The following is a 56140-nucleotide window of genomic DNA, read 5'->3' on the forward strand; positions in this document are numbered from 1 at the left end:
TTCGCTGCCCGCTCACAACAGGAGGCTTGCCTTTGCTGAGTCCGATTTCTACAGCCACGTTTTACCCCATCGAGGTGCACGTTTCATGAGTGCATCGTCCCTTCCTCCCAGCGGCCTGATCCGCATGAACCCGCCGGTGTTCTACTTCTCGGCGAGCTTCATTCTGCTCTTCGGCATTGTCGTTATCGCCATGCCTGAACAGGCCGGTGCCTGGCTGCTGGCGGCGCAAAACTGGGCGGCCAATACGGTCGGCTGGTATTACATGCTCGCGATGACCCTGTATCTGGTCTTCGTGGTGGTCACCGCCTTGTCCGGCTACGGCAAGATCAAGCTCGGTGCCGACCACGACGAACCCGAATTCAGTTACCTGTCCTGGGCCGGCATGCTGTTCGCCGCCGGAATCAGCATCACGCTGTTTTTCTTTTGCGTATCCGAACCGCTGACCCACTTGGCGCAACCACCGCAAGGCGAGGCCGGTACGGCGGATGCGGCACGTCAGGCGATGCAGATTCTGTTTCTGCACTGGGGCCTGCACGGCTGGGGTGTGTTCGCCTTTGTCGGCATGGCACTGGCTTATTTCGCTTACCGACATAACCTGCCACTGGCCCTGCGTTCGGCGCTGTATCCGCTGATCGGCAAGCGCATCAACGGCCCCATCGGTTATGCGGTGGACGGCTTCGGCATCATCGCCACGGTGTTCGGTCTCGGTGCCGACATGGGTTTCGGTGTGCTGCACCTCAACTCAGGGCTGGATTACCTGTTCGGCATCGCCCACACCCAGTGGATTCAGGTCGGCCTGATCACGTTGATGATGGGCGCGGCGATCATCGTCGCCGTGTCCGGCGTCGATAAAGGCGTGCGGGTAATGTCCGACATCAACATGCTGCTGGCCTGCGCGCTGTTGCTGTTCGTGTTGTTCGCCGGCCCCACGCAGCACCTGCTCAATACTCTGATCCAGAACGTCGGCGACTACCTCGGCGCTTTGCCGATGAAGAGTTTCGACCTGTACGCTTACGACAAACCCAGCGACTGGCTCGGTGGCTGGACGGTGTTCTACTGGGCCTGGTGGATCGCATGGTCGCCGTTCGTGGGCTTGTTTATCGCGCGGATTTCCCGTGGCCGCACCATCCGCGAATTCGTCTTCGGCGTGCTGTTGATCCCGCTCGGCTTCACCTTGGCGTGGATGTCGATTTTCGGCAACAGCGCCATCGATCAGGTGCTCAACCACGGCATGAGCGCGCTCGGTATGTCGGCCATCGACAACCCGTCGATGACCCTTTACCTGCTGCTGGAAACTTACCCGTGGAGCAAAACCGTGATCGCCGTGACGGTGTTCATCAGCTTCGTGTTCTTTGTTACCTCGGCTGACTCCGGCACGGTGGTGCTGTCGACGTTGTCCGCCAAGGGTGGCAACCCGGATGAAGACGGGCCGAAATGGCTGCGGGTGTTCTGGGGCGCGATGACGGCGCTGGTGACCAGTGCGCTGTTGTTCTCCGGCAGTATCGATGCGTTGAAGTCGGCGGTGGTGCTGACCTCGCTGCCGTTCTCGCTGATCTTGCTGTTAATGATGTGGGGGCTGCACAAGGCGTTCTACCTGGAGTCCCAGAAGCAGATCGCGCAACTGCATTCCCTGGCGCCGGTGGCCGGCTCACGACGCGGTGGCTGGCGTCAGCGCTTGAGTCAGGCGGTGCACTTCCCGTCCCGGGATGAGGTGTACCGTTTTCTCGATACAACAGTGCGGCCGGCGATTGAGGAAGTGTCGGCGGTGTTCGTCGAGAAGGGTTTGAATGTGATCACGCAACCGGACCCGGCCAACGACAGCGTCAGCCTGGAAATCGGTCACGGTGAACAGCATCCGTTTATTTATCAGGTGCAGATGCGCGGCTATTTCACGCCATCCTTTGCCCGAGGCGGCATGGGGTCCAAACAACTCAACAACCGCCGTTACTACCGGGCAGAAGTGCATTTGAGCGAAGGCAGTCAGGACTACGATCTGGTGGGTTACACCAAGGATCAGATCATTAACGACATCCTTGATCAGTACGAGCGGCATTTGCAGTTTTTGCATTTGGTGCGTTAGCCGAGCGGGGCCTGTTTCAGGCCTCGGCGCTCATCACCATGAACAGCACCAGCGCTGCCACCGGCACACTGAACACCGCCGTGCCGATTGCCAGTTCTGAACTCAGGGGGTGGCCGGCAGTGACCACGCCGATGGCACCGTTGATCACCGTCAATGCCAGCCACAGGACTACAAAGCTGTAGGTCAGTGTCTGGCGGCTGAAGCCGATTTTCTCGCCGATGAACAGCATCATGGCGAGGAGGGCCAGGCCGAAGGTGATGATGATGGCTGTGTGCATGGCGGGTTCACCTGGTCGTTGTTTGTTGCCTGATAGACCGCTATCGCGAGCAGGCTCACTCCTACAAGGATCACCGCGATTCCTGTAGGAGTGAGCCTGCTCGCGATGGGGTCACTGCGGTCTTCACTTGAGCATAGTTAAACCAACCCACCATTAGCGCGCAAAATCTGCCCATTGACCCAGGCCGAATCCGGCCCCACCAGAAACGACACCACGCGAGCAATATCCTCCGGCTGACCCAGGCGCTCCAGCGGAGGCATCTTGGCGAAGTTTTGAATCTGTTCTTCACTTTTGCCGTGCAAAAACAACTCGGTCGCAACCGGCCCTGGCGCCACGGCATTCACGGTGATATTGCGCCCGCGCATTTCCTTGGCAAACACCTGAGTCAACGATTCCACCGCCGCTTTGCTGGCGATGTACACCGCGTAACCCGGCAAGTTCAGGCCGACGGTGCTGCTGGAGAAGTTGACGATGCGCCCGCCACTGTTCAATCGCGTCGCCGCTTCGCGCAAGGTGTTGAAGGTGCCGCGTGCGTGGATGTTGAAGGTTTGCTCGAACAATTCATCGGTGTGTTGCGCCAGTGGCATCACCTTTAGGATGCCGGCGTTGTTGATCAGCACGTCGACTTTCCCCAGTTGTGTTTCGGTCTCGTCGAACATCCGGCGCACGTCGTCAGCGTTGGCCACATCAGCCTTGATCGCTATGGCTTGATGGCCGGCCTGGCGCAATTCCACCACCAGGGCCGAAGCTTCGGTGGCGCTGCTGGCGTAATTGATGGCGACGGCGAAACCGTCGCTGGCCAGCTGTTTGGCAATCACGGCGCCGATACCGCGGGAGGCGCCGGTGACGATGGCAACTTTCTGAGTAGTCATGAGGTTGATTCCTGATGAGATGGTTGGCTTGGTGTGAAGCCAGATTCACATGTTTACTCAGGCCGATAAATGCACGAGAGTTGCCTTGACTGTTCAAAAATCGCCAACAATCGGAGCCCCACGTGGATCAAGTCAAAGCGATGAAGGTCTTCGTGCGGATCTACGAGCGCAGCAGCTTTACCCTGGCAGCCGAAGACCTGAACCTGCCGCGCGCAACGTTGACTCACACCCTGAACCAGTTCGAAGCCTGGCTCGGCACACGGTTGCTGGAGCGTAGTACGCGCAAGGTGCGTCCGACGCTGGACGGCGAGGCCTACTATTTACGCTGCGTGCAACTGCTGGCGGAACTGGAAGAGGCCGAGTTGGCGTTTCGCGGCTGCGCACCGAAAGGCCGGTTACGCGTCGACCTGCACGGGACGCTGGCGAAAAGTTTTGTGATCCCCGCATTACCGCAATTCATGGAGCGCTACCCGCAGATAGAGCTGTCCATCAGCGAGTCCGACCGCTTTGTCGACTTGATCGCCGAAGGCGTCGACTGCGTACTGCGCGCGGGCACGTTGAGTGATTCGGCACTGATCGGAAAACGTATCGCGAATCTGCGCCAGATCACCTGCGCCAGCCCCGCGTACTTGCGCAAATTCGGCGAACCGAAAACCCTCGATGACCTCAAACATCACCGCGCGGTGAACTACGTCTCGCGCACCACCGCCAAGCTGTTTCCGTTCGAATTCATGGTGAATGGCGAACTGAAGGAAGTCGCCATCGACGGCGCGCTTTCAGTGTTCGGCGCAGAAATCTACGCCGCCTCCGCCATCGCTGGGCTGGGGCTGATCCAGTGCCCGCATTACCGGATGGAAACCCAGATTGCCCAAGGGCTGGTGCGGGAAGTCCTCACCGATATGCCGCCACCGCCGATGCCGGTTTCGGTGTTGTATCCGCACAACCGACACATGTCGCCACGGGTTCGGGTGTTTGTGGATTGGTTGGGGGAAGTGTTTGCGGGGGCCATTTGAGAGCAGATCGTTCCCATGCTCCGCGTGGGAATGTATCCCGTGACGCTCTGCGTCACTTCGAAAAGCGGAACGCGGAGCGTCCCCTGGCTGCATTCCCACGCAGAGCGTAGGAACGATCGTCTGTGAAACGTTTCAGCATTTTCTCGAGTCCGAGGTTTATCGGCGTTTGTCTGGGCGTATGCTGGGCAACTTGCGACGCAGTCGATACCGCATTCAAGATCGACAAGAGAGGATTCGATGACCTACACCGCTGCCGAAAACCGCTACGATTCCATTCCTTACCGCCGCGTAGGTCGCAGCGGTCTGGTGCTGCCGGCGCTGTCTCTGGGCCTGTGGCACAACTTCGGTGACAGTACGCCGATCGATACCCAGCGTGCGTTGTTGCGCACGGCGTTCGATCTGGGCATCAATCACTTTGACCTGGCCAACAACTACGGCCCTCCATACGGAAGTGCCGAGATCAACTTTGGTCGTTTGTTGCGTGAAGATTTCAAGCAATATCGCGATGAGCTGATCATCTCCAGCAAGGCGGGTTGGGACATGTGGCCCGGTCCTTACGGGCAGGGCGGTGGTTCGCGTAAATACGTGCTGGCCAGCCTGGATCAGAGCCTGCAGCGTCTGGGGTTGGATTATGTGGATATTTTCTACTCGCATCGTTTCGACCCGGATACGCCGCTGGAGGAAACTGCCAGCGCACTGGCCACTGCGGTGCAGCAGGGGAAGGCGTTGTACATCGGCATCTCGTCGTATTCCGGGGTGAAAACCCGTGAAATGGCGTCGCTGTTGAAGGAGTGGAAAGTGCCGCTGCTGATTCATCAGCCGGCGTACAACCTGCTCAATCGTTGGATTGAAAAAGACCTGCTGGACGTCACCGACGAACTCGGCACTGGCGTGATTGCCTTCACGCCGTTGGCGCAGGGGCTGCTGACCGACAAATACCTCAACGGCATTCCGAAGGATGCGCGGGTCAATCGTCCGGGCGGTGGTTCGTTGCAGTCTTCGCACTTGTCCGAAGCCAACATCGCCCATGTGCGTGGGCTCAACGAAATCGCCAAGGGGCGTGGGCAGAGTTTGGCGCAATTGGCGTTGGCGTGGACGCTACGCGATCCACGGGTGACGTCGGCGCTGATCGGCGCGAGCCGGCCGGAGCAGATTATCGAGAACGTCGGGGCGTTGAAAAATTTGAGCTTTAGTGCGCAGGAACTGGCGGAGATTGACCGGTTTGCCCATGAAGGCGGGATCAATCTTTGGGAGAAGCCTTCGACGGCTGAGTAAGCACGTGCGAGGGGAAAAGGCCGAATCTCGCATCCCATCGAGGGAGAAGGGATGCGAGATTTTTTTTGAGGGGAGACGAGATCGTTATTTTTTGCTTGGGAAGCCGAGTATCTCTGCTGTTTCGTTGAAAAAAGTATCCCTTGCAGATCTCTTTCTGAGCTGCATGTTGATCACCTGCGATTGATCTGGGAGGGTAAAGTAGCCCTTATCCAGGCTGCAAAGGCTTTCAAGAGTTGGCAAAGGCAATCCCAGTAGCTGTCTGACTTGAGATCGGGAAAGTATTTTATTTTCCACGAGCATTTTCACGGCTTGAGCAATTAACTGTGGCCTTTCAAAATCGAAATCACCATCCATAGGCTCTCCCTTGACCCAGCCTCTTGCTGACCTGGCTTTCCACAATCTTGTTGTCGTGGTGTCGTTGATTATCTCTAGGTCTAGACATCTACGAACCATCGCGGCCACAGACACCTTCCAGCGTGGTTTCAATGCTAGCAAGGTATCCAGCGTAGGCCAGCGAATCTCCCTCAGGAAACTCTCTGCTGGCATAAGGAATGCGCTTGCAAATCGATGTGCCTGTGATTCCAGCAACGCGTAATTCGATTCGTACTGTTCCTTGGAAATATGCCGATGGAGAACGATATGCCCAAGCTCATGGGCTGCATCGAATCGATTTCGTATGCCGTTCGCCTTGTCTGCCACAAGGAGTACATAAGGTCGCTGATCCAGTTCATACCAATTTGATACGCCATCCATTTTCAGGTGGCCTAGTGTGGTTCGAGCGCAGACGATCCCCGCATTCTCCAGAACCTGAACTACATTGGGTATGGGAGCGATTCCCAGGCCCCATGCTTGACGGCATTCGCTAGCCATCCGTTCGATTTCTTCATCGGAAATCAGCAGGCAATTGCTTTCTTCCAAATGAGGGACATTAACGGCGACGAACTCAAGGCTTTCCTGAAGCTTGTACGAGATGTCTTGAAGCCACTCTAAACGTACCTCTGCTATTTCTCTCGCGTTAGCGGTAGTACTCACCTGCGAGCGGAAGAAGAACGGCGTGTTTTCACTCGTTACGATTTGCTCTTCTAGCAGCCAGTTTTCACTGACGCCAAAGACCTCGCATAACCGCTGGAATGCATCGGCTTCGGGAACCTGAAGCCCGTTCTCCCATTTAGAAATATTTCCAGAGGCGCGTCCCACCATTTCGGCCAAGGCGGTCTGGGTGATACCACATGTGAGCCGTAACTGCTTGAGACGCTCGGACTGAAAGCCCGCGACTCCAGTTCTCATGGTTCACCTCTTGGAATTTTGCTCATCATCAATTTTGTCTTCGATTTCTTCAGCGCGGCGCATCTTATCTCGCAATTTCACCAATTCAATCGGTTTCTGATCAATTGCTTGGTTATCAGAATAGCCTTGAAGAAGCTCTTCGAGCGTGCAATTCATATGGAAGCCTTTACCGTTGAAATAAGGTATGGCCATCACGATCGCCACAGGCTCTGATTGATCTGCTGAAATTGGCGGTGGTGCGTGGACTACGACAAGTGCATGGATCAGTTGTTCGGAAACGGTGTGGGACAGTCCATCAATCCAATCCATCTGGGGTGAGGCTAACGATTCGTTCAGCGTTTTCAGTTCACTGCGGTGTTTCGCAGTGCGCACTTCCTTTTGCCAAGGCAAAACGACAGATGTAATGCGCAGCTTTCCCAGTTCCAATAGGACGTAATTGTGCCCTTTGGGGTCGGTTGATTTGATGAGCGGATTCCAGCGGGTCATGCCCGCCAAGGCTTCCTGAGCAAGTGAGTGGCGCAAGTGTCCCCGTAGGTCTGCGGGAGGGGTATGAATCAGGAGATCCTGCGCTACTTTCGAAGCTTTTTGGAAGGTTTGCGGAATTAAGACGCCAAGTTCCTCAAAAAACTCTCTATCAACTTGCGCACGTATGAAACCTTGAAGTTCTTCCTTTGTGACCATGCGTTTCACCACTCACTATTCGGTAAGCGGATTTTTACTGTATTTTTATTCGTTATGGAAGGGGTGCCTGTTTTTTTGTACAGCTAGTAGACGAGTGGTGTCGTAATTTCGAATGTTACTCAGAATCAGGTATCACCGAAAAAACGGCACATCCCCCAACACCGTCGCCCGCTGCATCACTCGCCGCGCCGGGCGGTAGTCATCCACCGCGTAATGCTGAGTCACGCGGTTATCCCAGAACGCCACATCATCCTTTTGCCAGCGCCAGCGAATGGTAAATTCCGGCCGCGTGGCATGGGCGAACAAAAACTTCAGAATCGCGTCGCTCTCGGTGTCCGACAGCTCATTGATCTTCGACGTGAACCCTTCATTGACGAACAACGAGCGCCGTCCACTCACCGGGTGTGTACGAATTACCGGGTGCGATAAAGGCGGATTCTTGCGCCGCGCCTCTTCCCACTGAGCCAACGCTTCGGGCGTATTGCCATAACGCTCCAGCGGAAACGAACGGGTGAAATCGTGGGTTGCGGTCAACCCTTCAAGCAAGCTTTTCATCGGTGCCGACAGCGCTTCATACGCGGCAATCCCGCTGGCCCACAACGTGTCGCCGCCAAACTCCGGTAGCAGCTTGGCGCTGAGCACCGCACCCATGGCCGGGGTCGGCAGGAAGGTCACGTCGGTGTGCCAGATCGCGTTGTCACGCACGTCGGTGACGGCGGTGTCGAGGATCAGCACTTCCGGTTGTTCCGGCACATTCGGGTAGATCGGGTGAATATGCAGGTCGCCAAAACTCGCGGCAAATCGTGCCTGCTGTTGTGGAGTGATTGGCTGGTCGCGGAAGAACAGCACTTGATGCTTGAGCAGTGCCTGCTCGATGGCGTCGCGTTGCTCCGGGGTCAGCGGTTGGCTGATGTCGACGCCGCTGATTTGTGCGCCGAGGGCCGAACTGAGGGGGACGATTGTCAGGTTACTCATGGTCTTTCTCTTCAATCCTGGGTGCCGAGCTTTTGTAGGAGTGAGCCTGCTCGCGATGGCGGTGTATCAGCCACAGCCATGTCGCCTGACACTGCGCTATCGCGAGCAGGCTCACTCCCACAGGGTTTTTCACATGATGATTTTTCAGTGTGCCTGGCCGTGCCACGGCACCAGTTTGCGTTGCAAGGCGCGCAGGCCCATTTCCATGGCGAAGGCAATCAGCGCAATCACCAGAATCCCCAGCACCACCACATCGGTGACCAGGAACTGCGCGGCCGACTGCACCATGAAGCCCAACCCGCTGGTGGCCGCGATCAGTTCAGCGGCGACCAGCGTCGACCAGCCAACACCCAAGCCAATGCGCACACCGGTCAAGATGTCCGGCAAGGCACTCGGCAGAATCACATGACGAATCAACTGCGCCCGGGTCGCGCCCAACGACTGCGCGGCACGTAATTTGGCCGGGTCTACGGTGCGCACGCCGGTCGCGGTGGCGATGGCAATCGGGGCGAAAATCGCCAGGTAGATCAGCAACACTTTCGACAGCTCACCAATACCGCACCAGATCACGATCAGCGGCAAGTAAGCCAAGGGCGGAATCGGGCGATAGAACTCGATCAGCGGATCAAGAATGCCGCGAGCGATACGGTTGTGACCGATGGCAATGCCAACCGGCACGGCCGTCAGCACGGCGAAGACCAGACCAAGGCCAATTCGGCTGAGGCTCGCGCCCAAGTGCTGCCACAACGTCGAATCCATGTAGCCGGTGGTCACTAGCAGCCAGCCTTTTTGCAACACGGCGGACGGTGGCGGCAGGAACAGCGGTTCGATCATTCCCGTGGCGGTCACGGCCCACCAAATGGCAACAAGGACGACCAGCGTCAGCACGCTGATCCAGCGCGTGCTGAGACTGCGACGAACCGCAATCACCTTTGAACCCGGTTTCAGCACGACGGCCGGAATTTCATAACTGCTCATGCGCGCTCCTGCCGCGTGGCGGCGCTGCGTTGGGAGAACACTTTGGCGAGCACGTGTTCGCGGGTTTCGATAAAGCGTGGGTCGGATTTGATCGCCCGGGCCGATTCACCGGCGGCGTAACGCTGGCCGAAATCCAGGCTCAGGCGCTCGACGATTTGCCCAGGATTGGGCGCCAGCAGAATCAGGTCTGTGGCGAGGAATACGGCCTCTTCAATGTCGTGGGTAATCAGAAATACCGGTTTGGCAGTGCGCTGCCAGACTTGCAGCAGCAGTTCCTGCATCTGTTCGCGGGTGAAGGCATCGAGGGCGCCGAAGGGCTCGTCCATGAGCAAAACACGGGGATCGGCGGCCAATGCGCGGGCAAGTCCGACACGCTGCTTCTGGCCGCCCGAGAGCTGCCAGATGCGTCGGTTTTCGAAGCCGCAAAGGTCGACCAGCGCGAGCATTTCCCGAGCGCGCTGTTCACGTTTTTCCCGCGCAATGCCGGCCAGCTCCAGGCCGAAGCCGACGTTGGCCAGCACATCCTGCCAAGGCAGCAACGCATCGTCCTGAAACACCACGCCACGTTCGGCGCTCGGGCCTTTGACCGGAGCGCCATCGAGGGTGATGCGCCCGGCACTCGGCTCGACAAAACCGGCAATCAGGTTCAACAGCGAAGTCTTGCCACTGCCAGACGGGCCGAGGGCGACCAGCAATTGCTGGGGCCCAAGACTCAGGGAAATATCCGCCAGTACCGGTTCCGGACTGCCGGGGTACTGTGCGCTGATGCGCTCCAGCTGTAGCAAAGCCATCGCGATTAACTCCGGATCAGTTGGTGATGAACTTGGCGCTGACGTACGGCGCGTAGTCCGGCAGCACGGCCTCGACCTTGCCTTGTTCCTTGAGGAACGCTGCGGTGTCGGTGATGGCTTTGGTGGTCGGCGCGCCGAGGGTGATCACCTGATCAGCCGCCAGCGGGTAGACGTTGCCTTGCAGCAGCAGCGGAATATCGCTGGCCTTGGCGCCGGAGAGCTTCACCAGTTTGTCGACGTTGGATTGATTGGCGAGCCAGGCTTTCGGGTCTTTGCGGTAATCGGTGTATGCGTCGAGGGTGACCTTGGCGAACGCGGTGACGATTTCCGGATGCTTCTCGGCGAAATCTTTGCGCACGATCCAGGCATCGAAGGTCGGGGCGCCGAACTTGGCCAGTTCACCCGAGGTGATCAGCACTTTGCCGTTTTCCTTGGCCACACCGAGGGCTGGGTCCCACACGTAGGTAGCGTCGATGTCGCCACGTTTCCATGCGGCGATGATGGCGGGCGGGGCGAGGTTGAGGACGGTGACTTTCGACGGGTCGATGTTCCAGTGCTTCAGCGCGGCCAGCAGGCTGTAATGGCCGGTGGAAACGAAGGGCACGGCGATTTTCTTGCCTATCAGGTCCTGTGGCGTCTTGATCCCGGATCCGTCACGAGCGACCAGGGCTTCGGCGGCGCCGATCTGGGTGGCGATGAGGAACGTTTCTACCGGGACTTTGCGAGTGATCGCAGCGGTCAGAGGGCTGGAACCGAGGTAACCAATCTGCACGTCGCCGGACGCGATGGCGGCGATGATATCGGCACCGTTGTCGAATTTGCGCCAGTCGATTTTGGCATTAGTGGCTTTTTCGTACGCGCCGTCGGCCTGGGCTACTTTCGCCGGGTCTACGGTGGTCTGGTAGGCGACGGTGACGTCAGCCGCGTGAGCAAAGAAACTCGCTGCAGCCAAAGAGGCGGCCGCCAGGAGGCGAAGAGGGAAATGCAGTTTCATTGGGAAGCTCCTTGTCAGGCGACCGAGAGTCGGCGTCAAAGGAGACTAAATGATCTAAAAATTAGAAAATAAATAACATTTTCGAATTAGCTTATGAGCGGGAAATCCTAAGGATGTGATGCGATGAAACGATTGTAGGAGCTGGCTTGCCAGCGAAGGCGGGGTGACCGATACACCGCTTTCGCTGGCAAGCCAGCTCCTACACAAGCCAGCGTCTACAAGAGGAATTGATTAGTTACTGATCGCCAGAATGCTCGCCTGATACGATCCGACAAACACGTCGAAATCGCCGACTTCGTTCTGCTCCAGCTCCACTTGTGCCGCCAACGACGAGCGCGCCAGTTCTTCAAACTTCGCCTGATCTTCACCACTCAAAGGCTCGCTGCGGAAAAACGCCGCATGCGCGCGGCTCTGACGCAGGGAGAACTGAGCAAAGCTTTCCTTGTGCTCGGCCATCGCCGCCAGCACCTGGGCAGAAGGCGTCAGGGACGGATCCTTGACCTTGGCCAACTGCGTATCCAGCGCCTTGCTGTGTGCATCGCCACCATGACTTTGATCCAGCATCGCTGCCAACGGAGCAATCTGCTCCAGCAACTCGCTGGCCCACTCTTTGAGGTCCACTGGTTGACCGTTGCGTTGCAATTGCAGGCCCGGACGGCGACCTTCCTTGACCACGCTGAGGAAGTTCGAGGTGGCGTTGCTGCAGGACGTATTGGTCAACAGCGGGCTGTCGTTCAACACGCAATACAGCAGGAACGCGTCGAGGAAGCGCGACTCGGTGAGGTCGATGCCCATCGGCAGGAACGGGTTGATGTCCAGGCAACGCACTTCAACGTATTGAATGCCACGGGCCACCAGCGCCTGGATCGGCCGCTCGCCGGTATAGGTCACGCGTTTCGGGCGGATGTTGGAGTAGTACTCGTTTTCGATCTGCAGGATGTTGGTGTTGAGCTGAACCCACTCACCGTCCTGATGCGTGCCGATCTCGACATACGGCGCATACGGCGTGGCCACCGCTTGGCGCAGGCTGTTGGTGTAGCTCGACAGATCGTTGTAGCAGGGCGTCAAGCCGGCCTGGGCGTTGCTCTGGTAACCCAGGTCGCTCATGCGCAGGCTGGTGGCGTACGGCAGGTACAAGGTGTCCGGGTCCAGTTGTTCCAACTGGTGCGAACGACCGCGCAGGAAACCGGCGTCCAGCGCAGGCGAGGCGCCGAACAGGTACATCAGCAGCCAGCTGTAGCGGCGGAAGTTACGGATCAGCGCGATGTAGGCCGAGGACTGATAATCGCGGTCGGTGCCGACAAAGCCTTCGGCTTCTTTGAGCAGCGGCCAGAGCTTTTCCGGCAGGGAAAAGTTGTAATGAATCCCGGCGATGCACTGCATGGTCTTGCCGTAACGCAGGGCCAGGCCCTTGCGATAGACGTACTTGAGCTGACCGATATTGGACGTGCCGTAATAGGCGATCGGGATGTCTTCCTCGGCCGGCAACGGGCACGGCATCGAGGGGCTCCACAGAAACTCGTTGCCGAGCTTGCTGTAGGCAAAGCGATGGATCTTGTCCAGGCTCGCCAGCGTATCCGCCGGGTCGGGCAGGGCGGGCGTGATGAACTCCAGCAACGACTCGGAATAGTCGGTGGTGATTTGTTCGTTGGTCAGCGCGGAACCCAATTCTTCCGGGTGCGGCGTTTGCGCCAGGCGACCTTCGCCGGTCACGCGCAGGCATTCACGTTCGATGCCGTGAAGGCACTGTTCGAGCAGAGAGAGGTTAGCGCGCTCGCCAAGCAGAGCCAGGCGGCGGTTGAGAAGTTCGCTCAAGTTGGATTCCTTCACGCGTCAGTCGCCCCAATATGGGGGTGGGCAAGACGGTCTACAAGGGTGAAGTTAAAACTGGCGTTTTCGCCTGGTTTTTGAGCCGCACAGGACTACTGGCAGCCGGCCAAGGATCGAGCGCCGCAATCCCCTGTGGGAGCGAGCCTGCTCGCGATTAGGGAGTGTCAGTCAACGTTTAAGTCGTCTGGCACACCGCAATCGTGAGCAGGCTCGCTCCCACAGGAAACTTCGGCGCTACGGTCACAGCGCCGAAATTAACTCAAATGGGTGACATCTAGCTACAGGACAGCGAACGTGCCTTGTGCTTTTGCGACCAGTTTGTCGCCTTGCATCACGTCGGCTTCGACCACCAACGTGCGGCGGCCCGGGTGGATCACCCGTGCCGTGCACATCACTTCACCGTCTGAAACGGCGCGAATGTAGTTGATCTTGCATTCGATGGTCGCGCTCTGCTGGTCAAAGCCGTGGGTACTGGAACAAGCCAGCCCCATGGCAATGTCCACCAGACTAAACAAAGCCCCGCCGTGCAGCTTGCCGCCGCGATTGCGCAGCTCCGGTTCCAGCGCCAGGGCGACTTGCGCCACCCCGGTTTCCAGGCTGTGCAAGCGACACCCCAGCAGCTTGAAAAACGCGCTTTCGGTCAGCCCGGCAGGAATCTCCATCAGCGTTTCTTCAACTGCTTGGCGTTGGCGAACAGCGACGCCATCGCGTTGTTGCTCGGGGCCGCCGCGGTGGTTTCCTTGCGCGGTGCGCTGTTCTGGGACTGGCGTGGCGCCGACCCCGGACGTGCACCGCGAGCGCCGTCGATTTTCTCGCCCGGGGTGTCGCTCATGCGCATCGACAAGCCCACGCGTTTACGCGGGATGTCGACTTCCATGACCTTCACTTTCACCACATCACCGGCCTTCACCGCTTCACGCGGATCCTTGATGAACTTCTCCGAAAGTGCAGAGATATGCACCAAACCGTCCTGATGCACGCCGATGTCGACGAACGCGCCGAAGTTGGTCACGTTAGTGACGACGCCTTCGAGGATCATGCCCAGTTCGAGATCCTTGAGGTCCTCGACGCCTTCCTGGAACTCCGCAGTCTTGAACTCAGGACGTGGATCGCGGCCAGGTTTTTCCAACTCTTGCAGAATGTCGGTGACCGTTGGCAGACCGAAAGTTTCGTCGGTGTACTTCTTCGGATCGAGACGCTTGAGGAAGCTCGCATCGCCGATCAGCGAGCGGATGTCGCGGTCGGTTTCAGCGGCGATGCGCTGCACCAGCGGGTAGGCTTCCGGGTGAACGGCCGACGAATCCAGCGGGTTGTCGCCGTTCATCACGCGCAGGAAGCCTGCGGCCTGTTCGAAAGTTTTTTCGCCCAGACGTGCGACTTTCTTCAACGCGGCGCGGGTTTTGAACGCGCCGTGTTCATCGCGATGGCTGACGATGTTCTGTGCCAGGGTCGCGTTGAGACCGGAGATGCGCGCCAGCAGCGCCACGGAGGCGGTATTGACGTCGACGCCCACGGCGTTCACGCAGTCCTCGACTACCGCGTCCAGACCGCGCGCCAGTTTCAGCTGCGAAACGTCGTGCTGGTACTGGCCGACACCGATGGATTTCGGATCGATCTTCACTAGCTCAGCCAGTGGATCCTGCAAGCGACGGGCAATCGACACGGCGCCACGGATCGATACGTCCAGATCCGGGAATTCCTTCGAAGCCAGTTCAGATGCCGAGTAAACCGATGCGCCGGCCTCGGAGACCATGACTTTGGTCATTTTCATGGCCGGGTATTTTTTGATCAGTTCAGCGGCCAGCTTGTCGGTTTCGCGGCTGGCGGTGCCGTTGCCGATGGCGATCAGGTCAACCGAATGCTTGGCGCACAGGGCGGCGAGAATCGCGAGGGTCTGATCCCACTTGTTGTGCGGCACGTGCGGATAAACGGTGGCGTGATCCAGCAGCTTGCCGGTGGCGTCGACCACGGCGACCTTGCAGCCGGTGCGCAGGCCCGGGTCGAGACCCAACGTGGCGCGCGGGCCGGCCGGGGCCGACAGCAGCAAGTCGTGCAGGTTGTGCGCGAACACGTTGATCGCTTCGGTTTCCGCGCCATCGCGCAGCTCACCCAGCAGGTCGGTTTCGAGGTGGGTGTAGAGCTTGACCTTCCAGGTCCAGCGCACCACTTCGCCCAGCCATTTGTCGGCGGCGCGGTTCTGGTTCTGGATGCCGAATTGCTGGCCGATCATGCCTTCGCACGGGTGCATGGTGCCCGGCAGTTCGTCGCCGACTTTCAGCGCAGAGCTCAGAATGCCTTCGTTGCGGCCACGGAAAATAGCGAGCGCGCGGTGCGACGGCATGCTTTTCAGCGGTTCGTCGTGTTCGAAGTAGTCGCGGAACTTGGCGCCTTCCTCTTCTTTACCCGCAATGACGCGGGCACTGAGGGTGGCTTCTTGCTTCAAGTAGCTGCGCAGTTTGTCCAGCAGGCCGGCGTCTTCAGCGAAGCGCTCCATGAGGATGTACTTGGCGCCTTCGAGGGCTGCCTTCACATCGGCCACGCCTTTTTCGGCGTTGATGAAGCGTGCGGCTTCGGTGTCAGGCGTCAGGGTCGGGTCGTTGAACAGGCCGTCGGCCAGCTCGCCGAGGCCGGCTTCCAGGGCGATCTGGCCCTTGGTGCGGCGCTTTTGCTTGTACGGCAGGTACAAGTCTTCGAGGCGGGTCTTGGTGTCGGCGAGTTTGATGTCGCGTTCAAGTTGCGGGGTCAGCTTGCCTTGTTCCTCGATGCTGGCGAGGATACTGATGCGCCGTTCGTCGAGTTCTCGCAGGTAGCGCAGACGCTCTTCCAGATGACGCAACTGGATGTCATCGAGGCTGCCGGTCACTTCTTTCCGGTAACGGGCGATGAAGGGAACGGTAGAGCCTTCATCGAGTAGCGCGACGGCCGCTTCGACCTGTTGTGGGCGTACACCGAGTTCCTCGGCGATGCGGCTGTTGATGCTGTCCATAAAACCACCTGACAAATTGTGAAAGCAGGCTCGCAGGCGCAGAATTGAAGGCTCTGCGAGTCTGGTTGAGCGGCCTGGCCTGCGCCGCTGCCTGGATCAAAGGGCACCCCATTGACCCGTGAAATCGAACAATTACTGCGGGCGGCAGGGAAATAAATAGCGCCTGCCTGTAGTACCTGTCTGATGTTGCCTGACACAAAACGCCGCGCATTATAACCAGCGTTCGCGTGTTCTGGGGCATCGCGGGCGGGAAGGGTAATGGCCGGTTTACTGGCGGTGGAGGAAAAATCTGCTAACAATGCACACGGTGCGTATAACGGCAGCTACGCCATAATGCGCGCCGAGATCAAAGGAGCATCTAATGAGCAGCACTGCAAACACTGCTGAAGGCGAAAAAATTCTTATTGTTGACGACGATCCGGGGCTCAGCAGCCTGCTGGAGCGCTTTTTCGTCAGCAAGGGCTACCGCGCCCGCGCCGTTCCGAACACCGAGCAAATGGATCGCCTGCTGGCGCGCGAAGTGTTCAACCTGGTCGTCCTCGACCTGATGCTGCCCGGCGAAGACGGCTTGACAGCCTGCCGCCGCCTGCGCACGGCGAACAATCAGATCCCCATCATCATGCTGACCGCCAAAGGCGACGAGCTGAGCCGTATCAAGGGCCTGGAACTGGGCGCCGACGATTACCTGGCCAAGCCGTTCAACCCGGACGAGCTGATGGCCCGCGTCAAAGCGGTCCTGCGTCGTCAGTCGACGCCGGTGCCGGGTGCACCGGGCAGCGAAGACGAAAGCGTGACCTTCGGTGATTACGTACTGTCGCTGGCGACCCGCGAACTCAAGCGCGGTGACGAAGTGCACATGCTTACCACCGGTGAGTTTGCGGTCCTCAAGGCATTGGTCATGAACGCGCGTCAGCCACTGACCCGTGACAAACTGATGAACCTGGCCCGTGGCCGCGAGTGGGATGCCCTGGAGCGTTCCATCGACGTACAAATATCCCGTCTGCGCCGGATGATCGAACCCGATCCGTCCAAGCCGCGTTACATCCAGACAGTCTGGGGCGTGGGCTACGTGTTCGTTCCGGATGGCGCCGCCACCAAGTGATCGGCGATTTGTAGGAGCGGGTCTTGCGGGCAATGTTGCCCGCAGACTCGCGATCCGCAATATGCGAGCATCGCTCGCTCCTGCAAGTGTGTAGCGGCTATCCATGAAAACCCCCGTTTGGTTCCCCCAGAGCTTCTTCTCCCGCACCCTTTGGCTGGTGCTGATCGTCGTCCTGTTTTCCAAGGCACTGACCCTGGTTTATCTGTTGATGAACGAAGACGTGCTGGTGGATCGTCAATACAGCCACGGCGTCGCCCTGACACTGCGCGCCTATTGGGCCGCCGATGAAGAAAACCGCACTAAGATCGCCGATGCCGCCACGCTGATCCGGGTGGTGGGGGCCGGTGTGCCGGAAGGTGAGCACCATTGGCCGTACAGCGAGATATACCAGCGGCAGATGCAGGCCGAACTGGGTGCCGACACCGAAGTGCGATTACGCATGCACTCGCCGCCAGCGCTGTGGGTCCGGGCGCCAAGCCTGGGCGATGGCTGGTTGAAAGTGCCGCTGTACCCGCATCCTCTGCGTGGCCAGAAAATCTGGAACGTGCTCGGCTGGTTCCTCGCCATTGGCTTGCTGTCGACCGCATCGGCATGGATCTTCGTCAGTCAACTCAATCAACCGTTAAAGCGTCTGGTGTATGCCGCAAGGCAACTCGGCCAGGGGCGCAGTGTGCGATTGCCCATCAGCGACACCCCAAGTGAAATGACCGAGGTGTATCGCGCCTTCAACCAGATGGCAGAAGACGTCGAACAGGCCGGTCGCGAACGTGAGCTGATGCTGGCCGGTGTGTCCCACGACTTGCGGACCCCCTTGACCCGTTTGCGTCTGTCCCTGGAGTTGATGGGAGATCGCACCGATCTCACCGACGACATGGTGCGCGACATCGAAGACATGGACGCGATCCTCGACCAGTTCCTGGCGTTCATTCGTGATGGCCGTGACGAATCGGTGGAAGAGGTGGACTTGAGCGACCTGGTTCGCGAAGTCGCTGCGCCGTACAACCAGAATGCAGAAAAGGTCCGTTTGCGCCTGGAACCGATCCAGCCATTTCCGTTGCGTCGGGTGTCGATGAAACGCCTGTTGAACAACCTGATCGGCAATGCCTTGCACCACGCAGGCAGCGGCGTTGAGGTGGCGGCCTATGTCTCTGGTGATACCAGCGCGCCGTATGTGGTGCTGAGTGTCATGGACCGTGGGGCGGGGATTGATCCTGCTGAACTTGAAGCAATCTTCAACCCGTTCACTCGGGGTGATCGTGCCCGGGGCGGGAAGGGGACTGGTTTGGGGCTGGCGATCGTGAAGCGGATTGCTTCGATGCATGGCGGGAATGTTGAGTTGCGCAATCGTTCCGGAGGCGGGCTGGAAGCGCGGGTGCGGTTGCCGTTGGGGTTGATGTTGCCTCGGGATGCGGTTTAACAGCTGACATCTTGGCTGGGGCTGATGGCCCCTTCGCGAGCAGGCTCGCTCCCACAATGAGTACGCGGTCAACTGTGGGAGCGAGCCTGCTCGCGAAGGCGGCCTCCCTGCCGCCACATAAGTCTGGCTTAACCCTTCCCTTTGGTCCGCGTCATATTCGGCCCGCCATTCTTCTCCAGATGCTCAATGATGATCCCCGCCACATTCTTCCCAGTGGTGGTTTCAATCCCTTCCAGACCCGGTGACGAGTTCACTTCCATCACCAGCGGCCCGTGATTGGAGCGCAGGATGTCCACCCCTGCCACTGCCAGGCCCATCACCTTCGCCGCACGCAACGCGGTCATGCGTTCTTCCGGTGTGATCTTGATCAGGCTGGCGCTGCCGCCCCGATGCAGGTTGGAGCGAAACTCGCCAGGCTTGGCCTGGCGCTTCATCGCTGCGATCACCTTGTCGCCGACTACGAAGCATCGAATGTCGGCACCGCCGGCTTCCTTGATGTACTCCTGAACCATGATGTTCTGCTTCAGGCCCATGAACGCTTCGATCACCGACTCTGCCGCCGTCGCCGTTTCACACAGCACCACGCCAATGCCTTGGGTGCCTTCCAATACCTTGATCACCAGCGGGGCGCCGTTGACCATGTCGATCAGGTCGGGAATGTCGTCCGGTGAGTGAGCAAACCCGGTCACCGGCAAACCGATCCCGCGACGTGACAGCAATTGCAACGAACGCAGTTTGTCCCGCGAACGGGCAATGGCCACCGATTCATTGAGCGGAAATACGCCCATCATTTCGAACTGACGCAACACCGCGCAGCCATAAAACGTTACCGACGCACCGATCCGGGGGATCACCGCGTCGAAACCTTCCAGCGGCTTGCCGCGGTAGTGGATCTGCGGCTTGTGGCTGGCAATGTTCATGTAGGCGCGCAGGGTGTCGATCACCACCATTTCATGGCCACGCTCGGTACCGGCTTCAACCAGACGACGAGTGGAATACAGACGCGGGTTCCGCGACAGCACAGCGATCTTCATGCAACACCTGTGGAGGAGGTAGATACCGGGAACACCGGCTTGTCTTGTACGTACTTAATGCCTGGATTGACCACCAACTGGCCGTGAATCAAGGCTTTGGAGCCGAGTAGCAGGCGATAACGCATGGATTTGCGGCAGGCGAGCGTGAACTCGACCCGCCAGACCCGATCACCGAGGGCCAGGGTGGTGCTGACCACGTATCGCTTCTGCGCCTGACCGTTGGAGCTTTTAATGGTTTTCATCGTCACCAGCGGCGCTTCGCAGCGTCGATGACGCAATTGCACCACCGTGCCCAAGTGCGCGGTGAAGCGTACCCACTGTTCGCCATCGCGCTCGAACGGCTCGATGTCGGTGGCATGCAGGCTGGAGGTGCTGGCACCGGTGTCGATTTTTGCCCGCAGGCCCGCGACTCCCAAATCCGGGAGCGCCACCCACTCGCGCAGACCGACAACGGTCAAATGGTCAAATGTCTTCAAAGTTGCTCAACCGGTAGAAACCGCTCGGCCCGCAAGCGGCCGAATTCGCGGTATTCACGCAGAATAATGGTTAAAAGGCGACAGATATCTACGGCCCGGATTTCCAGCCCCTCGGGGAGGTTCTGGAATGCGTGCATTGTAATCCGAGCCGGTGCAATTCTTGGTACGACTGAAACGGTAGTACAGTTCAGCAATATTTCAGAGTGAGGAAATTCCATGGCACAAAAAAACGAAGAGGACGACAAAGTCCGTCTCGATAAATGGTTATGGGCCGCGCGTTTTTACAAAACCCGTGCCTTGGCCAAGGCGGCGATTGAAAGCGGCAAGGTGCATTGCCGGGGCGAACGTTGTAAGCCAGGCAAGGAGCCAAGAGTAGGTGATGAGTTCGTGATCCGCGCCGGTTTCGAAGAGCGTACGGTGGTGGTTCAAGCGTTATCCATTGTTCGCCGTGGCGCGCCGGAGGCTCAGACGTTGTATGCCGAAACCGAAGCCAGCATCGCCAAACGCGAAAACGCCGCCGCCCAGCGCAAAGCGGGTGCGCTGGGGATGACCACCGATGGCAAACCGAGCAAGAAACAGCGGCGGGATTTGTTCAAGTTCCGTGGTAGCAGCAACGACGAGTAGGACAGGAATTTCTCGGGCGATGTTCAGTCCGTCATCGCGGGCAAGCCCGCTCCCACAAGGGATATACGATATTTTGTGGGAGCATGGCTTGCCCGCGATCGAGTGCGCAGCACTCGCCAGATGCCACCGGATCTCCGGGGAAGACTTGCAATTACCCGGTTGAGCAACCATATCGGGTGATTCGCCAGCGGCGCATCGAGCGGATACACAGCCACTCGTCGAAAATCACCACAGCCTCTGCGCCATGGGCCATAACCAGAAGGCCAACGGCGTCAGTGGCCAAGGATCGCGCACTGTGCACCTTGCTTGGAACAAGCCCGGATTGTTCATAAAATGCCGGCCATGGCCTAGCGTTGCGCATCCAAGGGTGATTGCAGGCACGCGATCCTGACCGTTGAAACCCATTGTCACCACTTCAGATACCCAGACCTATGACCGACCTACCGGATAACGACTTCACCCAACGCTTCATCTTCGATGACAGCGACACCCGTGGCGAGCTGGTCTCGTTGGAGCTCAGCTACGCCGAAGTCCTGGCCAAACACGCCTACCCGGAGCCGGTCGCGCAATTGCTTGGCGAACTGATGGCGGCGGCATCGCTGCTGGTCGGCGCGCTGAAGTTCGATGGCTTGCTGATCCTTCAGGCCCGTTCCGACGGCCCGATCCCGTTGCTGATGATCGAGTGCTCCAGCGAGCGCGATATCCGCGGCCTGGCCCGTTACGAGGCCGACCGGATCGCCCCCGATGCGACGCTCGCCGACCTGATGCCCAACGGCGTACTGGCGCTGACGGTCGACCCGACCCATGGTCAGCGTTACCAGGGCATCGTCGACCTCGACGGCGAAACCCTGTCCGAGTGCTTCACTAATTACTTCGTCATGTCCCAACAGGTAGGCACCCGCTTCTGGCTGTACGCCGATGGCCGTCGCGCCCGTGGCCTGCTGCTGCAGCAACTGCCCGCCGACCGCTTGAAAGACGAAGAAGAACGCGCCGCCAGCTGGCAGCACATCACCGCGCTGGGCAGCACCCTGACCGCTGATGAATTGCTGGGACTGGACAACGAAACCGTGCTCCATCGCCTCTATCACGAAGAGCAGGTGCGTCTGTTCGACGTGCAAAAGCTGCGCTTCCGTTGCAGCTGCTCGCGTGAACGTTCGGCCAATGCTCTGGTCAGTTTGGGTGTTGAAGATGCGCAAAATCTGGTGGTCGAGCACGGTGGCAACATCGAGATCGATTGCCAGTTCTGCAATCAACGTTACCTGTTCGATGCCGCCGATATCGCCCAATTATTCGCCGGTGCGGGCGTCGACACGCCGTCAGATACCCGTCACTAAAACGGTTCAGCGCAGGTAAATTCACTGGTTAGTGCCGGTATTACGCCGTAACGACGGGAGGGCCCTACTTTTTTTGGGCTTTTCTGGCATAATCCGGCCCACTTTTTCTCGCGGTAGTAGTGCACAACTTTCTACTACAAAACGTTTGGAGCACTCGGCCACTGGCCGATGGGGAACCTCATGACGCAAGCCAATAACGCCGTGTACACCGATCTGAGTGTTGATGATCTGGTTAAAGAAGCCCTGAATCGCGGTGAAGGCGAGCTTGCCGATACCGGCGCGCTGGTTGTTCGTACCGGTCACCGTACCGGCCGTTCGCCAGTCGACCGTTTCATCGTTGAAGAGCCGACCACTCAGGCCGCTATCGCCTGGGGCCCGATCAACCGCAAGTTCCCGGCCGACAAGTTCGATGCCCTGTGGGACCGCGTCGAGGCGTTCAACAACGCGCAAGAGCATTTCGTTTCCCACGTTCATGTAGGCGCGGCTGCCGATCACTACCTGGCCGTGAAAATGACCACTCAGACTGCCTGGCAGAATCTGTTCGGTCGTTGCCTGTTCATCAACCCGGCCCAGTACAACCCGGCTGGTCGTGATGAGTGGCAGGTGCTCAACGTCGCCAATTTCGAGTGCGTTCCAGAGCGTGACGGCACCAACTCCGATGGTTGCGTGATCATCAACTTCGCGCAGAAGAAAGTGCTGATCGCCGGCATGCGCTACGCCGGTGAAATGAAAAAAGCCATGTTCTCGGTGCAGAACTTCCTGCTGCCGGCCGCCGACGTGCTGCCAATGCACTGCGCTGCCAACATCGGTGAGGAGGGCGACGTGACCCTGTTCTTCGGCCTGTCCGGCACCGGTAAAACCACCCTGTCCGCCGACGAAAGCCGTTACCTGATCGGTGACGACGAGCACGGTTGGGGCGAGGGCGTGGTGTTCAACATCGAAGGCGGTTGCTATGCCAAGTGCATCGACCTGTCCGAGAAGAACGAACCAGTCATCTGGAAAGCCATCAAGCACGGCGCAGTCCTGGAAAACGTCGTTATCGATGACGCCAAGCACGCCGATTACGCCGATGTCAGCCTGACCCAGAACAGCCGCGCGGCCTATCCGCTGGAGCACGTTGCCAAGCGTTCCGAGAAGAACCTCGGTGGCGAGCCAAACGCTGTGATCTTCCTGACCTGCGACCTGACCGGCGTGCTGCCGCCAGTGTCGATCCTCAGCGAAGAACAAGCGGCCTACCACTTCCTGTCCGGCTACACCGCTCTGGTGGGCTCGACCGAAATGGGTTCCGGCAGCGGCATCAAGTCGACCTTCTCCACCTGCTTCGGCGCACCGTTCTTCCCGCGTCCGGCTGGCGAATACGCAGAACTGCTGATCAAACGTATCCGCGGCTTCGGTTCGAAGGTTTACCTGGTTAACACCGGCTGGACCGGTGGTGGCTACGGCGTTGGCAAGCGCTTCAACATCCCGACCACCCGTGCGGTGATCGCAGCGATCCAGAGCGGCGCGTTGATCGGTGCTGAAACCGAACACCTCGACACCATCAACCTCGATGTGCCATTGGCTGTGCCGGGCGTTGAGACTGGCCTGTTGAACCCACGTAATACCTGGGCTGACAAGGCTGCTTACGATGAAGCGGCTAAAGCACTGGCTGGGTTGTTTGTTGAGAACTTCAAGAAATTTGAAGTGAGCGACGCGATCAAGGCTGCTGGACCGAAGTTGTAAGATTTGGTCTGACGCAATGAAAAAGCCGCCCTTTGGGGCGGCTTTTTTGTGGGCGCTGGTTTCAGGTTTTTAGATGCAGCACGAACGCGCCAACCAAGACCAAAACGACACCCAGCACCTGCACCTTCGCCAGTCTTTCCTTGAAGAACACATACCCCAGAATGGCGGCAATTCCGCCGGACAACGTGCTGATCACCGTCACCACCGAAACCGACCCCGCCACTGCGCCCCAAGCGAAAGAGGAGAACCCACCGAGGTTCATCAGGCTGGCACCGGTCAATGTCATGCAGTTTTTCAACGGCGGAATTTTCAAGCCGTCCTTGATCTTCAACACCATCAATACCAGCACGACCAGTCCCACCAGATAGGCAAGCCAGAGCATCGTCACCGGCCCAAGCACCGGAAGAACGAAGTGGCCTTGCAGCCAGAAACTGGTGCCATAAAAAACAGCCGCCAGAAGCGCATAGGCAATCGAGCTGCTGGCCTGAGTGGTATGTGGAAGCTTCGAATCGGCGTGGATGCTGGAAAGGAGGACTCCGATCACGCAGAGTGCAATGCACAATAATTGGATCAAATTGATCTGTTCACCTGCCGCCCAGGACAGCAACGTAGTGACTACACCGTAGGAGGTCACGAGCGGCGCGACGATAGACGCTTTGCCGAGGGCGAATGCCTTGGACAACGCCAAGGCACCGGACACGGTGAGCACGGCGGCGGCAATGCCGAACAGCCAGACATCGAGCGATGCCGACATCGATTTGAGAATGAAGGCAGGAAAGGCGATCAGCAGCAAGCTCATGATGCTGAAGCCCAGCGCTTGACCGAAATACACTGCGCGTTTGACGCCGACCGCACGGGCGTTCAAACCCACTAGAAAATCCGTGCCGCCCCAAAGCAAGGCAGCGAGTAAACCCATCAATACGTCCACGCTATGTCCTTATAGGTGCGCGCTGCGGACGTTAGAGGCTTTCCAGCGTCTGCGTGCCCAGCGTTGGGCCTTAATGGCCTGATAGAGCATTGCGATGGTCAGTGGCAGTTTGTCGCCACGTCCCTTGGCTTTACGTTTGAGGAACACATCGTAGCCTTCGGGTTGGAAGTGGCGATAGGTGTCGTAATCGATGGAGAGGTTTCAAAGTGTTAGACACATGCACGCACCACAACCTGCCTAACTCGCTATGTGTTGGGTAAACGAGCTGGTTTCAGGCGTTCGCCGAGGTCAGTAAGCAGTCATGCATTACACGGTAGGAGGGACGCTGTTTTTCTAGCCATGAAGCTAATATTCCTTCACTTCTGAGGTGATAGCGCCAGAATAATTGCAGTTATGTGTGCTGTTTCAGACGTGGCATCTGCTCTATTGGCCTTCCAGTTCCTGTGTATCCCAGCGTTGGGTGTGGATGGCTTGATAGAGCATGCCGATGGTCAGCGGGATTTTGTCGCCGCGACCCTTTACCCTTCGCTTGAGATGCATATCAAACCCTTCCGTCTGAAAGTAGCGATAGGCGTCGTAGTCGATGAAATCGATGGCGAACTGTTCTTCAAGTGCTTCCATCAAATGCCGCGCATCGGCACCGTCACAGCCCAGGTCGAAATTGATCGAGGTGGTGAGGCTGATGGTTTTGCGTTCGGGCAGGCCGAGCTCTTCGTGCAGCAACTGCATGAGCAGGCGCATGGTGTGGTCGTCGGGGAAGTTGGGTGCGAGGTTCATTGCGGATACATCCGTTTGTATGTGGCGGTAAACCTAGAGTTGAAATCGTCTAAATTTGCGGCAATGACTTGTCCAGCGGGTCGCCGATGCAACGCTCAAAAATAGCTTCCAAACCACGGTAGTCGCACATCACTGCATCTATATTTGCGGGTATCCAAGCGGCATCTTTGATAAGCCACCAATCGACAGCAAATCCTGCATTGATGATGATCTGTTCAAACAAAATGCGTTGAGTTCGTCCGTTTCCTTCTCGAAAAGGATGGATAACGTTTAGGTCTCCGTATGCTTCGGCAATCTTTACGATTAATTCGGCTTTGCTGGTGCCTGCGAACCAGGCAGCACGCTCCATAACACGAAATATTTTTTCAGCTTCGGGGAGGATTCGTTCTGCCGTACAAAAAAGCGTGTCACCTTTCTGAATGTTCACTGTTCTGAGCAGCCCAGCCCATTCATACACGTCACAAAAGAGAGTCTTATGAACATGCTGTAGAAGGTTGAGGTCGTATGGAGGAGGGAGGAGACGAAAGTTACTAACTGCGATTTCTGAAAGTTCTCGCTCAGCTTTGTGAAGGAGCTCTTCATCCTGGATATTGAGCAGGTTACGCAGTACCCCGCTGTCGGGGTAACAATAGGGGTCTTGGCCGACCCCGTATTTATCTACCATTAGCGTGGATTTTGACGATATTTGCTAAGGACCGACTCTCGTGAAGGGAGCGGTTTTTCAGCATCGGCACGCGTGGTATCGAAGCCTTCCAGACGTAAGCTCGCCAAGTAGTTTGATCGGCGGACTTTTTCGTAATAATCCTGTTTTTGCTGAAACGTCAGTTCGCTCATGACATCTGCCTCTCGATGCAAGGTTCAAGTGTAGCTCAAACGACCTAGCCAATAGGTCGGTATTTTTGATGCTTTGGAGGTTCTGGACTGCAGATTGGACGCCTTTATTTGGTTAGAAAATGACCGTTTCTGCGCGGTTCGTGAGAGCAATATGCACGCCCCCAACCTACCTAACTCGCTATGCGTTGGGTTCGGGTTTCTTTTTTCTTATCAATAAAGCGGACAGTGATTGGGTATTCAGCGGAAAGTCGCGAAGATCACTCTCGCTGAGATGCTGCTTACGGATGACGCTTCCTGTTTGTGAGTCGGATGGTTTGCTTACCTTGGCGGCAGTTGTACTTTTTTCGGGCCCGGTTTTTTCGGCCTTTGGACTTGGGGCTCGACTTAACTGAGCGTCCTGTAATCGACGGCCCGTTTCATCGGATTCGCCAACCTTGTTCAAGTCTTGCTCCAGTCCCAATACGTGCATCACCGACAGATAGGCTCCCATCGTCACCCCCGCACCACCCGACTCCAGAGAGCGCAACGTCATGACAGACATGCCGGCTCGCTCTGCCACTTGTTTAGCCGTCAGCCTTCGACGTAAACGAGCCAGTTTTAGGCGTTCGCCCAAGTCGGTCAGCAGATGTGCAATACGCGGCAGAAGGGGCGCTGTTTTTCTAGCCATGAGGCTAATATTCCTTCACTTGTGAGGTGATAGCGCCAGAATAATTGCAGTTGTGTGTGTCGTTTCAGACGCGGCATGTGCTCTATTGGCCTTCTAGTTCCTGTGTATCCCAGCGTTGGGCGTGGATGGCTTGATAGAGCATGCCGATGGTCAGCGGGATTTTGTCTCCGCGACCTTTTGCCCTTCGCTTGAGATGTACATCAAACCTTTCGGGCTGGAAGTAGCGATAGGCATCGTAATCCACTAAGTCGATCCCGAACTGTTCTTCAAGTGCTTCCATCAAATGCTGCGCATCAGCGCCGTCGCAGCTCAGGTCGAAATTGATTGAGGTGTTGAGGTTGATGGTTTTGCGTTCGGGCAGGCCGAGCTCTTCGTGCAGCAACTGAATGAGCAGGCGCATGGTGTGGTCGTCGGGGAAGTTGGGGGCGAGCTTCATGGTTCTGGAGTCCGGTTGGGCTTGCGCGGATCTTATTAGGCGTCTGGTTTTGGGTGACGCATGGATCTTTTGATCGTTCTGTCGCAGACGGGGGATCGATTGGAGATTTCTTTGACGTGGAACGCATCAACATGAAATTTGTGGGAAGGCTGACGCTCACCTCGTATGATTTCGTTCATCTGTTGCACGCTTTCAATTAGCTCATCAAAAAATTGGCTCAATGTTATCTCCAGTTTTCGATGATCGTTCTCACGTAGAGCGTGAGAACGATCTGTTCACGCAGTGTCAGGCAGGCGCTTTCCAGCCCATCATGCGTTGTTGGGCGACTTGCATCAGGTCGAAGCCGTCCTGAGTCAGCAGGTAAAGCGCGTGGGTGATGTGGGGGATGTCTTCGACGTCGCCGTGTTTGAAGCAAATGCAGTGCAGGGTTTTCAGGAGATCGCTGGAGGCTCGGATGCGCTGCATGGCAGCTTCGAGGATGTCCTGGGGGTTGGCCTCTGTGTCGATGATCAGGGGCGGGGAATCGGTGAGGTTGGTTTGCAGCGGGAGATAACGATTGGCTGTGAGGGGGTTGCATGTCTTCATTGGTTTGCTCTCTTTAATGCTTCCGAAAGACCGCTACCATCGTGACCAAGCGATGGAGGCGACTGTGTTCGGGTTGGTCAACCTGGGGAGAGACAAACCCTGGCACGCCGAAGCGTCCCAAACACAGCCGCCATAAAGTGTGCCGGCATTAAAGACGTCGGCAGCATACAAGGGCATGCGCAAGTTTTCTCTCAAATTCAGGTGACCAAGCCCGAGCCGCTGATTTGGCAGCGACGGTCACGACTATAGGTGCGAGCCACCAAGCAGCGATAGACGACAAAGAGTCCACGCCTGTAGGAACGGGCCGAGCCTCGGCTAGTCCCTTTCTATAGGAATTTTCCTCGACGCATTTTCTCGCGCTTCCTCGATCCCGCGCCCACCCTATCAACGAATATGCTGATACGAATCCACATCCGCCAAGCCAGTGTTCAGCCCGGTCGCCGGCGCGTAGATCGTGCCCCTCACCGCCGAGAATTTGACCCCGTTACTCCCCAGCGAAACATACCGCTCGCCTTGGTCCAGTTCCGTAAAGTAGGTGTACGAGCACTTTTCCATCGCTTTGTATTTCGCGTCGGCGTTGGCCATGGCGTTGTGGTGGTTTTGCAGGTCGGCCGGGGTTAGGTTGAGGGTTTTGTTCAGCACCACGCCCCAGCGCTTCAGACACACTTCGGCGAAGTGGCGCACGATCAGACCCGGTTCGGCCAGTGTTTTTGGGCCGCTGACACCATCGGCTGAGGCGTTGCCGACCAGCGTGCCATGGCGACCGGGCATGGGGTAAATGTGGGTTCGGGTACCGGTGGCCGTTTGCGGGATGACACAGCTGAAGCCTTTGGAGCGCTCGTCTCGGGCGTAGAAGCCGACGTATTCTTTTACATTGGAGTTCAGTTTAACTTTATCTTCCTGAAAGTTACCGATACCCGGTACCGGATCAATCGCAAAGATACTGATCGGAATATCTTTTAATGGCGCATCTTTAAACATGGCATTGGCCAGCATGTGGCAACTGATACCACCACGGCTCCAACCCACCAAATTAACTTTGGTCGGGATAATGCCATCTTTACGGAACGTTCTAATAATTTGCTCCTGTAGTTTTTGTTGAGTCACGCTACGGTCACCATAGTTGTATTTCCGCCACAACCAGGAACCTTCCACCTTCACGTCTTCAATGGGAATGCCGGCAGCCTTGAGGCGGTTATATTCGGCTTCGGTCAGTTGTTCCCGCTGCCAGTCACATTTGCCTTTGATGATATTGAGAGCGTGTTGGACGTTCTCTTCCCAGCCTTTGCCGAACAATGTTCCGCTCAGGCCGTAGTCCTTGGATTTGGTAAACAGCTCATCAGCTTGCAGGTTGCTGGTGCCTGGACCATCGATCACGATCCATTCGGCAAACTCGCGGCCGCCATGATGGGAAGCCAGGGTGGAAACCAGTTCGCCATCCCAGTAAGTCGGGTTCTCGCTGTCGAACTTGGTCGAGCCGGTGCCGCAAAAGAAAATAGTTAAGGTAGTCATTGTTTCGCTCTTGTTTGATTTAAGAGCTGGCAGACTAGTGTTTGTTGTTGGAGTATTGGTAGTGCTTAGTTGTTTCTACATTTGTGATGAGGGGATTCTTTGCTTTGCAATGTCGAGAAGTTCGCAGCCGTCTTGTGTTAATAAATAAAGTGCATTCACTATGTTTGGGATGTCTTTTACATCAGCCTGTTTGAAGCACAAGCAATAGAGCGTTTCGAGCAAGTCACTGGCCGCGCGCAAGCGTTGCTGCGCGGCGTCAAGGACCGCGCCGGTACTGGCAGCGGTATCAATGACCAACACGGGCGTTTCGCAGTAACTGGTTTTGAGTGGGCGATAGCGGTCTTGCATGAGTTCCGTCCTGTTTTCAGCGGCGCGGCAAACTATAGGGGCGCGCGGCCAAGGGTCGCAATACCGCGCAAATGGACAGGGTTTGTAGGGTATTTACTGTCGGTGTCGCCTTTTGCCTACGTGGGCGCCGAGGTTATTTTCAGCATTACCCTTGAGGGGCGAATTTCCTACGGGTTTGTCAGTCGCAGCGTCTCAAGTCTATGTAAGTTGCGCGCCAGAATCTGTAGGACGTTTCAAAAACGTCCTGTCCCCGTATGCGCAGCGTCACCGATTTGCGTCAGCTAGCGACAGCCTTCACGGGCGAAATCAGCCCGGCCCATGCTGCATGTGCGAGCAAGAGCCGGGTGTTTCAGGAGCAGAGGTTGAACGAGCATCTGCGGGTGGCCGTGTGGGTGCTGTAGCCACTTGACCCGCAGTTGTCAGGAAGTTCGCCAGGCCTGTTGGGCCGAACACTCCAGGGTGTCGCACGTAGCGAGTATCGGTGGATCTGCGGGAGGCCCGTCGCAGGCGCTCAGCAGCAGGGATGTCAGGATCAGCGCAATGGCCAGGATCGGTTTGTGAGACATGGTCGTTCCTTGTTCAAATGCCGCGCCCATCAGGCGTCCTGCCGTGATGTGAAGTGCGCGGACGGTTATTGTGCGAGAAAGACCTTACCGTCAGAGTGAACGGCACAGCGAGGAACAAAGTGTTTCGTGTGTTTCATTCTGTGGCAAAGCCCCACAGGGCGACGCTGTATCATCCCGTATCGTTTTGGTCCCCGACCTTTTCTCGACTCGCTGCGTTTGCCGGCTAGGCTTTTGGCATCGCAGCGGTCAACGGAGTGACAGCTTATGCACAACACCCTGGAACAGGTTTTCGGTTATCCACAGTTTCGTCCTGGTCAGGAGGCGGCGGTTAGCGCGGTGCTGGCCGGGCGCTCGGCGGCGGCGATTTTCCCGACCGGTTCGGGCAAGTCCCTTTGCTATCAGTTACCCGCCTTGCTGCTGCCACACCTGACGCTGGTGGTCTCGCCCTTGCTGGCGTTGATGCAGGATCAACTGGCGTTCCTGCAACGCCACGGCATTGCGGCGGGCAGCATCGATTCGGCGCAGAGCCGCGACGACGCCACTGATGTGATGGCCCGGGCGAAGTCCGGCGAGTTGAAGATTTTGATGATTTCGGTGGAGCGACTGAAGAACGAGCGCTTCCGTAATTTCTTGCAGCAAGTCCCCATCTCGCTGCTGGTGGTAGATGAGGCGCACTGCATTTCCGAGTGGGGCCACAACTTCCGCCCCGATTACCTCAAGCTGCCCGACTACCAGCGCCAGTTCAATATTCCACAAGCGCTGCTGCTGACCGCTACCGCGACGCCCAAGGTGATCGCGGACATGGAGGCCAAGTTTGCCATCGCCCCGGAAGATGTGGTGACCACAGGTTTCTATCGGCCGAACCTCAACTTGTTGGTCGAGCCCGTACGTGGTCAGGACAAACGCCGACGGCTGGTCGAGTGGATGAGCGAGCGCCCCAATCAGCCGAGCATTGTCTACGTTACGCTGCAAAAAACCGCTGAACATATCGCCGAACACTTGGGGCGCAACGGCATTCAAGCCGAGGCTTACCATGCCGGTTTGCCCAACGATCAGCGCGAAGCCATCCAGAAACGGTTCATGGGCGGGCAGTCCAATTGCATCGTCGCCACCATCGCGTTTGGCATGGGCATCGACAAGAGTGACATCCGCAACGTGGTGCATTTCGACCTGCCAAAATCCATCGAAAACTACAGCCAGGAAATCGGCCGTGCCGGGCGTGACGGGCAACCCTCCGACTGTCTGGTATTGGCCAACCGCGATAGCCTCAATGTGCTGGAAAACTTCGTCTACGGCGACACGCCCGAGCTGGACGGCATCCGCGGTGTGCTCGATGAAATGCTCGCCGCCGCGCCTGAAGGGCAGTGGGAGTTTTTATTGGGACCGCTGGCGGATCAGAGCAACATTCGCCAACTGCCGCTCAAGACCTTACTGGTTCAGCTGGAGCTGCGCGGCTTGATCGCCCCGCGTTACGCCTATTACGCCGAATACCGTTTCAAGTACTTGCAGGAGCCGGAAGCCTTGCTCGCGCGCTTCGAGGGCGAGCGCAAGGACTTCGTCGCCGCAATCATCCAGACCTCCAGCCGCGCGCGAACCTGGGCCACAGTGAATTTCGATGCGCTGTATGAGCAGCATCAGGCCGAGCGCAATCGGGTGGTCAAGGCACTGGATTATTTTCAGGAGAAAGGCTGGGTCGAACTTGAAAGCAAGCAGATGACTGAGGTCTACAGCTTGCTGCAAACGAGCTTTGACAGTCAGGCCCTGAGTGCCGAACTGCACGCTTACTTCACACAACATGAGCGTACCGAGATCGCGCGGATTCACGCGATGCTGGACTTGTTCGCCACCGACCATTGCCTGGGTTATCGCCTGGCCGAATACTTCGGTGACGAAAACGCGCCTCGGCAATGCGGGCATTGCTCGGTGTGTCACGGTCAGGTTGCGCGACTGCCGGCACCACCGGAATTGCCAGCGCTTGTGGATAAAAATTTTGAAGCGTTGTGCGGTGATTTTATCCACAGGCATGAGCAACATACTGGCAACGCTCCGTCAGCTGAGCGCGTGACTCGGTTCCTCTGTGGGATCAGTGTGCCGCTGTTTACCAAGCTGAAGGCGCGGACTATTTCTGGGTTTGCGGCGTTGGAAAATTATCCGTACGCCGAAGTACGCGGTTGGGCCGAGACACATCTGTGAAGTTGAAGTACGACCGCTTCCACAGCGGTCGTTCAAACATCTTCATGAGGTTCACCGTAAGCGTCGGCCAATAGCGACTGTGCTTGTTGCTCGAGAAAGTCGAAGACCTCCTCCTGAATCGATCCTTGGTATTGCTTGCGCCGGCCTTTGGACACGATGCCGTTTTGATCCAGGCACTGCATGACTAACCTGGACAAAAGATTGCCTCGAACGTCGTAGTTTTCGTTCACAACCTTCACGAGCGTATCGAACCGCTGAAGAAAGTCGGTTGCCTCTCTCAGCTCTACCTCTAGGGCTTGTTTGGCCATTTCCATCGTAAACGCTACGCAATCGGTGGCATCCCAGTAGCGGTAGATGCTTGAGTCACCATTGAAGTTGAAGCTCATTGTTTCCGCATCAATCCAGCGAACATTCCAGAATTCACGGACGGGTTTTGAGAAAGATTGCAGCGCTTCCAGATAATGCTGTTCTTCGCGCTTCATGGCGACCGAAACAGGTAGCAAGAGACCGTTTTCGAGAGCGCCGCTTCGGCACAGAGCCAAGTGGATGAGGAAGCGTGAAAGACGGCCATTGCCATCCATAAAAGGGTGCAGAAAGACGAAGCCAAAAGAGGCGATGCCTGCGGCCACAAGGGGATCGAGTTGCTCTGGCGCTCTGTTGGCGAACGTCATCAACTCTTCCATCAACTCACGACAAAGCTCTGGGTTGGGTGGCACGTAGGTCACACCAGCTGCGCCGCGAAATGAATTGCTCAGGTGATTCTGTTCGTGACGGAATGCGGCTGCACGATCAAAGGGGTTAGAGATCGCGCTATTTTGTAACGCGGCGGGTAACCGGCTGGATGATCGCTGGCCGCTTCACTTCGATCGCTTTCAGATCCAGCGCATCAATCAAATGGGCGTAGCCCACTCTGTTTCCCATCGCAGTTCCCCCATCCCGGTTAGATTTTTTTTACCACGGCAAGATTTTTTTAAAATCGGAAAATACCGAAAGAAAATTTTAACTTGGTTCAAGCTATTGGCCAGCGTTCATTTCACACCTGATAGGGTCCTTACAGAGCCTGAACCTCAACTAGCTGTTAACCGTTGTGGGAATTGGCTGCCGCCACGAATAACTCATCCATCCGCTGAATGTTGCTCATCACAGGAATAAATTTCAAAAACGCGCCATGGCTGACTATGGTGAGGGCTGTCTTTGGATCGCCAACAAGAGTGCAAATCATGAGCCAGACGCCATTCAACATTCAGCGCGCCGCCGTCATCGGTGCAGGCACCATGGGCCGTGGCATTGTCATGTGTCTGGCGAACGCCGGGGTGCCGGTGCAGTGGGTGGATAACAATCCGCAGATGCTTGAACAGGCGTTGGCCACGGTTGCCGAAACCAACGCTCACAATGTGCGCCAAGGGCGCATTGATCAGGCCGAGGCTGACGCCCGCAATGTGCGAGTGACTGCTGCGCCAGACTACTTTTCGATCCGCGACGTCGATCTGGTCATCGAAGCGGTCTACGAAAACCTCGAACTGAAACAGAAAATATTCCGCGAACTGGACGGCCTGCTGAAACCCGAAGCGATTCTGGCCAGCAACACGTCGGCGCTGGACATCGACGCCATCGCTGCAGCAACTCGCCGTCCACAGCAAGTGCTGGGCCTGCACTTCTTCAGCCCCGCACACATCATGAAACTGCTGGAAGTCGTCCGTGGCGCCGAAACTGCGCCAGCCGTGCTTGATGCGGCATTGGCACTGGGCAAGCGCATGGGCAAGGTCAGTGTGGTTGCCGGCAACTGTGACGGTTTCATCGGCAACCGCATGCTTAATACCTACGTGCTCGAAGCGCGCAAGATGCTGCTGGAGGGGGCTTATCCCTATCAGGTGGATGCGGTGCTGCAAGGCTTCGGTTTTGCCATGGGGCCGTTCCGCATGTACGACGTGGTTGGCGTTGACCTGGGCTGGCGGGCTCAGGAACTGGCGGGCACAGGACAGGATGCGCCGCAGGTTCAGGTGGATAATCGGCTGTGCGAACTCGGGCGTTTCGGTCAGAAGAGTGGCAACGGTTATTACCACTATGAGCCCGGCAGCCGTCAGGCTGAGCACGATGTAGAGGTTGATGCGCTGGTGTTGCAGGTCAGCGAAGGGTTGGGCTTCCAGCGTCGCGAGATCAGCGCTGAGGAGATTCTCGAGCGTTGCCTGCTGGCACTGGTTAACGAGGGGGCGAAGATCCTTCAAGAAGGCATTGCTGCGTCGGCGCACGACATCGATCTGGTGTACCTCAACGGTTATGGTTTCCCGGCGGCGAAGGGCGGGCCAATGGCGTGGGCGGATCAGCAAGGATTGGCGGATATTCATCAACGCTTGATGGCGCTGGAAACCCGGCAGGGTGACCACTGGCGTCCGGCACGCTTGATCGGCGAATTGGCAGAGGTGGGTAAAGGGTTTGCGGATCGGTAGACTTCAGCCACTTCAAGACGAGAGCTGCGCATGAACCAACGCACCGACTACCCACACTTCCAGCCCATCACCACCCGCTGGCACGACAACGACGCCTACGGTCACGTCAACAACGTCACCTACTACAGCTTCTTCGATACGGCGGTGAACACTTACCTGATCGAAGTCGGTGGCCTGGATATCCATGACGGCGAGGTGGTGGGTTTTGTCGTGAGTTCGGCTTGCGATTACTTCGCTTCCATCGCCTTTCCGGACCGGATCGAGATCGGCCTGCGGGTTGGCAAGCTGGGCAACAGTTCGGTGCAATACGAATTGGCCGTGTTCAAGCAAGGGGAAGAGGAAGCCTGTGCGGCCGGGCGCTTCGTGCATGTCTTTGTAGATCGTGCTTCGAATCAGCCTGTATCGATTCCGGCCGGATTGCGTGGAGCGCTGGAACGCCTGGTGGTTTAGACAGGGCAAAAAAAAATCGCAGCCCAAGGGCTGCGATTTTTTGATGTACCGGCTAACGAGGCGATGGAAGCCTCAGTCGCGGTCGCGGTAGTACTTGTGGTGATGCTTGCGATGGCCATAGGCATGGCCACGACCTGGATGGCCATCACGGTAGTAGCGACGATCACCATGGCCACGATAGTAGTGACCATCGTTGTCGTCATCTTCATTATCGTATTTGTTGCCCATGTAGTTACCCAGCGCGCCCCCGGCGCCGCCGCCTGCTGCGGAGCCGATCAGGCTGCCGGTGGTGCCGCCCATGCTGCGGCCGACCACGTTACCGCCTGCTGCGCCCAACGCACCACCGATGGCGGCTTCGCCACGGCTGTGTTTGTTTGCGCCAACTGCGCTACCACCCGCGCCGCCCAGGGCCGCGCCGATGGTGGAACCTGTATTGCCGCCTAACGACTGACCGACGACCGAGCCAAGAACCCCGCCCAATGCGCCGCCCACACCGGCTTCGGTGTTGCCGCCAGCAGAAGCAATGCCACTGAACAAGCCAAGGGACAACAAGAGAATCGAGGAGAACTTCATGGAGGAACCTCAAGGGGATGACGACGCGATCCTGAGGCTGTGTCAGAGGTGTGACAATCGAAATCCGACGAGTAACACGACTTCAGCACAATTCTATAAGTTACTGTTTTTTAGACGGAACTTAACTGTTTTTCGCCGGTCTTTAGTTACTTCGGACAGGCCGTTTCTATACAGGAACGGCCTTTTTTGTGGGCGATTGGAAAGTGATTGATCCGGCCGCGTTAAGCGGACTTGGCCAAAATCAACCCAGTCTCACTCGCCATTTCCAACCGGATCGCCACGAACTTCGACGTCGGCGTATGGCTGCCATCCCCAATGCTTTCCAGCGGCACCAGCGGATTCACTTCCGGGTAGTAAGCCGCCGCTTGCCCCGCCGGAATATCAAACGCCAGCAGCGTGAAACCCTTGACGCGACGCTCACGCCCATCATCCCAGATCGAGACGATGTCGGCCTTCTGCCCCGGTTTGAAACCCAGGCGAATGATGTCGGCTTCGTTCACAAACAACACATCGCGCTGACCTTTCACCCCACGGTAACGGTCGTTGAGACCATAAATCGTGGTGTTGTACTGATCATGAGAACGCATCGATTGCATGATCAAATCCGGCAGCACTCCGGTCGCGCGCGTGCGCTCGTGCACCAGGTCTTCAGGCAGGGCATTCGGGCGGAAATTGGCCCGGCCTGATGGCGTGTTCCACTTACGCGCACCGGCACTGCTGCCGAGATAGAAACCGCCCGGATTTTTGACCTGCTCATTGAAATCGCGAAAGCCCGGAATGGTGTCGGCGATCAGATCGCGGATACGGCCGTAATCCGCCACCAGCCAGTTCCAGTCCACCGGTTTGCTGCCCAGCGTCGCGGCGGCGATGCCGGCGATGATCGACGGCTCCGAACGCATCTGGTTCGACAGCGGCTGCAACTGGCCGTTGGAGGCGTGGACCATGCTGAACGAATCTTCCACGGTCACCGCTTGCGGGCCCTCGGTCTGGATGTCTATGTCGGTACGGCCCAGGCAGGGCAGGATCAGCGCGTCTTTACCGTGGGCCAAGTGGCTGCGGTTGAGCTTGGTGCTGATCTGCACGGTCAGGTCGCAATTGCTCAACGCCTGGAAAGTGCGCGAGCTGTCCGGAGTCGCTTGGGCGAAGTTGCCACCCAGGCCGATGAAAACATTGGCGCGACCCTCGGCCATGGCGTGGATTGCCTCGACCACGTTGTGGCCATTGTCACGCGGCACCTTGAACTGGAAACGACGTTCCAGTGAATCGAGGAACGCCACCGGCGGACGCTCGTTGATGCCCATGGTCCGGTCGCCCTGCACGTTACTGTGGCCACGCACCGGGCACAGACCGGCGCCCGGCCGGCCGATGTTGCCGCGCAGCAGCATCAGGTTGGCGATTTCCTGGATGGTTGCCACCGAATGGCGATGCTGGGTGATGCCCATCGCCCAGCACATGATCACGTTCTTGCCTTTGGCGTACATCCGCGCCGCTTGCTCGATCTCCACCAGCGGCAGACCAGACTGCTCGACGATTTGTTCCCACGGTGTATCGTCGATGGCTCCGAGGTATTCCAGCACGTTGACGCTGTGTTCATTGAGGAAGTCGTGATCGAACACCGCTTCCGCGCCCGTCTTCTGCGCGTCGCGCTCCCATTGCAGCAGGAATTTCGCCATGCCGCGCAGGATCGCCATGTCGCCACCGAGGGCTGGACGGAAGAACGCCGTGTTGGTCGGCTTGTCGCCATTGGTGAGCATTTCGAACGGGTGCTGCGGATGCTGGAAGCGTTCCAGGCCGCGCTCTTTCAGCGGGTTGACGCACACCACCTGAGCGCCGCGTTTCACCGCTTCGCGCAACGGTTCGAGCATCCGTGGGTGGTTGGTACCAGGGTTCTGACCCCAGACAAAAATTGCATCGGCATGTTCGAAGTCGTCGAAGGTGACCGTGCCTTTACCAACGCCGACACTTTGCGCCATGGCCACACCGCTGGCCTCGTGGCACATGTTCGAGCAATCAGGGAAGTTATTGGTGCCGTAGGCGCGCACAAACAATTGATACAGGTACGCCGCTTCGTTGCTGGCGCGGCCCGAGGTGTAGAACTCGGCCTGATTCGGGCTCGACAGCCCTTGCAGGTGTTTGCCGATCAGGGTGAAGGCCGCGTCCCAGCTGATAGGCTTGTAGCGATCGGTCTCGGCGTCGTAGCTCATCGGCTCGGTCAGACGGCCCTGGTATTCAAGCCAGTAGTCGCTCTGCTCCAGCAGCGAGGTGACACTATGTTTGGCGAAGAATGCAGCGTCGACACGGCGTTTGGTCGCTTCCCAGTTCACCGCTTTGGCGCCGTTCTCGCAGAACATCACCATGCCCTTTTCCGGAGAATCGCCCCAAGCGCAACCGGGGCAGTCGAAACCGCCGTTCTGGTTGGTCTTGAGCATTATGCGGAGGTTTTTCAGCGCGTTATCGCTGGTCAACCAGGCTTGGGCGACGCTGATTAGCGCGCCCCAGCCACCGGCCGGGCCTTTGTAGGGCTTGTAGCGAGGGACGGGTTTCTGGTCGGCTTGACGGTGTTGACTCACGCTTGATTCTCCATCGCAGGGCTGTAGACCCGCGGCGCACTTTTTTGCGGCAGGTGGATGAGATTGAGGTTGTGACGACGGGCCCATTGCACGGCAAGGCCCGTGGGCGACGACAGACTGACGAGAGTCTGGATGCCAGCGCGCAAGACTTTCTGGATCAATTCGAGGCTGCACCGGCTGGTGACAATCGCCAGGCCACCAGTCGTCGGGATCTTCTGGCGGATCAACCCGCCAATCAGTTTGTCGAGGGCGTTGTGCCGGCCGATGTCTTCGCGGCCCAGCAGCAACTCGCCCTGACCGTTCATGAACACCGCCGCGTGCACTGCGCCGCAATGTTGGCCCAGCGGCTGGAACGCGCCGATGCGTTGGCGCAGGCCATCGAGCCATTCGGCGGGCGGCAGCGGCGCGCCCGGCAACACCTTGAGGTCGGGCAATGCTTGTTCAACCGCTTCCACGCCACAGAGCCCGCAACCGCTGGTGCCGGCCAGTTGCCGACGTTGCTGCTTGAGGTTCCAGAAGGCGCGGTTGGCGATGGTCACTTGCGCGTACTGCGCCGACCCTTCGCCGGTCAATTGCAGGTCATAGATGTCGGTCGCGTCTTCGATAATTCCGCTGCCGAGGCTGAAGCCGACGATGAAGTCTTCAAGGTCAGTCGGCGTCACCAACATCACAGCCTGGCTGATGCCGTTGTAGGCAATCGCCAACGCAACTTCCTCGGCCAGCGCGGTGCTGGCCGATTCGGTGAATTGAAGGTCACAGAAACTGTAGGTCTGGCTTGCGTCTGGCGCGGGCGTTTCGAGTGCGGGCGCCGCGCAGCCGGGGCGCTTGGTGTTCATGAGGTATCACCGACGGTCTGGTCAGCTCTAAGCCTAGGCGTGTCAAAAGGTCACGTCTAATCGCTATTACTGATCTGCCGATAGATGACGTCGATCAAGAGGCCGTCAGTGATTTCTGATAGATCGCAAAACAGGCTTCCGCCAAGGCCGAGCGTGGGGCGCTGCGACGCATGATCAACCCCAGCCGGGCGACGGTTTGCGCGTTTTCGATGGGTTGCAGGCGCAGGTGATCGGTTAGGTTTTCCAGACCGCCATCCAGCGGCATCACCGCGCAGCACATGCCACCGTGCACCGCTTGTAACAATTGGTGCACTGCATCGGTTTGCAGCAGAGGCTGAGGTGACAGGCCGCGGCTGTGGAAGTTGTGGTCGATGGACTGGCGAAAGTGCATGCCGCTGGTGAGCATGCCCAGTGGCAGTTCGATCAGCGACTCCCAGCTCAAAGGCACTTCGCCGAAACTGAAAAAGCGCTGATCGTAGAGCAGGCCCATGTGGGTTTCACTGAACGCCAGTGAATCGAAGCGCTCGTTGTCCAGACGCTCCAGATAAGACACGCCGAGGTCCAGACGGTTGCTCGACAGCTGCTCGAGGATTTGCTCGGAGCTCAACGCCGAAAGTTCGAAGCGCAGGTTCGGGTGTTCGGCGTGCAAGCGTTGCATGAGCGGCAGCGGATCGAAACTCGACAGCGGCACCACGCCCAACCGCAACGTACCTACCAGGTTGCCGCGACAGGCCGCGGCTTCAGCCTGCAAGCCGTCGTAAGCCGCCAGCACTGTGCGCGCCCAGGCCAGCACGCGTTCACCAGGTGCGGTAAACCCTTCAAAGCGCTGACCACGATTGACCAGCGGCAACTCGAGTTCTTCTTCGAGGCTGCGCAGGCGCATGGACAGGGTCGGCTGGGTGATGTGGCAGCGGGCAGCGGCCTGGCCAAAGTGCCGGGTTTCGTCGAGGGCGATGAGGAATTTCAGTTGCTTGATGTCCATCTTCGCTCCAGGGCGCGGTGAAGGAGGGGATTCTAGCGCTTGCGCCAGATCAACGTCATTGGTCGGGTTGGAGCCGGGGGTTGCCAGCTTGGTCTAGTCTCTTGCCTCTGGAACCTGAACCCAAGGAGAACGCACCATGAGTCTTTTGAGCTTTGTGAAAGAAGCAGGCGAAAAACTGCTCGATCTGCTGACCCCCGGCAACGCCAATGCCAGTGAGCAGTTGAAGGAACACATCAGCAAGGTTGGCCTGGGTAACCCGAATGTGCAGGCCACGGTGGATGGCGACAAAGTGACCGTGACCGGGGAGGTCGGCAGTCAGGAAGAGAAGGAAAAGATTCTGCTGGCGGTGGGCAATATTGCCGGTGTGGGCAGCGTTGATGACCAGATTACGGTGACCGGGCCGGTAGTGAAGGCTGCGGTGTTTGTCACCGTGGTGAAGGGCGATACCCTCAGCGCGATTTCCAAGCGCGTGTATGGCGATGCCAATAAGTACAACAAAATTTTCGAAGCCAACAAACCGATGCTCAAGGACGTGAACAAGATTTATCCGGGGCAGTCGTTGCGGATTCCTGAGTAAGCCTCAAGACAGTGTGATGGCCTTCGCGGGCAAGCCATGCTCCTACAGGGTTTTGTGTTGTTCGCGTAACCTGTGGGAGCGAGGCTTGCCCGCGATGCAGGCGACTCGGTCTAAAGCCCTGCAATCAAATCCCGATAATCCCCCACCGCCGCAAACTCCGCCGTGTCCTTGGGCCCTTTGCGACTGTCCGGCTCGCTCACCGCCAACAAATGCGCTACGCCAAAACGGCGCGCACTGCGCAGGATTGGCAACGTGTCATCAATAAACAGACTACGCGCCGGATCAAAGCCGATGTCCGCCTGCAACGCCTCCCAGAACTGCGCATTCTCTTTGGGAAAGCCGTAATCATGCGAGCTGATCAAGCGCTCGAAGTAGGGCGCCAGTTCAATCCTTTCCAGCTTCAATGACAGCGAATCCCGGTGTGCATTGGTGATCATCACCACACGCTTGCCGGCCTGTTTGATCGCCGCCAGAAACGTATCCGCATCCGGGCGCAAGGCGATCAGGTGCGCGGTTTCCAGTTTCAGTTCGCGCACCGGCAGCTTCAATTCGGCGCTCCAGAAATCCAGGCAGTACCACTGCAACTGGCCGGCATTGCGCTCGAACAGCGGCTGCAATTCCATCTCGGCCATGGCCCGGCTCACCCCGTGTAATTCGGCGTAACGCTGAGGTAAGTGTTCCATCCAGAAATGGTTGTCGTAATGCAGGTCCAGCAGCGTGCCGTCCATGTCCAGCAGAACGGTGTCGATGTCGCGCCAGGGCAGCAGGGACATAAAAAACTTCTCCAGCGGTAAAAGAGATATCCGAGGTCAACAATCAGGATAGGCCGGGTATAGTAACGCGTTCACGCCAAGGAGCTTTGCATGCGCCAGAAACCCACCATACTTGCCCGCGAGATCGTCGCCACCAGCCGTTTGTTCTGTGTCGAAGAGCTGAAACTGCGCTTTTCCAATGGCGTGGAGCGCACGTACGAGCGTTTGGTGGGCAAGGGCGCGGGGTATGGCGCGGTGATGGTCGTGGCCATGCTCGATTCAGATCATGCGGTGTTGGTCGAGGAATACTGCGGCGGCACTGATGAATATGAGCTGTCCTTGCCCAAAGGCCTGATCGAGCCGGGTGAAGACGTGCTGGCGGCGGCTGTGCGTGAGCTCAAGGAAGAAGCCGGGTATGGCGCACGGCAGCTGGAGCATCTGACCGAGTTGTCGTTATCGCCCGGTTACATGAGCCAGAAGATCCAGGTGGTTCTGGCCACTGATCTGTATGAAGAAAGCCTTGAGGGTGACGAACCCGAGCCGATGGGTGTGGACAAGATCAATCTGCGTGAGTTGTCCGCCCTGGCGCAGAACCCGCGCTTCACCGAGGGCCGTGCCTTGGCGGCGCTGTATCTGGCCCGTGACTTACTGACCCAGCGTGGGGTGTTTTTGCCATGAAGTTGAATTTCCCGCATCCATTGATGGCGCCGGTGGTTGAACTGGCATTGCAGGCTGGCGAGGCGATTCTGCCGTTCTGGCGTACCGGCACCGCCGTGACTGCCAAGGCTGACGATTCTCCGGTGACGGCCGCAGATCTCGCGGCTCATCATTTGATTCTGGCCGGGTTGACCGCGCTGGATCCGAGCATCCCGGTGCTGTCCGAAGAAGACGCCAACATCCCGCAAAGCGTGCGTGCCGGGTGGCAGCGGTGGTGGCTGGTGGACCCGTTGGACGGAACCAAGGAATTCATTTCCGGCAGTGAAGAGTTCACCGTCAATATCGCGCTGATCGAGCAGGGGCGGGTGGTGTTTGGTGTGGTGTCGATGCCGACCAACGGGCGTTTCTACGTCGGTGGTGCAGGTTTGGGCGCCTGGCGCGGCGACAAGGGAAGTGAGCCATTCCTGATCCAGGTTCGCGAAGTGCCTGCTGCGGGAGAGGCGTTTACCGTGGTTGCCAGTCGTCGGCATTCGAGCCCGGAACAGGAGCGCTTGTTGGCGGGGTTGAGCGACAGTCTGGGCGAGTTGCAACTGGCCAATATCGGCAGTTCGCTGAAGTTCTGCTTGTTGGCGGAAGGGGCGGCGGATTGTTATCCGCGGCTGGCGCCGACTTCGCAGTGGGACACGGCGGCGGCGCAAGGTGTGCTGGAAGGTGCGGGCGGCGAGGTGCTGGACTTGAGCGGTGCACCGTTTTGTTATCCGGCGCGGGAATCGTTGTTGAATGAGTTCTTTTTGGCGCTGCCGGCCAAGGCTGTGTGGCGCGAAAAACTGCTGGAGCTCGCCCGCTCCTGACCGCGGTTAGAGGGGCGCTACCCAACAATCTGCCAACTATGCAAAACCCTTGTGGGAGCGAGCCTGCTCGCGATAGCGGTTTATCAGTCAACATCATCGTTGAATGTTCGATTGTCATCGCGAGCAGGCTCGCTCCCACAGGTTTTGTGCTGGCCCCGACTTAGCGATGAAGGACGTACTGCCCGGTAAATTTCACCGCATCGTCATCACTGCCGACATTCACAATCCGTGAATGCAGCGTCAACCGCGCCCGCCCATAGCGCTGATACATCGCCAAAAACTTCTTCCACACCGCGGCACTCGGCGCCTGACAAATCGCTGTCGCGTCCATGGTCACCGGGAGCGGATAGCTGATCTGCCCTTCGTGAATCACGATGTGCCCGTCTTCAATCCCTTCCTCACGCAAGCGTAAATGCAACCAGCCCCAACCCGCCAGAACCGCGCCGCAATACAGACTGCCGCCGAACATGGTGCTTTTGTGATTAACGTTGGCTTCCAGCGGCAAGTACAGACGCAGTTGCTGCTCGTGCCAGTCGAGCACTTTGATGCCCATGGCCTGCGTCAGGGGGATGTCGTGATGGAGAATGGATTCCAGGTGACGACTGTCGCGGTTCATGCGTGGGCCTCTTGTTTGAAGGTGATGATTTAACGGTCGCTCAATCGAGATCGTCAGCAGAGCTGCTGGCGCCGCCGGCGAAGTTCAGCCCATGTTTGCGCAGCTTGTCGTGCAGGGTTTTGCGTGGGATGCCCAGCGCTTCGGCGAGGCTACGCACGGAGCTGTGAGAGCGCGCCAGTTCGGCGGCGATCAGGCTCTTTTCGAAGTTTTCCACTTGCTCGCTCAATCCGCCGCTGAACCCTTCAGCCGGCGTGCTGGTTCCGCCCCCCGGCGTATTGTTGTCCAGCGCCAGTTCCAGGCCCAGGGCGAAGCGTTCGGCGGCGTTTTGCAGTTCGCGTACGTTGCCGGGCCAGGTGTGGCGCAGCAGCAGGGCGCGTTGCCCCGGTTGCAGCATATGGGGCGGCAAACCGTGGCGGGCGCTGGCTTCGTCGGCGAAATGCTGGAACAACACCAACGCGTCTTCACCGCGCTCGCGCAGTGGCGGAATACGCAGCGGCGCGACATTCAGGCGGTAATACAAGTCGGCGCGGAAACGCCCTTGATCGGCGGACTGGCGCAGGTCTTCCTTGGTCGCGGCGATGATGCGGATGTCCAGCGGGATCAACTGATTGCCGCCCAAACGCTCGACGACGCGTTCCTGCAGCAAGCGCAGCAGTTTCACCTGCACGTCCAGGCTCATGCTTTCGATTTCGTCGAGGAACAGCGTGCCGCCGTTGGCGAATTCGAACTTGCCGATGCGACGTTTTTGCGCGCCGGTGAACGCCCCGGGCTCATGGCCGAATAGCTCGCTTTCCACCACGGACTCGGCCAGTGCGCCGGCATTGATTGCCACGAACGGACCGTTACGACGGTTCGACAAATCGTGCAGCGCACGGGCCACGACTTCTTTGCCCGCGCCGGTTTCACCGAGGATCAGCACGTCGGCCCTGGTCGCGGCCAGTGCGCCAATCTGCTCGCGCAGGCGCAGCATCGGCGCCGATTGCCCAACCAACCGAGTGCTCAATTCATTGCGATCACTCAGGGCCAGACGCAGGCTGCGGTTATCGAGTACTAAGCGACGCAAGGCCAGCGCGCGGCGCACGCTGTCGAGCAGGGCATCGCTGGCGAAGGGTTTTTCCAGGAAGTCATAGGCCCCCGCACGCATGGCTTGCACCGCCAGCGGTACATCGCCGTGGCCGGTGATCAGCAGCACCGGCAGCTCCGGGTCCTGGGCATGCAGTTCGGTCAGCAGTTCGAGGCCGTCCATGCCCGGCATGCGAATGTCGCTGACCACCACGCCGGGCCAGTCACGCTCCAGTTGTGCGGCCAGGCCTTTGGCTTCCGCCAGCGGCAGGATTTTCAGGCCGGCGAGGTCCAGGGTCTGGCTCAGGGCCTGACGCAGATGGGGATCATCGTCGATCAACACGACCTGAATGCGGCTGTCGATGGTCATGCACTTCGGTCCTCGGACGGTTGCAGGCTTACGCCCGGCGCGCCTGCGCGCAGTTTCAGGGTAATCACGGCGCCGCCTTCCTTGTGGTTGGCGAACGACAGTTCGCCACCGAAGGCACGCATCAGGGTTTCGCAAATCGCCAACCCCAGTCCAAGTCCCTGGGTGCGGGTCTTGGTGGTGTAGAAAGGTTCGCTGGCGCGCCCCAGGGCTTCCATGCAAAAGCCGGGACCATTGTCACGAATGTACAGATTGACGCCGTCAGCGGTGGATTGGGCACTCAACCAGAGTTTACGCGGTGGGCCTTTCTCGGTCAGCGCATCAAGGGCGTTGGCCAACAGATTGCCGAGTACCTGACGCAGACGAGTTTCCCCGGCCTCGACCCACAACGTGGCGGCCGGCAAGTCGCGGATCAACTCGACTTCCATGCTGCGTCGGCGCTTGGCCAGCAATGCCAGCGCGTCATCCAGCGCCGGTTGCAGCGCAACGCTTTCCGGCGCGTGACGATCACGGCGGGCGAAAGCGCGCAGGTGAGCAATGATCGAGGCCATTCGCCCGGTCAGTTCGCTGATCAGTTTGAGGTTGCCGCGTGCATCGTCGGTGCGTTGATGATCGAGCAGCACTTCGGCGTTTTCCGCGTAGCTGCGAATCGCCGCCAGTGGCTGATTGAGCTCATGGCTGATACTCGCCGACATGGTTCCCAACGCTGACAATTTACCGGCCTGGACCAGATCATCCTGCGCGCGCACCAGCTCCTGCTGGGCGTGTTCGCGCTCCAGCACTTCCTGTTTCAGGCGCCGATTGAGGCCTTCGAGGTCGCTGGTCCGCTCGGCGACCCGGCCTTCCAGTTCGCGCCTGGCCTTGGCTTCGAAGGCGATTCGTTCGAGGTAATGACGGCGGCGCTGCATCATCAGCCCGAGCAGCAGCATCAACACCAACAGCGTTGCGCCACCGATGGCGACCACCGTGCGCACCGGGCGGTCGATCAGGGTGCGCGGGGCGAGGATGCTGACGTTCCAGCCGGTTTCTGCGATTGGCTGGGTCTGTGTCAGCCAGGCATTGGGGTTGAGTTTCAACGGCTTTGGATCGCGGGTCGGGTACGGTTGAACCGCGGTAATGGCCTTGTTTTCTTCATCGGTCAACGGGCGGGTCGAGCGAAATCGCCACTCCGGCCGCGACGTGAGAATGACCACGCCGTTTTGGTCGGTCAGCAGCAGCTGTTCCGGGGTTTTGCCCCAGAGGCTTTCGGTGTGGTCCAGGTCAACTTTGACCACCAGCACGCCGACGACCTTTTCGCCATCGCGTACCGCGGCGGCGAAGAAGTAGCCGCGTTTGGCCGAGGTCGTGCCCAGGCCGAAAAACCGTCCGAGTCGCCCGGCCATGGCTTCGCTGAAATAAGGCCGGAAAGAAAAATTGCGCCCGACGAAGCTGTCGTGCTTGTCCCAATTGGACGCCGCCAGCGTCTTGCCGCTCGTGTCCATCAAGTACATGACTTCGGCGCCCGTTTGGGTGCTGATGTTTTTCAGCAAGCGGTTGGCATTGCCTTGGGTGACGCCATCATCGGGCGCGCCGAGTACGGCGCGCAGGGCCGGCAAGTCGCCGAGGATTTGCGGCAAGACCTCATAACGGTGCAGCGTGCCCAGCAGGTTGGCGACGTACAGGTCGAGGGTCTGACGGTTCTGCCCGGCCAGTTCGCTGCGGTAGTAACGCTCGGCCAAGTGCTCCAGCGGCCACAGTAACGGCGCCAGGCACAACGCCAGCAGGGCGAGGCTGCGCCAGCGGGGTCTGCGAGGGAGGGTCGGAGTCATGAGCATCGGGCGCCTGTGGGTACAGGCGCATTATGCCTAGGCTTGCTCGGCAAGACACTCGCGCAGCGCGCTTTGCCAGTCAGGCTGACTGACGCCCCATTCGCGCTGCAGACGACTGCAGTCGAGGCGTGAGTTCAGCGGCCGGGCCGCTGGTGTCGGGTAGTCGGTGGACGGAATCGGCAGCAGGTTAGCGCACGGCTTGCCCTGTTCCCGAAGCGCATCGCCAATGGCCTGGGCGAAGCCGAACCATGACGTTTCACCCTGAGCCGTCAGGTGATACGTGCCCCAGGCACCGGCCTGTCCCGCTTGCCAGCGTTCAATCAGCGCGACGGTGCTGCCAGCAATCGTGCCGGCCCAGGTGGGCGCGCCGATCTGGTCAGCGACAATGCGCAATTCCGGTTTTTCTTGCAGCAAGCGTTGCATGGTCAGCAGGAAATTACGGCCGTGGGTCGAGTAAACCCAGCTGGTACGCAAGATCAGGTGCTGGCCTTGTACCGCCGTGATTGCCTGTTCGCCGACCCGTTTGCTCTTGCCATACACGCCGAGCGGATTGGGCACATCGTCTTCGTTGTAAGGCGCGGTCTTGCTGCCGTCGAACACGTAATCGGTCGAGTAATGAATCAGCGGGATACCCAGCGCCAGCGCTTCTTCGGCCAATACGCCCGGGCCGGTCGCATTGATGGCAAATGCCAGTTCCGGTTCGTTCTCAGCCTGATCGACAGCCGTGTGAGCCGCTGCGTTGATGATCAGGTCGGGACGAACGCGCTGGACCTGCCGACGAATCTGTTCCGGTTGAGCCAGATCAAGCTGATCGCGCCCCAGCACAATCAATTCACCGACATCACCCAGGCGACGCTGCAACTCACGGGAGACCTGACCGTTTTGACCACTGATGAGTATTCTCATGGAAACAGATCAGCCTCTAAAAAGAGCTGACCGTTCTGATCCTTGGCCGACAACTGCGGGGCTTCTTCCAGTTGCCAATCGATGGCGAGGGTCGGATCGTCCCAACGAATGCAGCGTTCGGCAGACGGTGTGTAGTAATCCGTAGTCTTGTAGAGGAACTCGGCGAAGTCGCTGAGTACTACAAACCCATGGGCAAAGCCTTCGGGCACCCAGAGTTGCCGATGTTTGTCGGCGGACAACCGCACCGCCACCCACTGGCCAAAATGCGCCGAGCTGCGACGGATATCCACTGCGACGTCGAGCACTTCACCGACGGTCACCCGCACCAGTTTTCCCTGGGTGTTTTGCAGTTGGTAGTGCAGGCCACGCAGCACGCCCTTCTGGGATCGGGAGTGGTTGTCCTGAACGAACTGTGTGTTGAGCCCCGTCGCTTCTTGAAACGCCTTGGCATTGAAGCTTTCATAGAAAAAGCCGCGCTCGTCACCGAAGACTTTGGGCTCGATGATCAGTACACCGGGCAAGCCGGTTTCAATCACTTTCATTGTTCTTCCCCGGCCAGCATGAAGAGGTATTTGCCGTAACCGGTCTTGCCGAAATAACTGGCGCGCTCGAGCAGAAGCTCGCGGCTGATCCAGCCATTTTCGTAGGCAATCTCTTCCAGGCAGGCGACTTTCAGGCCTTGGCGATGCTCGATGGTCTGCACGTACTGAGAGGCTTCGAGCAGGCTGTCGTGGGTGCCGGTGTCCAGCCAGGCGAAACCGCGACCGAAGCGCTCGACCTGCAAATCGCCGCGTTGGAGGTAGGCGTTATTGACGTCGGTGATTTCCAGTTCGCCGCGAGGCGAGGGTTTCACGGCCTTGGCGATGTCGATCACGTCGTTGTCATAGAAATACAGCCCGGTGACGGCGTAGCTGGATTTCGGTTGTTTCGGCTTCTCTTCGATCGACAAGGCTCGGCCTTCGCTGTCGAAATCAATTACGCCAAAGCGTTCCGGGTCTTTGACCCAATAGCCGAACACGGTCGCGCCAGAAGTGCGTTTTGCCGCGTTTTTCAACTGATCACCGAAGTGCTGACCGTGGAAGATGTTGTCGCCGAGGATCAGGCAGACGGGGTCGTCGCCAATAAACTCTTCACCAATCAAAAAGGCTTGGGCCAGACCGTCTGGCGACGGTTGTTCGGCGTAGCTGAAGTTGACCCCGAACTGACTGCCGTCACCCAACAGGTTGCGGTACTGCGGCAGGTCCTGAGGTGTGGAAATCAGCAAGATGTCTTTGATGCCGGCCAGCATCAGTACCGAGATCGGGTAGTAGATCATCGGCTTGTCGTAGACCGGTAACAGCTGTTTGGACACGCCAAGCGTGATCGGGTGCAAACGCGTACCCGAGCCGCCCGCCAACACTATGCCTTTCATCATGCGAGAAGCTCCTTGGTATTGATGGCGCCCAGTCGTTCACCCTGATAGCTGCCGTCCTGAACACGGTGGCACCACTCCAGGTTATCCAGATACCACTGAACGGTCTTGCGCAGGCCGGTTTCGAAGGTTTCTTCGGGTACCCAGCCAAGTTCGCGTTCGATCTTGCTGGCGTCGATGGCGTAACGCTGGTCGTGGCCAGGACGGTCCTGGACGAAGGTGATCAAATCGGCGAAGTGCGCCACGCCTTGAGGCTTTTGCGGGGCCAGTTCTTCGAGCAGGGCGCAGATGCCACGCACCACGTCGATGTTCTTCTGTTCGTTGTGACCGCCGATGTTGTACGTCTCGCCGACCACTCCTTCGGTGACCACTTTGAGCAGCGCGCGGGCGTGATCCTCGACGAACAGCCAGTCACGCACTTGCAGGCCGTTGCCGTACACAGGCAGTGGCTTGCCTGCGAGGGCGTTGAGAATCACCAGCGGGATCAGCTTCTCGGGGAAGTGGAACGGCCCGTAGTTGTTCGAGCAATTGGTCAGCAATACCGGCAAGCCGTAGGTGCGCTGCCAGGCGCGGACCAAGTGATCAGACGCTGCTTTGCTGGCGGAATACGGCGAGCTTGGCGCGTAGGGCGTGGTTTCGGTGAACAGATCGTCGACGCCGTGCAAGTCGCCGTAGACCTCATCGGTGGAGATGTGATGAAAGCGAAAGGCGCTTTTCTCAGGCTCGGCCAAGGTCTGCCAGTAGGCGCGGGTCGCTTCCAGCAGGCTATAGGTGCCGACGATGTTGGTTTGAATGAAATCCGACGGACCGTCGATGGAGCGGTCAACATGGGATTCGGCCGCCAGGTGCATGATCGCGTGCGGCTGGAAGCGCGCCAGGATTGCGCTCACGGTCGCCTGGTCGACGATATCGGCTTGCACGAATTCATAGCGGGTGTCGGTGGCAATGCTGGTCAACGATTCAAGATTGCCGGCGTAAGTCAATTTGTCCAGGTTGAGCACTTCGTGCTCAGTGTGCCGGATCAGGTGACGAATTAAGGCAGAGCCAATGAAACCGGCACCGCCGGTGATGAGAATACGCATGTTGGCCAGCCTTTTTCCGTAAGACGATAGAACGAATGAGCATAGCTTGTCGGCAGGAGCGGGGTGGTGCAAGAGGGTTGTTGGTCGTATTTGGGATTTACAGCGTCAACGGGGGGTTGATTATCGACCGATGCAGTGGCGATATAAGCGCCTAATAACATTTCAGAGGTCGCTGTATGCCGCTCGCCACGTTGATTCACCGCGCCAGTTTGCCCAGCCCGCAAGTGTCTGCGCAGCAAGCGCTTGAGCTGCTGGAAGGGCATTACGGGCTGAGCGGGAAGTTGCAGGCTCTTGGCAGCCAGCAGGATCTCAACTTTCGCGTCGATAGCGACCAGGGGCGTTTCGTCCTGAAAATCTGCCGTGGTGATTATGCGGCGCTGGAGCTGCAAGCCCAGCACGCGGGGCTCAAGCATCTGGGCGAGCACTCTGGCGTGAAGGTGCCGCGAGTGATCTCCGCCAAAAACGGTACTGATCTGCTCACGCTGGAAGTCGCGGGGCAATCGGTGCACGTGCGTCTGCTCGACTACATCGAAGGTCAGTCGCTCACCCACCTCGATCACCTGCCGGGAGCCGTGGTCGCCGGTTTCGGTCAGCTGTGCGGCGAAATGGACCTGGCGCTGGCCGTTTTTGACCATCCGGGCCTTGTGCGCACGTTGCAGTGGGATGCCCGTCACGCCAACGCATTGATCGGCCATTTGCTGCCGGTCATCAAGGATGACGCGCAACGCAGGTTGATCGCCGTTGCCGCCGAACGTGCCGAACGTCACTTGCAACCGCTGGTGGATAGGTTGCCGGTGCAGGCCATTCACATGGACATCACTGACGACAACGTGGTCTGGCAGCGCGACTTGCAACGTCAATGGCAATTGCAGGGCGTGATTGATTTCGGCGACCTGGTCCGCACCTGGCGCATCACCGATCTTTCGGTGACCTGCGCGGCATTACTGCACCACGCCAACGGCGATCCGTTCTACATTTTGCCGGCGATTGAGGCCTATCACGCGGTCAATCCTTTGCAGCATGCAGAACTGCTGGCGCTCTGGCCGCTGATCGTCGCGCGTGCGGCGGTGTTGGTGCTCAGTGGCGAGCAGCAGGTCAGTATTGATCCGGGCAACCAGTACAGTCGCGACAACCTGAACCATGAGTGGGAAATTTTCCGCGTGGCCACGTCGGTGCCGCTGGAATTGATGGAAGCGGCGATCCTGGCGTGCGTTGGCCAGAGCCTGCCGAGCATCGGCAGTGAAGGATTCGCTCCGTTGCTGCCAAGTCTGGTGGGGCGCGAGTTTGCGCTGATCGATCTGGGCGTACTCAGCCCGCATTTCGAGGCGGGTAACTGGGAGCAAGAAGGAATCGATCAGCGACTTCTGACCGAAGCCGCGGCGACCCACGGCCTGGCAGCCAGTCGATATGGGCAATATCGGTTGTCGCGGACTCGTCCAGACAGTGCGGCCGAACCGGACACATGCCCGTTGCATGTCGAGTTGCGAGTGCCCCACGGCACGGCGGTTGAATCGCCCTTTGCCGGTGTGGTTCATCAGCCGGCGGCGGGTGTGCTGCAACTCGACGGGCCGCAACTCAGTGTACGGCTTTGGGGCGTGACCCCGTCGCTGCACACCGGCGCGGCCCTGGTCAAAGGCCAGGTGCTGGGCTCGGTCAGCGGGCCTCTGATTGTGCAGTTGAGCCGAGGCACGGCTTTCAATGCTCCGCTGTTTTGCACACCTTCGCGCACCTTGGCGTGGCAAGCCTTGTGCCCATCGCCGGCGGCATTGCTGGGACTGGCCTGTGACGCTGAAGAGGAACTCGATTCGCAGACGCTGCTGGCGCGCCGTAGCGCCAGTTTCGCGCGAACCCAGAAGCACTATTACGTCGACCCGCCGCGCATCGAACGCGGCTGGCGCAACCACCTGATCGACATGCAGGGCCGCTGCTACCTCGACATGCTCAATAACGTCGCGGTACTCGGCCACGGACATCCGCGCATGGCGGCGGTCGCCAGTCGTCAGTGGTCGCTGCTCAACACCAACTCGCGCTTCAACTATGCGGCGGTTGCCGAGTTTTCCGAACGCTTGCTGAAGTTGGCGCCGGACTCCATGGACCGCGTATTCCTGGTCAACAGCGGCAGCGAGGCCAACGATCTGGCGATTCGCCTGGCATGGGCTTACAGCGGCGGGCGCGACATGCTCAGTGTGCTTGAGGCCTATCACGGCTGGACCGTCGGCGCCGATGCGGTGTCGACATCGATTGCCGACAATCCCAAGGCCTTGAGCAGCCGTCCTGACTGGGTGCATCCGGTCATTGCGCCGAACACGTATCGCGGCGAATTCCGTGGCCCGGACAGTGCACCGGACTACGTGCGCAGCGTCGAGCACAACCTGGCGAAAATTGCCGGGCAAAAGCGTCAGTTGGCGGGTTTCATTTGCGAGCCGGTGTACGGCAATGCCGGTGGGATCTCGTTGCCACCGGGCTATTTGCAGCAGGTCTACGCGATGGTTCGCGCGCAGGGTGGCGTGTGCATCGCCGACGAAGTGCAGGTTGGTTACGGGCGCATGGGGCATTTCTTCTGGGGCTTTGAAGAGCAGGGCGTGGTGCCGGACATCATCACCATGGCCAAAGGCATGGGCAACGGCCAGCCGTTGGGCGCGGTGATCACGCGGCGGGAAATCGCCGAAGCGCTGGAGGCCGAAGGTTATTTCTTCTCGTCGGCGGGCGGCAGTCCGGTCAGCTGCCAGATCGGCATGGCGGTGCTGGACGTAATGGAAGAGGAAAAGCTCTGGGAAAACGCTCAGGTGGTGGGCGGGTATTTCAAGGAGCGACTGGAAGCGCTGATCGATATTCATCCGCTGGTGGGCGCGGTGCACGGCTCTGGCTTCTATCTGGGTGTCGAATTGATCCGCAACCGCGACACCCTGGAACCGGCGACCGAAGAAACCACCGCGCTGTGTGATCGCCTGCGAGAGCTGGGGATTTTCATGCAGCCGACCGGCGACTTCCTCAACGTTCTCAAAATCAAACCACCGATGGTGACCTCGCGGCAGAGCGTGGACTTCTTCGTGGACATGCTCTCCAAGGTGCTCACGGAAGGCCTGTGAACACATAACCCTGTAGGAGTGAGCCTGCTCGCGATTGGGCAGGATCAGTCAACATCCATGTTGAATGTTCGACCGCTATCGCGAGCAGGCTCACTCCTACAGGGGATCGCGCTAATCAGATAGATATCGGCTTTTTAGTAAAAAAACATGACGGATGGTTTTCTGGTGGCTTCTAAAGCCGATATTTATCGGCTATAAAGTCACCGCAGCCTCGCTGTGGTCGATCCACAGCCTGTGCTTCTCATTTCTGTCATGGGTCGATGCCACACTCGACCCCAAGCCTTTGCTCAGGAGCCGATTCATGAGCCGTATCGTTACCGTCGCCGCTACCCAGATGGCCTGTTCCTGGGACCTTGAAGCCAATATTGAAACCGCTGAGAAGCTGGTCCGTGAGGCTGCAGCCAAAGGCGCGCAGATCATCCTGATTCAGGAACTGTTCGAAGCCCCGTACTTCTGCCAGAAGCCGAACCCGGATTACCTGCAACTGGCCACGACCGTTGAAGACAACGTCGCCATCAAGCACTTCCAGAAAGTCGCCAAAGAGCTGCAAGTGGTGCTGCCGATCAGCTTCTACGAATTGGCCGGACGCGCGCGCTTCAACAGCATCGCGATCATCGATGCCGACGGCTCCAACCTCGGGATTTATCGTAAAAGCCACATCCCGGACGGCCCTGGCTACCACGAGAAGTATTACTTCAACCCGGGCGATACCGGCTTCAAAGTGTGGAACACCCGCTACGCGAAAATCGGCGTGGGCATCTGCTGGGATCAGTGGTTTCCGGAGTGCGCGCGCAGCATGGCGTTGCAAGGCGCGGAAATCCTGTTCTACCCGACCGCCATCGGCAGCGAGCCGCACGACAAGACCATTTCCTCCCGTGATCACTGGCAGCGCGTACAACAGGGGCATGCCGGCGCCAACCTGATGCCGCTGATCGCCAGCAACCGCATCGGCAACGAAGAGCAGGACGGCTACGACATTACCTTCTATGGCTCGTCGTTCATCGCCAATCAGTTCGGCGAAAAAGTTCAGGAGCTCAACAAAACCGAAGAAGGTATTCTGGTGCACACTTTCGACCTCGACGAGCTGGAACATATTCGCAGCGCGTGGGGTTCGTTCCGTGATCGTCGCCCGAACCTGTACGGCGCACTGAAAACTCTCGACGGTTCCCTGGAGTCCTGATTGTCATGACCACTTTGCACACCACGCCTCGCGCCGACGGCTTCTATATGCCGGCCGAATGGGCGCCACATACCCAGACCTGGATGATTTGGCCCGAGCGCCCGGACAACTGGCGCCTGGGTGGCAAACCGGCGCAAGCCGCACACGTGGCGGTGGCAAAAGCCATCGCGCGTTTCGAGCCGGTGACCGTCGCTGTTTCCGCTGGCCAGTACGAAAACGCTCGCGCCCGTCTCGACGTGCCGAACATTCGTGTGGTGGAAATGTCCAGCGATGACGCGTGGGTTCGCGACACAGGCCCGACCTTTGTCATCAATAACCGTAGTGAAGTCCGGGGTGTGAACTGGGACTTCAACTCCTGGGGCGGTTTCGACGGCGGCCTGTATTCGCCGTGGAACCGAGATTCGCAAGTCGGCGGCAAAATCCTCGAGATCGAGCGCAGCCAGCGTTATCGTACCGAGGGCTTCGTGCTCGAAGGCGGTTCGATTCACGTCGATGGCGAAGGCACCCTGATCACGACCGAAGAATGCCTGCTCAACCGCAATCGCAATCCGCACCTCAATCGTGCAGAGATCGAAGCGGTGCTCAGCGCGAATCTGGCTGTGGATAAAATCATTTGGCTGCCGGACGGTTTGTTCAACGACGAAACCGACGGCCATGTGGATAACTTCTGCTGCTACGTGCGCCCGGGTGAAGTATTGCTGGCCTGGACCGATGACCCGCAAAACCCGAACTACCCGCGCTGCCAGGCGGCAATGAACGTGCTGCAAAACAGCACCGACGCCAAGGGTCGCCCGTTCACGGTGCACAAGATGCCGATTCCGGGGCCGCTGTATGCGACGCAAGAAGAGTGCGCCGGTGTCGACCCGGTGGACGGCACTCAGGAGCGCAATCCGACTGTTCGTCTTGCCGGTTCTTACGTGAACTTCCTGATCGTCAACGGCGGGATTATTGCGCCGAGCTTCGATGACCCGCTGGACGGCCCGGCAAAAGAAATTTTGCAGACGCTGTTCCCGCAACATGAAGTGGTGATGGTGCCAGGCCGGGAACTGTTACTGGGAGGCGGTAACATCCACTGCCTTACCCAACAGCAACCTGCGCCGCACAAGGAGTGAGTGAGGTTGTAACATCTTGAGTCAATTGCAAAAACTGTTGAGCAGATGTTAATCCTCCCTTCTATATGAAAAGCCCGCAGCCCTAAAGGACTGCGGGCTTTTTTGTATCCGCTTGTCGACAGTACCGAAACATTGGCACAGCTCTTGTATCTATCACCGCGCGAAACAGGGAGGGGGGGAGAACTGCGATGTTCTGTCATAAACCTTGGATAAGTTAG

Annotated in this window: 52 protein-coding genes and 3 pseudogenes; 18 read left to right on the forward strand and 37 right to left on the reverse strand. The window is 58.5% G+C overall.

The window, feature by feature from the left end:
• The first annotated feature begins 124 nt into the window (after positions 1-124).
• Positions 125-2080 carry a choline transporter BetT gene (betT, locus tag KGB06_RS09760; protein WP_223514770.1) on the forward strand — a complete coding sequence of 652 codons (1956 nt, stop codon included), beginning with the start codon at positions 125-127 and terminating at the stop codon, positions 2078-2080.
• Positions 2081-2096: 16 nt separating this feature from the next.
• Here betT and KGB06_RS09765 read toward each other — a convergent pair whose 3' ends face one another.
• Both KGB06_RS09765 and KGB06_RS09770 read right to left on the reverse strand, forming a co-directional pair.
• A complete protein-coding gene (locus KGB06_RS09765) occupies positions 2097-2357 on the reverse strand; it encodes a hypothetical protein (RefSeq protein WP_223514602.1) in 261 nt (86 codons plus the stop codon).
• 137 nt (positions 2358-2494) lie between these two features.
• Positions 2495-3229: an SDR family oxidoreductase gene (locus tag KGB06_RS09770; RefSeq protein WP_223514605.1), complete on the reverse strand. Its 735-nt coding sequence runs from the start codon at positions 3227-3229 to the stop codon at positions 2495-2497.
• A 122-nt stretch (positions 3230-3351) separates the two neighbouring features.
• On the opposite strand from KGB06_RS09770, the gene KGB06_RS09775 reads away from it, so the two are divergent.
• Both KGB06_RS09775 and mgrA read left to right on the forward strand, forming a co-directional pair.
• Positions 3352-4242, forward strand: coding sequence for a LysR family transcriptional regulator (locus tag KGB06_RS09775; protein ID WP_223514608.1), 891 nt, complete (start codon positions 3352-3354; stop codon positions 4240-4242).
• A 237-nt stretch (positions 4243-4479) separates the two neighbouring features.
• Positions 4480-5517: an L-glyceraldehyde 3-phosphate reductase gene (mgrA, locus tag KGB06_RS09780; RefSeq protein ID WP_223514611.1), complete on the forward strand. Its 1038-nt coding sequence runs from the start codon at positions 4480-4482 to the stop codon at positions 5515-5517.
• Positions 5518-5601: 84 nt separating this feature from the next.
• Here the strand turns inward: mgrA and KGB06_RS09785 are convergent, their stop codons facing one another.
• From KGB06_RS09785 to KGB06_RS09825, 9 genes are all read right to left on the reverse strand, one after another.
• On the reverse strand, positions 5602-6804 hold the full coding sequence (locus KGB06_RS09785; protein ID WP_223514613.1) for a helix-turn-helix domain-containing protein: 1203 nt from the start codon (positions 6802-6804) through the stop codon (positions 5602-5604).
• Between the two features lie 3 nt (positions 6805-6807).
• The gene (locus tag KGB06_RS09790; protein ID WP_223514615.1) at positions 6808-7485 is read right to left on the reverse strand and encodes a hypothetical protein; all 678 of its coding nucleotides are present in this window, start codon (positions 7483-7485) and stop codon (positions 6808-6810) included.
• A gap of 132 nt (positions 7486-7617) precedes the next feature.
• Entirely contained in the window at positions 7618-8460 is an 843-nt protein-coding gene (tauD, locus tag KGB06_RS09795) for a taurine dioxygenase (protein ID WP_223514618.1), read from the reverse strand.
• A 144-nt stretch (positions 8461-8604) separates the two neighbouring features.
• A complete protein-coding gene (gene tauC / locus KGB06_RS09800; RefSeq protein ID WP_223514621.1) occupies positions 8605-9438 on the reverse strand; it encodes a taurine ABC transporter permease TauC in 834 nt (277 codons plus the stop codon).
• The gene (gene tauB, locus KGB06_RS09805) at positions 9435-10229 is read right to left on the reverse strand and encodes a taurine ABC transporter ATP-binding subunit (protein ID WP_223514623.1); all 795 of its coding nucleotides are present in this window, start codon (positions 10227-10229) and stop codon (positions 9435-9437) included. The genes tauC and tauB overlap by 4 nt, the downstream gene beginning before the upstream one ends.
• Before the next feature lie 16 nt (positions 10230-10245).
• On the reverse strand, positions 10246-11223 hold the full coding sequence (gene tauA, locus KGB06_RS09810) for a taurine ABC transporter substrate-binding protein (RefSeq protein ID WP_223514626.1): 978 nt from the start codon (positions 11221-11223) through the stop codon (positions 10246-10248).
• Between the two features lie 231 nt (positions 11224-11454).
• Positions 11455-13038, reverse strand: a complete 1584-nt coding sequence (gene gshA / locus KGB06_RS09815) for a glutamate--cysteine ligase (RefSeq protein ID WP_223514628.1) — start codon at positions 13036-13038, stop codon at positions 11455-11457.
• A 293-nt stretch (positions 13039-13331) separates the two neighbouring features.
• On the reverse strand, positions 13332-13715 hold the full coding sequence (locus KGB06_RS09820) for a PaaI family thioesterase (RefSeq protein WP_008019061.1): 384 nt from the start codon (positions 13713-13715) through the stop codon (positions 13332-13334).
• Positions 13715-16039 (reverse strand): Tex family protein, encoded by a 2325-nt coding sequence (locus KGB06_RS09825; RefSeq protein ID WP_223514631.1) that lies wholly within the window; start codon positions 16037-16039, stop codon positions 13715-13717. The genes KGB06_RS09820 and KGB06_RS09825 overlap by 1 nt, the downstream gene beginning before the upstream one ends.
• A gap of 361 nt (positions 16040-16400) precedes the next feature.
• Here KGB06_RS09825 and ompR point away from each other — a divergent pair, with 361 nt between their 5' ends.
• Positions 16401-17141 carry a two-component system response regulator OmpR gene (gene ompR / locus KGB06_RS09830; RefSeq protein ID WP_007949203.1) on the forward strand — a complete coding sequence of 247 codons (741 nt, stop codon included), beginning with the start codon at positions 16401-16403 and terminating at the stop codon, positions 17139-17141.
• 103 nt (positions 17142-17244) lie between these two features.
• Positions 17245-18558 carry an ATP-binding protein gene (locus KGB06_RS09835; protein ID WP_223514634.1) on the forward strand — a complete coding sequence of 438 codons (1314 nt, stop codon included), beginning with the start codon at positions 17245-17247 and terminating at the stop codon, positions 18556-18558.
• A 128-nt stretch (positions 18559-18686) separates the two neighbouring features.
• Here KGB06_RS09835 and rimK read toward each other — a convergent pair whose 3' ends face one another.
• Positions 18687-19592: a 30S ribosomal protein S6--L-glutamate ligase gene (rimK, locus tag KGB06_RS09840; protein ID WP_007949201.1), complete on the reverse strand. Its 906-nt coding sequence runs from the start codon at positions 19590-19592 to the stop codon at positions 18687-18689.
• Positions 19589-20050: an ATP-dependent zinc protease gene (locus tag KGB06_RS09845; protein WP_223514773.1), complete on the reverse strand. Its 462-nt coding sequence runs from the start codon at positions 20048-20050 to the stop codon at positions 19589-19591. The genes rimK and KGB06_RS09845 overlap by 4 nt, the downstream gene beginning before the upstream one ends.
• A 234-nt stretch (positions 20051-20284) precedes the next feature.
• Between KGB06_RS09845 and KGB06_RS09850 the strand changes: the two genes are divergently transcribed.
• The 3 genes from KGB06_RS09850 (at position 20285) to KGB06_RS09860 (ending at position 23748) form a co-directional block, all read left to right on the forward strand.
• The gene (locus tag KGB06_RS09850; protein WP_027922234.1) at positions 20285-20692 is read left to right on the forward strand and encodes an RNA-binding S4 domain-containing protein; all 408 of its coding nucleotides are present in this window, start codon (positions 20285-20287) and stop codon (positions 20690-20692) included.
• Positions 20693-21123: 431 nt separating this feature from the next.
• The gene (hslO, locus tag KGB06_RS09855) at positions 21124-22026 is read left to right on the forward strand and encodes an Hsp33 family molecular chaperone HslO (RefSeq protein ID WP_223514637.1); all 903 of its coding nucleotides are present in this window, start codon (positions 21124-21126) and stop codon (positions 22024-22026) included.
• Positions 22027-22206: 180 nt separating this feature from the next.
• The gene (locus KGB06_RS09860; protein ID WP_223514640.1) at positions 22207-23748 is read left to right on the forward strand and encodes a phosphoenolpyruvate carboxykinase; all 1542 of its coding nucleotides are present in this window, start codon (positions 22207-22209) and stop codon (positions 23746-23748) included.
• A gap of 61 nt (positions 23749-23809) precedes the next feature.
• Here the strand turns inward: KGB06_RS09860 and KGB06_RS09865 are convergent, their stop codons facing one another.
• The 10 genes and pseudogenes from KGB06_RS09865 to KGB06_RS09915 form a co-directional block, all read right to left on the reverse strand.
• Positions 23810-24664: an EamA family transporter gene (locus tag KGB06_RS09865; protein ID WP_223514643.1), complete on the reverse strand. Its 855-nt coding sequence runs from the start codon at positions 24662-24664 to the stop codon at positions 23810-23812.
• Between the two features lie 435 nt (positions 24665-25099).
• Complete coding sequence (locus KGB06_RS09875; protein ID WP_223514645.1) at positions 25100-25453, reverse strand: DUF1493 family protein; 354 nt, start codon at positions 25451-25453, stop codon at positions 25100-25102.
• Positions 25454-25502: 49 nt separating this feature from the next.
• Positions 25503-26117: a Fic/DOC family protein gene (locus KGB06_RS09880; protein WP_223514648.1), complete on the reverse strand. Its 615-nt coding sequence runs from the start codon at positions 26115-26117 to the stop codon at positions 25503-25505.
• Positions 26117-26287, reverse strand: coding sequence for a YhfG family protein (locus KGB06_RS09885; protein WP_223514651.1), 171 nt, complete (start codon positions 26285-26287; stop codon positions 26117-26119). Before KGB06_RS09885 ends, KGB06_RS09880 begins: the two co-directional genes overlap by 1 nt.
• 178 nt (positions 26288-26465) lie before the next feature.
• On the reverse strand, positions 26466-26954 hold the full coding sequence (locus KGB06_RS09890) for a helix-turn-helix domain-containing protein (protein WP_223514654.1): 489 nt from the start codon (positions 26952-26954) through the stop codon (positions 26466-26468).
• Between the two features lie 82 nt (positions 26955-27036).
• Complete coding sequence (locus KGB06_RS09895) at positions 27037-27390, reverse strand: DUF1493 family protein (protein WP_223514658.1); 354 nt, start codon at positions 27388-27390, stop codon at positions 27037-27039.
• 104 nt (positions 27391-27494) lie between these two features.
• A pseudogene (locus tag KGB06_RS09900) lies at positions 27495-27611 on the reverse strand (transcriptional regulator); the annotation flags it as partial.
• Positions 27612-27675: 64 nt separating this feature from the next.
• Positions 27676-27975 carry a hypothetical protein gene (locus KGB06_RS09905; RefSeq protein WP_223514661.1) on the reverse strand — a complete coding sequence of 100 codons (300 nt, stop codon included), beginning with the start codon at positions 27973-27975 and terminating at the stop codon, positions 27676-27678.
• Positions 27976-28359: 384 nt separating this feature from the next.
• Entirely contained in the window at positions 28360-29487 is a 1128-nt protein-coding gene (locus KGB06_RS09910; RefSeq protein ID WP_223514664.1) for a hypothetical protein, read from the reverse strand.
• Between the two features lie 75 nt (positions 29488-29562).
• Positions 29563-29835 carry a hypothetical protein gene (locus KGB06_RS09915; RefSeq protein ID WP_223514667.1) on the reverse strand — a complete coding sequence of 91 codons (273 nt, stop codon included), beginning with the start codon at positions 29833-29835 and terminating at the stop codon, positions 29563-29565.
• Positions 29836-30080: 245 nt separating this feature from the next.
• Here KGB06_RS09915 and KGB06_RS09920 point away from each other — a divergent pair.
• Positions 30081-30236 (forward strand): annotated as a pseudogene (locus KGB06_RS09920) (polysaccharide deacetylase); the annotation flags it as partial.
• A gap of 18 nt (positions 30237-30254) precedes the next feature.
• Here KGB06_RS09920 and KGB06_RS09925 read toward each other — a convergent pair.
• On the reverse strand, positions 30255-30401 hold the full coding sequence (locus KGB06_RS09925) for a hypothetical protein (protein ID WP_223514670.1): 147 nt from the start codon (positions 30399-30401) through the stop codon (positions 30255-30257).
• A gap of 264 nt (positions 30402-30665) precedes the next feature.
• Between KGB06_RS09925 and KGB06_RS09930 the strand changes: the two genes are divergently transcribed.
• Complete coding sequence (locus KGB06_RS09930; protein WP_223514673.1) at positions 30666-32594, forward strand: ATP-dependent DNA helicase RecQ; 1929 nt, start codon at positions 30666-30668, stop codon at positions 32592-32594.
• A 32-nt stretch (positions 32595-32626) separates the two neighbouring features.
• On the opposite strand, the pseudogene KGB06_RS09935 reads toward KGB06_RS09930, so the two are convergent.
• A pseudogene (locus KGB06_RS09935) lies at positions 32627-33418 on the reverse strand (Fic family protein); the annotation flags it as partial.
• Positions 33419-33814: 396 nt separating this feature from the next.
• Between KGB06_RS09935 and KGB06_RS09940 the strand changes: the two are divergent.
• A complete protein-coding gene (locus tag KGB06_RS09940; RefSeq protein WP_223514676.1) occupies positions 33815-35041 on the forward strand; it encodes a 3-hydroxyacyl-CoA dehydrogenase in 1227 nt (408 codons plus the stop codon).
• A gap of 30 nt (positions 35042-35071) precedes the next feature.
• Positions 35072-35491, forward strand: a complete 420-nt coding sequence (locus tag KGB06_RS09945; protein ID WP_223514679.1) for an acyl-CoA thioesterase — start codon at positions 35072-35074, stop codon at positions 35489-35491.
• Between the two features lie 72 nt (positions 35492-35563).
• Here the strand turns inward: KGB06_RS09945 and KGB06_RS09950 are convergent, their stop codons facing one another.
• The 4 genes from KGB06_RS09950 to KGB06_RS09965 form a co-directional block, all read right to left on the reverse strand.
• Positions 35564-36064 (reverse strand): glycine zipper domain-containing protein, encoded by a 501-nt coding sequence (locus tag KGB06_RS09950; protein ID WP_223514694.1) that lies wholly within the window; start codon positions 36062-36064, stop codon positions 35564-35566.
• 221 nt (positions 36065-36285) lie between these two features.
• Positions 36286-38634, reverse strand: coding sequence for an FdhF/YdeP family oxidoreductase (locus KGB06_RS09955; RefSeq protein ID WP_223514697.1), 2349 nt, complete (start codon positions 38632-38634; stop codon positions 36286-36288).
• Positions 38631-39470: a formate dehydrogenase accessory sulfurtransferase FdhD gene (gene fdhD / locus KGB06_RS09960; RefSeq protein WP_223514700.1), complete on the reverse strand. Its 840-nt coding sequence runs from the start codon at positions 39468-39470 to the stop codon at positions 38631-38633. Before fdhD ends, KGB06_RS09955 begins: the two co-directional genes overlap by 4 nt.
• Positions 39471-39564: 94 nt before the next feature.
• Positions 39565-40452 (reverse strand): LysR family transcriptional regulator, encoded by an 888-nt coding sequence (locus KGB06_RS09965; protein WP_223514703.1) that lies wholly within the window; start codon positions 40450-40452, stop codon positions 39565-39567.
• Positions 40453-40588: 136 nt separating this feature from the next.
• Between KGB06_RS09965 and lysM the strand changes: the two genes are divergently transcribed.
• Positions 40589-41029 (forward strand): peptidoglycan-binding protein LysM, encoded by a 441-nt coding sequence (gene lysM / locus KGB06_RS09970; protein WP_223514706.1) that lies wholly within the window; start codon positions 40589-40591, stop codon positions 41027-41029.
• 110 nt (positions 41030-41139) lie between these two features.
• Here the strand turns inward: lysM and yrfG are convergent, their stop codons facing one another.
• On the reverse strand, positions 41140-41802 hold the full coding sequence (gene yrfG, locus KGB06_RS09975) for a GMP/IMP nucleotidase (RefSeq protein WP_223514709.1): 663 nt from the start codon (positions 41800-41802) through the stop codon (positions 41140-41142).
• A gap of 90 nt (positions 41803-41892) precedes the next feature.
• On the opposite strand from yrfG, the gene nudE reads away from it, so the two are divergent.
• On the forward strand, positions 41893-42459 hold the full coding sequence (gene nudE / locus KGB06_RS09980; RefSeq protein ID WP_223514711.1) for an ADP compounds hydrolase NudE: 567 nt from the start codon (positions 41893-41895) through the stop codon (positions 42457-42459).
• Positions 42456-43289 carry a 3'(2'),5'-bisphosphate nucleotidase CysQ gene (cysQ, locus tag KGB06_RS09985; protein WP_223514714.1) on the forward strand — a complete coding sequence of 278 codons (834 nt, stop codon included), beginning with the start codon at positions 42456-42458 and terminating at the stop codon, positions 43287-43289. Before nudE ends, cysQ begins: the two co-directional genes overlap by 4 nt.
• Positions 43290-43449: 160 nt before the next feature.
• Here the strand turns inward: cysQ and KGB06_RS09990 are convergent, their stop codons facing one another.
• From KGB06_RS09990 to rfbB, 7 genes are read right to left on the reverse strand one after another with little or no spacing between them, the layout of a single operon-like run.
• On the reverse strand, positions 43450-43905 hold the full coding sequence (locus KGB06_RS09990; protein WP_223514717.1) for a thioesterase domain-containing protein: 456 nt from the start codon (positions 43903-43905) through the stop codon (positions 43450-43452).
• Between the two features lie 40 nt (positions 43906-43945).
• Positions 43946-45337, reverse strand: a complete 1392-nt coding sequence (locus KGB06_RS09995) for a sigma-54-dependent transcriptional regulator (RefSeq protein ID WP_223514720.1) — start codon at positions 45335-45337, stop codon at positions 43946-43948.
• Complete coding sequence (locus KGB06_RS10000) at positions 45334-47142, reverse strand: ATP-binding protein (RefSeq protein ID WP_223514722.1); 1809 nt, start codon at positions 47140-47142, stop codon at positions 45334-45336. The genes KGB06_RS09995 and KGB06_RS10000 overlap by 4 nt, the downstream gene beginning before the upstream one ends.
• Before the next feature lie 36 nt (positions 47143-47178).
• Entirely contained in the window at positions 47179-48048 is an 870-nt protein-coding gene (gene rfbD, locus KGB06_RS10005; protein ID WP_223514739.1) for a dTDP-4-dehydrorhamnose reductase, read from the reverse strand.
• Positions 48045-48590 (reverse strand): dTDP-4-dehydrorhamnose 3,5-epimerase, encoded by a 546-nt coding sequence (gene rfbC, locus KGB06_RS10010; RefSeq protein ID WP_223514742.1) that lies wholly within the window; start codon positions 48588-48590, stop codon positions 48045-48047. The genes rfbD and rfbC overlap by 4 nt, the downstream gene beginning before the upstream one ends.
• Positions 48587-49462 carry a glucose-1-phosphate thymidylyltransferase RfbA gene (rfbA, locus tag KGB06_RS10015; RefSeq protein ID WP_223514745.1) on the reverse strand — a complete coding sequence of 292 codons (876 nt, stop codon included), beginning with the start codon at positions 49460-49462 and terminating at the stop codon, positions 48587-48589. Before rfbA ends, rfbC begins: the two co-directional genes overlap by 4 nt.
• A complete protein-coding gene (gene rfbB, locus KGB06_RS10020) occupies positions 49459-50541 on the reverse strand; it encodes a dTDP-glucose 4,6-dehydratase (protein WP_223514748.1) in 1083 nt (360 codons plus the stop codon). The genes rfbA and rfbB overlap by 4 nt, the downstream gene beginning before the upstream one ends.
• A gap of 176 nt (positions 50542-50717) precedes the next feature.
• On the opposite strand from rfbB, the gene KGB06_RS10025 reads away from it, so the two are divergent.
• The 3 genes from KGB06_RS10025 (at position 50718) to aguA (ending at position 55922) form a co-directional block, all read left to right on the forward strand.
• Positions 50718-53630 carry an aminotransferase gene (locus KGB06_RS10025; protein WP_223514751.1) on the forward strand — a complete coding sequence of 971 codons (2913 nt, stop codon included), beginning with the start codon at positions 50718-50720 and terminating at the stop codon, positions 53628-53630.
• Positions 53631-53931: 301 nt separating this feature from the next.
• The gene (gene aguB / locus KGB06_RS10030; RefSeq protein WP_223514754.1) at positions 53932-54810 is read left to right on the forward strand and encodes an N-carbamoylputrescine amidase; all 879 of its coding nucleotides are present in this window, start codon (positions 53932-53934) and stop codon (positions 54808-54810) included.
• Positions 54811-54815: 5 nt separating this feature from the next.
• On the forward strand, positions 54816-55922 hold the full coding sequence (gene aguA, locus KGB06_RS10035) for an agmatine deiminase (protein WP_223514756.1): 1107 nt from the start codon (positions 54816-54818) through the stop codon (positions 55920-55922).
• Positions 55923-56140: the final 218 nt, after the last annotated feature.

Origin of the sequence: Pseudomonas sp. GL-B-19, assembly GCF_019956415.1 — a bacterium.
GTDB lineage: Bacteria > Pseudomonadota > Gammaproteobacteria > Pseudomonadales > Pseudomonadaceae > Aquipseudomonas.

What these genes read in the sequence shown, in the direction of transcription:
- betT (WP_223514770.1), top strand. Translation starts at nt 125, where the DNA reads ATGAACCCGCCGGTGTTCTACTTCTCGGCGAGCTTCATTCTGCTCTTC.
- KGB06_RS09765 (WP_223514602.1), bottom strand. Translation starts at nt 2,357, where the DNA reads ATGCACACAGCCATCATCATCACCTTCGGCCTGGCCCTCCTCGCCATG.
- KGB06_RS09770 (WP_223514605.1), bottom strand. Translation starts at nt 3,229, where the DNA reads ATGACTACTCAGAAAGTTGCCATCGTCACCGGCGCCTCCCGCGGTATC.
- mgrA (WP_223514611.1), top strand. Translation starts at nt 4,480, where the DNA reads ATGACCTACACCGCTGCCGAAAACCGCTACGATTCCATTCCTTACCGC.
- KGB06_RS09785 (WP_223514613.1), bottom strand. Translation starts at nt 6,804, where the DNA reads ATGAGAACTGGAGTCGCGGGCTTTCAGTCCGAGCGTCTCAAGCAGTTA.
- KGB06_RS09790 (WP_223514615.1), bottom strand. Translation starts at nt 7,485, where the DNA reads ATGGTCACAAAGGAAGAACTTCAAGGTTTCATACGTGCGCAAGTTGAT.
- tauD (WP_223514618.1), bottom strand. Translation starts at nt 8,460, where the DNA reads ATGAGTAACCTGACAATCGTCCCCCTCAGTTCGGCCCTCGGCGCACAA.
- tauC (WP_223514621.1), bottom strand. Translation starts at nt 9,438, where the DNA reads ATGAGCAGTTATGAAATTCCGGCCGTCGTGCTGAAACCGGGTTCAAAG.
- tauB (WP_223514623.1), bottom strand. Translation starts at nt 10,229, where the DNA reads ATGGCTTTGCTACAGCTGGAGCGCATCAGCGCACAGTACCCCGGCAGT.
- tauA (WP_223514626.1), bottom strand. Translation starts at nt 11,223, where the DNA reads ATGAAACTGCATTTCCCTCTTCGCCTCCTGGCGGCCGCCTCTTTGGCT.
- KGB06_RS09820 (WP_008019061.1), bottom strand. Translation starts at nt 13,715, where the DNA reads ATGGAGATTCCTGCCGGGCTGACCGAAAGCGCGTTTTTCAAGCTGCTG.
- KGB06_RS09825 (WP_223514631.1), bottom strand. Translation starts at nt 16,039, where the DNA reads ATGGACAGCATCAACAGCCGCATCGCCGAGGAACTCGGTGTACGCCCA.
- ompR (WP_007949203.1), top strand. Translation starts at nt 16,401, where the DNA reads ATGAGCAGCACTGCAAACACTGCTGAAGGCGAAAAAATTCTTATTGTT.
- KGB06_RS09835 (WP_223514634.1), top strand. Translation starts at nt 17,245, where the DNA reads ATGAAAACCCCCGTTTGGTTCCCCCAGAGCTTCTTCTCCCGCACCCTT.
- rimK (WP_007949201.1), bottom strand. Translation starts at nt 19,592, where the DNA reads ATGAAGATCGCTGTGCTGTCGCGGAACCCGCGTCTGTATTCCACTCGT.
- KGB06_RS09850 (WP_027922234.1), top strand. Translation starts at nt 20,285, where the DNA reads ATGGCACAAAAAAACGAAGAGGACGACAAAGTCCGTCTCGATAAATGG.
- hslO (WP_223514637.1), top strand. Translation starts at nt 21,124, where the DNA reads ATGACCGACCTACCGGATAACGACTTCACCCAACGCTTCATCTTCGAT.
- KGB06_RS09860 (WP_223514640.1), top strand. Translation starts at nt 22,207, where the DNA reads ATGACGCAAGCCAATAACGCCGTGTACACCGATCTGAGTGTTGATGAT.
- KGB06_RS09865 (WP_223514643.1), bottom strand. Translation starts at nt 24,664, where the DNA reads ATGGGTTTACTCGCTGCCTTGCTTTGGGGCGGCACGGATTTTCTAGTG.
- KGB06_RS09875 (WP_223514645.1), bottom strand. Translation starts at nt 25,453, where the DNA reads ATGAACCTCGCACCCAACTTCCCCGACGACCACACCATGCGCCTGCTC.
- KGB06_RS09880 (WP_223514648.1), bottom strand. Translation starts at nt 26,117, where the DNA reads ATGGTAGATAAATACGGGGTCGGCCAAGACCCCTATTGTTACCCCGAC.
- KGB06_RS09885 (WP_223514651.1), bottom strand. Translation starts at nt 26,287, where the DNA reads ATGAGCGAACTGACGTTTCAGCAAAAACAGGATTATTACGAAAAAGTC.
- KGB06_RS09890 (WP_223514654.1), bottom strand. Translation starts at nt 26,954, where the DNA reads ATGGCTAGAAAAACAGCGCCCCTTCTGCCGCGTATTGCACATCTGCTG.
- KGB06_RS09895 (WP_223514658.1), bottom strand. Translation starts at nt 27,390, where the DNA reads ATGAAGCTCGCCCCCAACTTCCCCGACGACCACACCATGCGCCTGCTC.
- KGB06_RS09905 (WP_223514661.1), bottom strand. Translation starts at nt 27,975, where the DNA reads ATGAAGACATGCAACCCCCTCACAGCCAATCGTTATCTCCCGCTGCAA.
- KGB06_RS09910 (WP_223514664.1), bottom strand. Translation starts at nt 29,487, where the DNA reads ATGACTACCTTAACTATTTTCTTTTGCGGCACCGGCTCGACCAAGTTC.
- KGB06_RS09915 (WP_223514667.1), bottom strand. Translation starts at nt 29,835, where the DNA reads ATGCAAGACCGCTATCGCCCACTCAAAACCAGTTACTGCGAAACGCCC.
- KGB06_RS09925 (WP_223514670.1), bottom strand. Translation starts at nt 30,401, where the DNA reads ATGTCTCACAAACCGATCCTGGCCATTGCGCTGATCCTGACATCCCTG.
- KGB06_RS09930 (WP_223514673.1), top strand. Translation starts at nt 30,666, where the DNA reads ATGCACAACACCCTGGAACAGGTTTTCGGTTATCCACAGTTTCGTCCT.
- KGB06_RS09940 (WP_223514676.1), top strand. Translation starts at nt 33,815, where the DNA reads ATGAGCCAGACGCCATTCAACATTCAGCGCGCCGCCGTCATCGGTGCA.
- KGB06_RS09945 (WP_223514679.1), top strand. Translation starts at nt 35,072, where the DNA reads ATGAACCAACGCACCGACTACCCACACTTCCAGCCCATCACCACCCGC.
- KGB06_RS09950 (WP_223514694.1), bottom strand. Translation starts at nt 36,064, where the DNA reads ATGAAGTTCTCCTCGATTCTCTTGTTGTCCCTTGGCTTGTTCAGTGGC.
- fdhD (WP_223514700.1), bottom strand. Translation starts at nt 39,470, where the DNA reads ATGAACACCAAGCGCCCCGGCTGCGCGGCGCCCGCACTCGAAACGCCC.
- KGB06_RS09965 (WP_223514703.1), bottom strand. Translation starts at nt 40,452, where the DNA reads ATGGACATCAAGCAACTGAAATTCCTCATCGCCCTCGACGAAACCCGG.
- lysM (WP_223514706.1), top strand. Translation starts at nt 40,589, where the DNA reads ATGAGTCTTTTGAGCTTTGTGAAAGAAGCAGGCGAAAAACTGCTCGAT.
- yrfG (WP_223514709.1), bottom strand. Translation starts at nt 41,802, where the DNA reads ATGTCCCTGCTGCCCTGGCGCGACATCGACACCGTTCTGCTGGACATG.
- nudE (WP_223514711.1), top strand. Translation starts at nt 41,893, where the DNA reads ATGCGCCAGAAACCCACCATACTTGCCCGCGAGATCGTCGCCACCAGC.
- cysQ (WP_223514714.1), top strand. Translation starts at nt 42,456, where the DNA reads ATGAAGTTGAATTTCCCGCATCCATTGATGGCGCCGGTGGTTGAACTG.
- KGB06_RS09990 (WP_223514717.1), bottom strand. Translation starts at nt 43,905, where the DNA reads ATGAACCGCGACAGTCGTCACCTGGAATCCATTCTCCATCACGACATC.
- KGB06_RS09995 (WP_223514720.1), bottom strand. Translation starts at nt 45,337, where the DNA reads ATGACCATCGACAGCCGCATTCAGGTCGTGTTGATCGACGATGATCCC.
- KGB06_RS10000 (WP_223514722.1), bottom strand. Translation starts at nt 47,142, where the DNA reads ATGACTCCGACCCTCCCTCGCAGACCCCGCTGGCGCAGCCTCGCCCTG.
- rfbD (WP_223514739.1), bottom strand. Translation starts at nt 48,048, where the DNA reads ATGAGAATACTCATCAGTGGTCAAAACGGTCAGGTCTCCCGTGAGTTG.
- rfbC (WP_223514742.1), bottom strand. Translation starts at nt 48,590, where the DNA reads ATGAAAGTGATTGAAACCGGCTTGCCCGGTGTACTGATCATCGAGCCC.
- rfbA (WP_223514745.1), bottom strand. Translation starts at nt 49,462, where the DNA reads ATGATGAAAGGCATAGTGTTGGCGGGCGGCTCGGGTACGCGTTTGCAC.
- rfbB (WP_223514748.1), bottom strand. Translation starts at nt 50,541, where the DNA reads ATGCGTATTCTCATCACCGGCGGTGCCGGTTTCATTGGCTCTGCCTTA.
- KGB06_RS10025 (WP_223514751.1), top strand. Translation starts at nt 50,718, where the DNA reads ATGCCGCTCGCCACGTTGATTCACCGCGCCAGTTTGCCCAGCCCGCAA.
- aguB (WP_223514754.1), top strand. Translation starts at nt 53,932, where the DNA reads ATGAGCCGTATCGTTACCGTCGCCGCTACCCAGATGGCCTGTTCCTGG.
- aguA (WP_223514756.1), top strand. Translation starts at nt 54,816, where the DNA reads ATGACCACTTTGCACACCACGCCTCGCGCCGACGGCTTCTATATGCCG.